At 72.5% G+C, this 57,671-nt stretch carries 52 protein-coding genes (2 of these 52 running past the window's edge); 9 read left to right on the top strand and 43 right to left on the bottom strand.

Annotation, left to right across the window (positions count from 1 at the left end):
• On the bottom strand, window positions 1–220 hold the 5' portion of the coding sequence (gene hisD / locus ACFY2A_RS13780; RefSeq protein WP_387171512.1) for a histidinol dehydrogenase. 1,151 nt of this gene lie to the left of the window's left edge; only the first 220 of its 1,371 coding nucleotides appear in the window; its start codon is at window positions 218–220; its stop codon lies beyond the left edge, outside the window.
• A gap of 107 nt (window positions 221–327) precedes the next feature.
• Here hisD and ACFY2A_RS13775 point away from each other — a divergent pair, with 107 nt between their 5' ends.
• Entirely contained in the window at window positions 328–1,029 is a 702-nt protein-coding gene (locus tag ACFY2A_RS13775) for an LON peptidase substrate-binding domain-containing protein (protein WP_387171510.1), read from the top strand.
• Here ACFY2A_RS13775 and ACFY2A_RS13770 read toward each other — a convergent pair.
• The 24 genes from ACFY2A_RS13770 to mraZ form a co-directional block, all read right to left on the bottom strand.
• Window positions 941–1,996 (bottom strand): DUF2567 domain-containing protein, encoded by a 1,056-nt coding sequence (locus ACFY2A_RS13770; protein ID WP_387171508.1) that lies wholly within the window; start codon window positions 1,994–1,996, stop codon window positions 941–943. The genes ACFY2A_RS13775 and ACFY2A_RS13770 overlap by 89 nt on opposite strands.
• A 195-nt stretch (window positions 1,997–2,191) precedes the next feature.
• Complete coding sequence (locus tag ACFY2A_RS13765) at window positions 2,192–3,661, bottom strand: AAA family ATPase (RefSeq protein WP_387171506.1); 1,470 nt, start codon at window positions 3,659–3,661, stop codon at window positions 2,192–2,194.
• Window positions 3,662–3,757: 96 nt separating this feature from the next.
• Window positions 3,758–4,795 (bottom strand): hypothetical protein, encoded by a 1,038-nt coding sequence (locus ACFY2A_RS13760; RefSeq protein ID WP_387171504.1) that lies wholly within the window; start codon window positions 4,793–4,795, stop codon window positions 3,758–3,760.
• Between the two features lie 41 nt (window positions 4,796–4,836).
• Complete coding sequence (locus tag ACFY2A_RS13755; RefSeq protein WP_363924432.1) at window positions 4,837–5,781, bottom strand: RluA family pseudouridine synthase; 945 nt, start codon at window positions 5,779–5,781, stop codon at window positions 4,837–4,839.
• A complete protein-coding gene (lspA, locus tag ACFY2A_RS13750; RefSeq protein WP_387171502.1) occupies window positions 5,778–6,458 on the bottom strand; it encodes a signal peptidase II in 681 nt (226 codons plus the stop codon). The genes ACFY2A_RS13755 and lspA overlap by 4 nt, the downstream gene beginning before the upstream one ends.
• 67 nt (window positions 6,459–6,525) lie before the next feature.
• Window positions 6,526–6,945 (bottom strand): TraR/DksA C4-type zinc finger protein, encoded by a 420-nt coding sequence (locus ACFY2A_RS13745; RefSeq protein WP_164449180.1) that lies wholly within the window; start codon window positions 6,943–6,945, stop codon window positions 6,526–6,528.
• Window positions 6,946–7,175: 230 nt separating this feature from the next.
• Entirely contained in the window at window positions 7,176–7,481 is a 306-nt protein-coding gene (locus ACFY2A_RS13740) for a DUF167 domain-containing protein (RefSeq protein ID WP_363924434.1), read from the bottom strand.
• 10 nt (window positions 7,482–7,491) lie between these two features.
• On the bottom strand, window positions 7,492–8,064 hold the full coding sequence (locus ACFY2A_RS13735; RefSeq protein WP_387171499.1) for a hypothetical protein: 573 nt from the start codon (window positions 8,062–8,064) through the stop codon (window positions 7,492–7,494).
• Window positions 8,065–8,138: 74 nt separating this feature from the next.
• Entirely contained in the window at window positions 8,139–8,942 is an 804-nt protein-coding gene (locus ACFY2A_RS13730) for a DivIVA domain-containing protein (protein ID WP_093401139.1), read from the bottom strand.
• A 44-nt stretch (window positions 8,943–8,986) separates the two neighbouring features.
• Entirely contained in the window at window positions 8,987–9,292 is a 306-nt protein-coding gene (locus tag ACFY2A_RS13725) for a YggT family protein (protein WP_309223421.1), read from the bottom strand.
• A gap of 29 nt (window positions 9,293–9,321) precedes the next feature.
• Entirely contained in the window at window positions 9,322–10,017 is a 696-nt protein-coding gene (locus ACFY2A_RS13720) for a cell division protein SepF (protein WP_363924437.1), read from the bottom strand.
• A gap of 193 nt (window positions 10,018–10,210) precedes the next feature.
• Complete coding sequence (locus ACFY2A_RS13715) at window positions 10,211–10,960, bottom strand: YggS family pyridoxal phosphate-dependent enzyme (RefSeq protein WP_387171496.1); 750 nt, start codon at window positions 10,958–10,960, stop codon at window positions 10,211–10,213.
• Between the two features lie 9 nt (window positions 10,961–10,969).
• Entirely contained in the window at window positions 10,970–12,085 is a 1,116-nt protein-coding gene (gene ftsZ, locus ACFY2A_RS13710; RefSeq protein ID WP_363924439.1) for a cell division protein FtsZ, read from the bottom strand.
• Between the two features lie 240 nt (window positions 12,086–12,325).
• Window positions 12,326–13,105 carry a cell division protein FtsQ/DivIB gene (locus ACFY2A_RS13705; RefSeq protein ID WP_387171754.1) on the bottom strand — a complete coding sequence of 260 codons (780 nt, stop codon included), beginning with the start codon at window positions 13,103–13,105 and terminating at the stop codon, window positions 12,326–12,328.
• A gap of 32 nt (window positions 13,106–13,137) precedes the next feature.
• Window positions 13,138–14,670, bottom strand: coding sequence for a UDP-N-acetylmuramate--L-alanine ligase (gene murC, locus ACFY2A_RS13700; protein WP_387171494.1), 1,533 nt, complete (start codon window positions 14,668–14,670; stop codon window positions 13,138–13,140).
• 14 nt (window positions 14,671–14,684) lie between these two features.
• Window positions 14,685–15,791, bottom strand: a complete 1,107-nt coding sequence (gene murG, locus ACFY2A_RS13695; protein ID WP_093401146.1) for an undecaprenyldiphospho-muramoylpentapeptide beta-N-acetylglucosaminyltransferase — start codon at window positions 15,789–15,791, stop codon at window positions 14,685–14,687.
• The gene (locus ACFY2A_RS13690; protein ID WP_387171752.1) at window positions 15,791–17,200 is read right to left on the bottom strand and encodes an FtsW/RodA/SpoVE family cell cycle protein; all 1,410 of its coding nucleotides are present in this window, start codon (window positions 17,198–17,200) and stop codon (window positions 15,791–15,793) included. Before ACFY2A_RS13690 ends, murG begins: the two co-directional genes overlap by 1 nt.
• 429 nt (window positions 17,201–17,629) lie before the next feature.
• Window positions 17,630–18,763: a phospho-N-acetylmuramoyl-pentapeptide-transferase gene (mraY, locus tag ACFY2A_RS13685; protein WP_309223422.1), complete on the bottom strand. Its 1,134-nt coding sequence runs from the start codon at window positions 18,761–18,763 to the stop codon at window positions 17,630–17,632.
• Window positions 18,760–20,187 carry a UDP-N-acetylmuramoyl-tripeptide--D-alanyl-D-alanine ligase gene (gene murF, locus ACFY2A_RS13680; protein WP_387171491.1) on the bottom strand — a complete coding sequence of 476 codons (1,428 nt, stop codon included), beginning with the start codon at window positions 20,185–20,187 and terminating at the stop codon, window positions 18,760–18,762. Before murF ends, mraY begins: the two co-directional genes overlap by 4 nt.
• Window positions 20,184–21,740 (bottom strand): UDP-N-acetylmuramoyl-L-alanyl-D-glutamate--2,6-diaminopimelate ligase, encoded by a 1,557-nt coding sequence (locus ACFY2A_RS13675; protein WP_387171489.1) that lies wholly within the window; start codon window positions 21,738–21,740, stop codon window positions 20,184–20,186. Before ACFY2A_RS13675 ends, murF begins: the two co-directional genes overlap by 4 nt.
• Window positions 21,741–21,786: 46 nt before the next feature.
• Window positions 21,787–24,021: a peptidoglycan D,D-transpeptidase FtsI family protein gene (locus tag ACFY2A_RS13670; protein ID WP_387171487.1), complete on the bottom strand. Its 2,235-nt coding sequence runs from the start codon at window positions 24,019–24,021 to the stop codon at window positions 21,787–21,789.
• Window positions 24,022–24,024: 3 nt separating this feature from the next.
• Window positions 24,025–24,630 (bottom strand): septum formation initiator family protein, encoded by a 606-nt coding sequence (locus ACFY2A_RS13665; protein WP_363924445.1) that lies wholly within the window; start codon window positions 24,628–24,630, stop codon window positions 24,025–24,027.
• Window positions 24,627–25,733 (bottom strand): 16S rRNA (cytosine(1402)-N(4))-methyltransferase RsmH, encoded by a 1,107-nt coding sequence (rsmH, locus tag ACFY2A_RS13660; RefSeq protein WP_387171750.1) that lies wholly within the window; start codon window positions 25,731–25,733, stop codon window positions 24,627–24,629. Before rsmH ends, ACFY2A_RS13665 begins: the two co-directional genes overlap by 4 nt.
• 209 nt (window positions 25,734–25,942) lie before the next feature.
• Window positions 25,943–26,374 carry a division/cell wall cluster transcriptional repressor MraZ gene (gene mraZ, locus ACFY2A_RS13655; RefSeq protein WP_137781340.1) on the bottom strand — a complete coding sequence of 144 codons (432 nt, stop codon included), beginning with the start codon at window positions 26,372–26,374 and terminating at the stop codon, window positions 25,943–25,945.
• Between the two features lie 356 nt (window positions 26,375–26,730).
• Between mraZ and ACFY2A_RS13650 the strand changes: the two genes are divergently transcribed.
• The 3 genes from ACFY2A_RS13650 to ACFY2A_RS13640 are packed head-to-tail and all read left to right on the top strand — an operon-like array spanning window position 26,731 to window position 29,469.
• Window positions 26,731–27,978, top strand: a complete 1,248-nt coding sequence (locus ACFY2A_RS13650) for a MurT ligase domain-containing protein (RefSeq protein ID WP_363924556.1) — start codon at window positions 26,731–26,733, stop codon at window positions 27,976–27,978.
• Window positions 27,968–28,687, top strand: a complete 720-nt coding sequence (locus tag ACFY2A_RS13645) for a glutamine amidotransferase (RefSeq protein WP_363924446.1) — start codon at window positions 27,968–27,970, stop codon at window positions 28,685–28,687. Before ACFY2A_RS13650 ends, ACFY2A_RS13645 begins: the two co-directional genes overlap by 11 nt.
• Window positions 28,684–29,469: a TVP38/TMEM64 family protein gene (locus ACFY2A_RS13640; protein WP_387171484.1), complete on the top strand. Its 786-nt coding sequence runs from the start codon at window positions 28,684–28,686 to the stop codon at window positions 29,467–29,469. Before ACFY2A_RS13645 ends, ACFY2A_RS13640 begins: the two co-directional genes overlap by 4 nt.
• Window positions 29,470–29,916: 447 nt before the next feature.
• Here ACFY2A_RS13640 and ACFY2A_RS13635 read toward each other — a convergent pair whose 3' ends face one another.
• Both ACFY2A_RS13635 and ACFY2A_RS13630 read right to left on the bottom strand, forming a co-directional pair.
• Window positions 29,917–30,570 (bottom strand): response regulator, encoded by a 654-nt coding sequence (locus ACFY2A_RS13635; RefSeq protein WP_387171482.1) that lies wholly within the window; start codon window positions 30,568–30,570, stop codon window positions 29,917–29,919.
• Entirely contained in the window at window positions 30,567–31,880 is a 1,314-nt protein-coding gene (locus ACFY2A_RS13630; RefSeq protein WP_387171480.1) for a sensor histidine kinase, read from the bottom strand. The genes ACFY2A_RS13635 and ACFY2A_RS13630 overlap by 4 nt, the downstream gene beginning before the upstream one ends.
• A 132-nt stretch (window positions 31,881–32,012) precedes the next feature.
• Between ACFY2A_RS13630 and ACFY2A_RS13625 the strand changes: the two genes are divergently transcribed.
• Window positions 32,013–32,924: an ABC transporter ATP-binding protein gene (locus ACFY2A_RS13625; RefSeq protein ID WP_387171478.1), complete on the top strand. Its 912-nt coding sequence runs from the start codon at window positions 32,013–32,015 to the stop codon at window positions 32,922–32,924.
• Entirely contained in the window at window positions 32,921–33,763 is an 843-nt protein-coding gene (locus tag ACFY2A_RS13620) for a hypothetical protein (RefSeq protein ID WP_387171476.1), read from the top strand. Before ACFY2A_RS13625 ends, ACFY2A_RS13620 begins: the two co-directional genes overlap by 4 nt.
• Window positions 33,764–33,911: 148 nt before the next feature.
• Here the strand turns inward: ACFY2A_RS13620 and leuS are convergent, their stop codons facing one another.
• The 11 genes from leuS to ACFY2A_RS13565 form a co-directional block, all read right to left on the bottom strand.
• On the bottom strand, window positions 33,912–36,737 hold the full coding sequence (gene leuS, locus ACFY2A_RS13615; RefSeq protein WP_387171474.1) for a leucine--tRNA ligase: 2,826 nt from the start codon (window positions 36,735–36,737) through the stop codon (window positions 33,912–33,914).
• Window positions 36,738–36,969: 232 nt separating this feature from the next.
• Window positions 36,970–37,332 (bottom strand): monovalent cation/H(+) antiporter subunit G, encoded by a 363-nt coding sequence (gene mnhG, locus ACFY2A_RS13610; protein ID WP_387171472.1) that lies wholly within the window; start codon window positions 37,330–37,332, stop codon window positions 36,970–36,972.
• The gene (locus ACFY2A_RS13605; RefSeq protein WP_387171747.1) at window positions 37,329–37,586 is read right to left on the bottom strand and encodes a monovalent cation/H+ antiporter complex subunit F; all 258 of its coding nucleotides are present in this window, start codon (window positions 37,584–37,586) and stop codon (window positions 37,329–37,331) included. The genes mnhG and ACFY2A_RS13605 overlap by 4 nt, the downstream gene beginning before the upstream one ends.
• Window positions 37,587–37,588: 2 nt before the next feature.
• A complete protein-coding gene (locus ACFY2A_RS13600; RefSeq protein ID WP_363924455.1) occupies window positions 37,589–38,005 on the bottom strand; it encodes a Na+/H+ antiporter subunit E in 417 nt (138 codons plus the stop codon).
• Window positions 38,002–39,465 (bottom strand): proton-conducting transporter membrane subunit, encoded by a 1,464-nt coding sequence (locus ACFY2A_RS13595; RefSeq protein WP_387171470.1) that lies wholly within the window; start codon window positions 39,463–39,465, stop codon window positions 38,002–38,004. The genes ACFY2A_RS13600 and ACFY2A_RS13595 overlap by 4 nt, the downstream gene beginning before the upstream one ends.
• The gene (locus ACFY2A_RS13590; protein ID WP_363924457.1) at window positions 39,462–39,857 is read right to left on the bottom strand and encodes a sodium:proton antiporter; all 396 of its coding nucleotides are present in this window, start codon (window positions 39,855–39,857) and stop codon (window positions 39,462–39,464) included. The genes ACFY2A_RS13595 and ACFY2A_RS13590 overlap by 4 nt, the downstream gene beginning before the upstream one ends.
• Window positions 39,854–42,607 (bottom strand): hydrogen gas-evolving membrane-bound hydrogenase subunit E, encoded by a 2,754-nt coding sequence (gene mbhE, locus ACFY2A_RS13585; protein WP_387171467.1) that lies wholly within the window; start codon window positions 42,605–42,607, stop codon window positions 39,854–39,856. The genes ACFY2A_RS13590 and mbhE overlap by 4 nt, the downstream gene beginning before the upstream one ends.
• Before the next feature lie 15 nt (window positions 42,608–42,622).
• Window positions 42,623–44,281 carry a gamma-glutamyltransferase gene (ggt, locus tag ACFY2A_RS13580; protein ID WP_387171465.1) on the bottom strand — a complete coding sequence of 553 codons (1,659 nt, stop codon included), beginning with the start codon at window positions 44,279–44,281 and terminating at the stop codon, window positions 42,623–42,625.
• Window positions 44,278–45,108: a cysteine hydrolase family protein gene (locus tag ACFY2A_RS13575; protein ID WP_387171463.1), complete on the bottom strand. Its 831-nt coding sequence runs from the start codon at window positions 45,106–45,108 to the stop codon at window positions 44,278–44,280. The genes ggt and ACFY2A_RS13575 overlap by 4 nt, the downstream gene beginning before the upstream one ends.
• The gene (locus ACFY2A_RS13570; RefSeq protein ID WP_363924461.1) at window positions 45,098–45,277 is read right to left on the bottom strand and encodes a hypothetical protein; all 180 of its coding nucleotides are present in this window, start codon (window positions 45,275–45,277) and stop codon (window positions 45,098–45,100) included. Before ACFY2A_RS13570 ends, ACFY2A_RS13575 begins: the two co-directional genes overlap by 11 nt.
• Before the next feature lie 16 nt (window positions 45,278–45,293).
• Window positions 45,294–46,919 carry an L-lactate permease gene (locus ACFY2A_RS13565; protein ID WP_387171460.1) on the bottom strand — a complete coding sequence of 542 codons (1,626 nt, stop codon included), beginning with the start codon at window positions 46,917–46,919 and terminating at the stop codon, window positions 45,294–45,296.
• 248 nt (window positions 46,920–47,167) lie between these two features.
• Between ACFY2A_RS13565 and ACFY2A_RS13560 the strand changes: the two genes are divergently transcribed.
• The 3 genes from ACFY2A_RS13560 to ACFY2A_RS13550 are packed head-to-tail and all read left to right on the top strand — an operon-like array spanning window position 47,168 to window position 52,008.
• Complete coding sequence (locus ACFY2A_RS13560) at window positions 47,168–48,220, top strand: MoxR family ATPase (protein WP_093401166.1); 1,053 nt, start codon at window positions 47,168–47,170, stop codon at window positions 48,218–48,220.
• A gap of 1 nt (window position 48,221) precedes the next feature.
• Complete coding sequence (locus ACFY2A_RS13555; RefSeq protein WP_387171458.1) at window positions 48,222–49,520, top strand: DUF58 domain-containing protein; 1,299 nt, start codon at window positions 48,222–48,224, stop codon at window positions 49,518–49,520.
• Window positions 49,521–49,536: 16 nt separating this feature from the next.
• A complete protein-coding gene (locus ACFY2A_RS13550) occupies window positions 49,537–52,008 on the top strand; it encodes a DUF3488 and DUF4129 domain-containing transglutaminase family protein (RefSeq protein WP_387171456.1) in 2,472 nt (823 codons plus the stop codon).
• Window positions 52,009–52,310: 302 nt separating this feature from the next.
• On the opposite strand, the gene ACFY2A_RS13545 is transcribed toward ACFY2A_RS13550, so the two are convergent.
• From ACFY2A_RS13545 to ACFY2A_RS13525, 5 genes are all read right to left on the bottom strand, one after another.
• Complete coding sequence (locus ACFY2A_RS13545) at window positions 52,311–52,706, bottom strand: DUF3040 domain-containing protein (RefSeq protein ID WP_099850992.1); 396 nt, start codon at window positions 52,704–52,706, stop codon at window positions 52,311–52,313.
• Window positions 52,707–52,821: 115 nt separating this feature from the next.
• Window positions 52,822–54,081, bottom strand: coding sequence for a DNA polymerase IV (locus ACFY2A_RS13540; protein ID WP_387171454.1), 1,260 nt, complete (start codon window positions 54,079–54,081; stop codon window positions 52,822–52,824).
• 38 nt (window positions 54,082–54,119) lie between these two features.
• Window positions 54,120–55,292 (bottom strand): nucleotide pyrophosphatase/phosphodiesterase family protein, encoded by a 1,173-nt coding sequence (locus tag ACFY2A_RS13535; RefSeq protein WP_363924466.1) that lies wholly within the window; start codon window positions 55,290–55,292, stop codon window positions 54,120–54,122.
• Entirely contained in the window at window positions 55,289–56,053 is a 765-nt protein-coding gene (locus ACFY2A_RS13530) for a methyltransferase domain-containing protein (RefSeq protein ID WP_387171745.1), read from the bottom strand. The genes ACFY2A_RS13535 and ACFY2A_RS13530 overlap by 4 nt, the downstream gene beginning before the upstream one ends.
• A gap of 46 nt (window positions 56,054–56,099) precedes the next feature.
• Window positions 56,100–57,671: the 3' end of an error-prone DNA polymerase gene (locus ACFY2A_RS13525; protein WP_387171452.1), read on the bottom strand. Its footprint extends 1,827 nt past the window's final position; the window shows 1,572 of its 3,399 coding nt (coding positions 1,828–3,399); the start codon falls outside the window, past its right edge — the gene reads right to left on this strand; it ends in the stop codon at window positions 56,100–56,102.

The raw sequence follows: 57,671 nt of genomic DNA, 5'->3' as shown, positions 1-57,671 counted from the left end.
CCTCCGCCGCCGCGATGGCCTCCGTCGGCACCCGCAGCACCTCGGGAGCGATCCCGTCGAACCGCTCGCTGGCCTCGCGGACCGCCGGATACCCATGCTCGCGCACCGCCGCGACGATCGGGCGGATGCGCTCGACCGCCACCGAGACGTCGAGCTGGGCGCGAGGCAGCAGGTGGCGCGGGTCACGCGCGCCACCGCGGAGGTCGATCCGGTTCAACACGCCTGCGAGTCTAGGCGGCCGTCCGCCGGGCCGACCGGCGCCGCCCGCTGTCCGGGATGGTGAGCCGGGACACGCCGCCGCCCGGCGATCGGGCTACGCTTGATCACGTGACCGCACGGCTACCGGTGTTCCCGCTCGCCACGGTGCTCTTCCCGGGGCTGGTACTGCCGCTGCACATCTTCGAGGAGCGTTACCGCGCGCTGGTCCGACACCTCGTCGCGCTGCCCGATGGCGCACCACGCGAGTTCGGGGTGGTCGCCATCCGCAGTGGCTGGGAGGTCGCCGCCGGTGTCGGTCAGGACATGTCCGGCACCGGCGAGGTCACCCTGCACGAGGTGGGCTGCACCGCCGAGCTGCGGCAGGTCACCGAGTTGGAGGACGGCGGCTTCGACATCGTCACCGTGGGGCGACGACGCTTCCGGTTGGGCGACGTCGACCGGAACTCCGCGCCGTACCTGACCGCCGAGGTGCAGTGGTTGCCCGAGCCGGACGGTCCGGACGAGACCGCCGACCTGCTGGCGGCCCGGGTGATCGCCGTCTTCCGGCAGTACCTGGGCCTGATCCAGGCCGAGGCCGGTCAGCTCACCGAGCAGCTGCCCGAGGACCCGACGGTGCTGTCCCACCTGGTCGCGGCGACCGCGGCGTTGACGGTGACCGACCGCCAGCGACTACTCGCCATCGACGGCACGGCGGCCCGACTGCGTGCCGAGCTGCACCTGCTCAACCGCGAGGCGGCGCTGCTGCGCCAGGTGCGGGCGGTTCCGGTGCCGCTGGCGGAGCTGGCGTCGCCCCCGCCGGCCCCGAACTGACCTCACCCGCAGGCTCCGCCCTGACCTCGCCCGTCGGCCCGGGACCTGCCTCGCCCGCCGCCCCTGCGGGCAGCGGCGGATGCGCGGCGAGCCAGGCCACGTCCGGCTCCGGCTCGGGCCGCAGCGACGGCCACCGCGACCAGCCGGCGAGCAGGGTGTACGTCACCGCGGCGGCGAACGCCGGCAGCAGCAGGTTGCCGTAGGGCACCGGCAACACCCCGAGGAACAGCTCGATCCCGCCGGCCCGCAGATCGGCGGGCTTGCTGAAGCGCGTGCCGTCGGGAGCGGTGTCCAGCAGCCGCTGATAGCCGGTCAGGCCGACCCGACGCCCCACCTGCCAGGCGACCAACCCGGCGGCGAGCCCACCGGCCGCTGCGACGACCAGCCCCACCGGTCCCCGGTGGCGACGCAGCAGGAACCACACGGCGAGCGCGGTGAGCACCCCGAACGCCAGCCCGAGCAGGCTGAACCACCCGTCCGCGGCGATCGGCTGTTCCGGCTGCGCCAGGCCGTACACCGCGCCGTCGCCGCTCTTGATGACCGGCGTGGCCGGCGCGACCGCCGCCCAGAGCCACCCCAGAGGTGCCCCCAGCAGGCCCAGGACCAGCACCGTCGCCACCCCGAACGCGGCCACTCGGCCACGCCCACCCGGCCGCCCGGCGGTCGGATCGACGGCGGCCCCCGCGGCCGGGTCGCGGCTCGACTCAGTGGCCTCAGCAGCCGGCTCGGCGCCCTTGCCACCCGGCTCGGTGGCCCCAGCGGCCGGCTCGGCGACCTTGGTATCCGGCGCGGTGGCCTCAGCGGCCGCCTCGGTCGGCTCGGTGACCTTGGCACCCTGCTGGCTATCCGACACGGCGGCGTCCGTCGCCGGCTGGCTGGTCGATCTGGTCGTCGGCTCGGTCGGCGACGGTGGGAGGGCAGCCGACGGCCGTGCGGGCGGTTCGGCGGCGGGGGTGGTCGGGCTCACCCGATGATCCTCGCAGCTACCCTCGTCGGTCGTACACCGTGTCGCGACAGCAGGTGCCGCGAGCCGTCCGACATGCGCCGATCACGCTGCGTCACCCCACCGAGGGCAATGCCGCCCGGCCGACAGTCAGTGGGCGGTCGGTTCGTGGCACGACTCCGGCCGACGTTCCGCACCGGCCGGTAGCCCGGATGCCGGTCAGCGGCCGAACGGCTCCAGCATCGCTGCGGCCGCCCGCAGCCAGGCCTGCCGGGTCTCGCCCTGGAGCTGGTGGTACTCGATCGACGAGCCGGTCTCCAGCGCCGGGTCGTACGGCACCACGGTCACCGCGCGGGTCCGGGTGGCGAAGTGCTTCTCCAGGTCGCCCTGCAACGGCAACCGGCCCGGGGTGGGGCAGGAGATCAGCGTGACGGCGTTGTCGGCCAGCTCACCCATCCCCTCCTCGTGCAGCAGGTCGAGCATCCAGTCCGCGCTGAACGCGGCGTCCTCGCGGGGCACCGTGGTGACCACCAACTGGTCGGCGGCCTGCATGACGGTGCGCCAGTTCGGGCTCTCCACGTTGTTGCCGGTGTCCACACAGATCACGTCGTGGGTGCGGCGCAGCAGCTCCAGCACCCGCTTGACGGTGAACTGGTCCAGTCGTTGGGCGAACCGGGGGCTCTCCTCGCCGGCGAGCACGTCGTACGACCCGTCGGAGGCGTGCCGCAGGTAGTCGTCCAGGATCTCCAACAGCTCGGCGCCCTCCCGGATCTCGATCTGGACGAGATCGGCGACCAGGTGCCGGATGGTGCGGGCATGCCGGGCGCTGCCGGCGCGCAGCCCGAGGGTGCCGCGTAGCTCGTTGTCGTCCCAGGCCAGCACGCCACGGCCGCGTACGCTGCCGACGGTCGCCGCGGCCAGTACGGTGGCCGTGGTCTTGTGCACCCCGCCCTTCGGGTTGGCGAAGGCGATCACCCGGGGTGTGCCCAGGTCGCGCCGGAGTACGGCGGCGGCCCGTTCGAGGTCGCTGCCAGCGCTCTGCGCACGCCACTCGATGGGGCCGGGGCGGCCGGTCACCGTGGCCGGTGGCAGCACACCCGGTGGCGGGGCGGGCGGTGCCACCGCCGGCAACGGCGCCGCCGCCGGTACCGGACCCGGTGGCGCCACGGCAGGCGGCGCCACCGCCGCCGAGGGCGGCTGGTATCCGCCGTTGTCCAGCAGGGCGTACCGGGACTCCACCGGCGGCGCGGCGTGCCGGTAGCCGTTGTCCAGCAGGGTGTACCGGGACTCCACCGGCTCCGGTCGGCGCGGCTCGGGCACCGCCGGGTACGGCGGCTGCGCCGGCTCTCCCCGGTACGGCTGGGCCGGGTGCGCCGGGTCGACCCGGTAGGCAGGTTCGGCGCGGTAGGCAGGTTCGGCGCGGTAGGCAGGTTCGGCGCGGTAGGCCGGCTCCTCGCCGTACGACCGGTCCGCCGGCTGCCCGACGGCCGGCACCCGCCCCGCGTAGCCGGTGCCGGGCCCCCGCCGCGGCAACGGCTCAGGCGACGGTGCCGGCGGTGGTTCCTCGGCCCGCCGCTCGGTGGCGGCCGGCTCTGCGCTGCGTCCGCCGAGGCGGGCTCGGTCGAGCAACGCCCGCCACCGCGGTGCCGGTTCGGCGGGCCGTCCCCAACCGGTCTCGCTGCCCTCCACGGATCGCCTCCCCAGCGCTTCGGTCTCCGTCTGACAGGCTACGAACGAAACCCTTCTAGGGCCACACCGGGCGACACCCGGGTGTGTCGACAACCGTCAAGGTGTGGGCTCTGGATCATCCTCGTCGACGGTGTCTGCCGAGGTGGACGGCGTCCAGGTCGAAGCCGAAGGTGCGGGCGAAGGCACCGACGGAGACGGTGACGGATCCGTCACCTCCGGCGGTGTCAGCGAGCGGTCCGCCACGGTCGGCTCCGGTGCGGGCGGGCTGTCGGTGACGGGCGCGGTGGCACTGGCGGTGGCGGTCGCACTCGCTGTCGGTTCCGGTGTGGCCGTCCGGTCGACCGGCGGCCGGACGACATCCCGCTGCTCGGGCAGCGGCGGGGTGAAGACGGTCCGCTCCAACCGCCGGACCTCCGGAGCGGGATCCACCACCCGCACCCCGGACCGGGCCGCGACGCCGCGTAGCTTCGCCGGTTCGGCGCGTACCACCAGGGCGTAGAGGCAGGCGCACTCGGCCCGGAACGCGGCCGCCTCCGCCGCCGCGACCTGGGCGCCGCTGAGGTACAGGCCGCGCAGTTCGCGTTCCTCCGGTCCACCACCGCCCAGCGCGGTGGCCCGGGCCCGATAGTCGGCGGCCTCCCGCTCCTTGCGCTCGGCGAGCTTGATCATTCCGGCCGTCACGTCCTCCGGCACCCGCTGGGTCGGAATACGGACGATCTCGGTCTGCCGATCCGGCAGCGGCACCCGTCCGAACACCACCGCAACCCCCACGTCACCGACCACTGCGGCGAGCCGGGCCGGGGTGAGGTACTCGGTGAGCGAGACCAGGGCGTACGTGCCGTCGCCGAGCGAGCCGGCCAACGCGGCCAGGTCGGCCGCGGCGGTCGCCTCGTAACGGGGGATGGAGTCGCCCTCGACCACGCCCACCCGGGTCACCTCGCCGACCGTGCGGTCCTGCACGGGCGGGCCACCGGTGGCGAGGACGGCCGTGGCCAGCACCGTGGTGCACGACAGCATCGCCACCCACCCGAGCAGCGGCGTGCGGCTCGGACCGTGGCCCAGCCGAGTCACCGTGGCCGCGAGGCGAGGCAGCAGTCGCTGGTCCAACTTCCGCAGCAGATCGCCGGCGCGCACGGGCGGTCCCCTCGTCGGTCGGTCGGAACGGGTGGGACGCGTCAGTCGCGGAGGATGTCCAACGCGCGTCCCAGATCGTCAGGGTAGTCGCTGACGAAGCGGACCTCGTCCCCCGTACGGGGGTGCTCGAAGCTCAACTCTCTGGCGTGCAACCACTGCCGGTCCAGTCCGAGCCGGGCGGCGAGTGTCGGATCGGCTCCGTACGTGAGGTCACCGACGCACGGATGCCGCAGCGTCGAGAAGTGCACCCGGATCTGGTGCGTACGGCCGGTTTCCAGCCGAACGTCGACCAGGCTCGCGGACGGAAACGCCTCGATGGTGTCGTAGTGGGTGATGCTCGGTTTACCGTCGGAGACCACCGCCCAGCGGTAGTCGTGGTGCGGATGCCTGTCGATCGGGGCGTCGATGGTGCCCCGCAACGGGTCCAGGTGCCCCTGCACCACCGCGTGGTAGCGCTTCTCCACCTCCCGATACTTGAAGGCCCGCTTCAGGACGCTGTACGCCTGCTCGCTCTTGGCCACCACCATGACGCCGGTGGTGCCGACGTCGAGGCGGTGCACGACGCCCTGACGCTCGGCGGCGCCGCTGGTGGCGATCGTGTGCCCGATCGCGGCAAGCCCGCCGATCACGGTCGGTCCGGTCCAGCCGGGACTGGGATGCGCCGCCACGCCGACCGGTTTGTCCACCACCACGATGTCGTCGTCGGCGTACACCACGCGCAGGCCGGGCACCGCCTGGGGCACCACCACCGGCGCCGTGGCCGGCGCGGGCAGCGTCACCTCCAGCCAGGAACCCGCCCGCACCTTGTGCGAGTTGGCACGTACCGCACCGTCAACAAGTACCTCACCGGCGTCGACGAGCGCGGCGGCGGCGGTACGGGACAGGCCGAACAGCCTGGCGACGGCCTGGTCCAGCCGCATTCCGTCGAGTCCGTCGGGTACCGGCAGGCTCCGCTGGTCGCCGCCGGCGGCGAAGATGGCCGTCACGCCAGATCCCGCCGTCCGCCGTCGGTGTCGCCCAGGTCGCCTGCCCTGGCGGGCTGTCGGTCTGCCGTGCCGTCCGGGGCCGGTGTGTCCTCCCGGCCGGTGTCACCCCGCCGGTCGTCGGGCAGCGCCCGGGTGCCGTCGCGCTGGCGTCCGGTGAACTCCAGCCCGACGGCGAGCAGCACACCGCAGACCAGCGCGCTGTCGGCGACATTGAAGATCGGGAAGACCCGACCGTACGGGTCGAAGACGCTGAACATGTCGACCACGTGCCCGACGAACCAGCCCGGTGCCCGGAAGATCCGATCGATCAGATTGCCGACAACGCCACCGACCACCAGGCCCAGCGCGATCGCCCACGGCACCGAGCGCAACGTCCGCGCCATCCAGGCGATCCAGCCCAGCACCCCGATCGCGATGATCGGGAAAATGAATGTGTAGTCCTTGCCCAGACTCCACGCGGCCCCGCTGTTGCGGGTCAGCGACAGGTAGAGAGCCCCACCCAGCAGTCGCACCGGCTCGCGGTCGCCGAGTTCCTGGAGGGACAGGTGCTTGGTCAACAGGTCGACGGCCAGCGCGAACACCGCGAGCGAGAGGAGGATCGTGACGGATCGGCGCCGCGATCTCGTGGCGGTGCCCGACCCGGTGGTGCCGGATCCAGCGGGCGGTGCTGCGCTCATCTGCTCCCCATCGACTATCGCGGCGGTACGGTCGCACCGCTGCGCATGGACGCCGGGGAGCGTGCCGTCAGCGCCGCTCCTCCAGCTGCTTGCAGGTCACGCAGAGGGTGGCCGACGGGAACGCGGCCAGCCGCTCCACCGGGATGGGGTTGCCGCATCGCTCGCACCAGCCGTAGCCACCCTCATCGAGGCGCTCCAGAGCGCGCTCGACCTGCGTGATCCGTTCCAGGATGCTGTTGGCGAGGGAGATCTCCTGCTCCCGCTCGAACGTCTTGGTGCCGGTGTCGGCCTGGTCGTCCCCGGCCGAGTCGGTGAGGCGGTCGCGCTGCAGCTCGGTGATCTCGCTCAGCGTCTGATCGTACTCGGCTCGCAGTTCCTCGTGCCGGGCCGCCAACGCGGCCCGGATCTTCTCGGTCTCCGCGGCGCTGCGGGTGGACTTCGCCGCAGGCTTGCGGCCTGCGGTCCTGGTGTCGGCTGGCTTGGCCATCGTCGCTCCCTCGGCCACGGAGCCGCGGTGAGCCCGCGACGCCTCGACAGGGGCCGCCGCATCGGCCGCCCCAGGTACAAAACGGGCGCGCGGCCACGGGGCCGCGCACTCCGGAGGTTGGCAAGGATACGGAACGTAAAGGCGTCCGACAACGTGCCGCACCGCAACGCCCGTTCCACCCCGGTTACTGCCATTTCAGGGCAAAGGGAACGCTAGCAGATGACCGCCACTCAGCCGGCCGGTTCCACGCCGTCCCGCAACCGGCTCAACCGGCCGGCCAGATCCGGCCCGGACGGGGTGACCAGGAAAAGCTTGTCTCTGCTCGCCGCGCCGGTGCGCAGCGACACGGTGGCCGGCCGAACGCCGAGCGCGGCGGCCAGCGCGCGACGGGCAGCCTCGGTGGCCCGACCGTCGGCCGCCGGAGGGTGCACCGCGATGACGAGAGCGGGCCCGTGCGGACCGTCGAACCGGCCGCCCACGCGGGCCCGGGAGGCGCCCGGTTTCACCCGTACGGCGACGATGAGCGCGTCGTCCATCGGGGCCAAGTCAGCGGCGCTCGGTTTCCGCCAGCAACACCGTGTCCGGCGTGCAGTGGGCACAGGGGGTAAAGCCGAGTTCGACCGCCTCGGCGACGGGCAGCGGTTCGTGCTCCCGGCCGACCAGGTGCGGGCACTCGTCGAGGTGGTACCGCGGCCGACCGTCGACGACCCGCACCTCGTCCGCTAGGCGGGCCACCCGGGCGGCCTGCTCCGCCGTAATCTCCTCGGTCGCCGGCTCGTCGTCGTACCCGTCGGCGACGCCCGACCGCTCGCGCGGCCCGGTCACCGGCGAGCCGGGTGGTTGCCGCCACCCGGCATCGCCGGTGTCCACGGTTGCCGAGGTCTGCTGGGTCGGAATGCCCGACCCACGCCCGTCGCCGTCGCGACCGCCGTGGCCAGCCGGAGCACCGTTGGGAGCCGAGGCCCGGCCAGCCGCCTGGCGGGCGCCCGCCACCAGTGCCACGGCGGCCAGCAAGCTGGCCCCGATCGAGACGACCAGCAGTGGGCTGGAGCCACCGGCCAGGCCGAAGACCAGCAGCACCACAGCGACGAGAATGAGCGCGAGACTGATGACTATCATGGCTCACCCTCGCCGTGTCGTACCGATGAGGCAGGGCGGGTGATCGCCGCGCTGGCGGCAGTCACCAACCCGGTTCAGCGACCGGCCTCAAGCGCGCCGGAGCGGCCCCCGCCGTAGGACCCGGCGAGACCCGCAGCGGCGAGCCCGTTGCCGGCGGCCCGGGCGCCCTCGCCGCGGGTCATCTCGGCCTCCAGGCCCTGGCCACGGCCGTCGAGGTCACGCAGCTGGCTCTCCAGGTACGCCTTGAGCCGGGTGCGGTACTCCCGCTCGAACTGCTTGAGCTCCTCGATGTGCTTCTGCAACGCGGTGCGCTTGGCGTCCAGGCCGCCCATGGCCTCCTGGTGCCGCTGCCGGGCGTCGCGCTCCAGCGCGTCAGCCTTGGCGCGGGCCTCGCGGGTGACCTCCTCGGCCTTGGAACGGGCCTCGGAGAGCAGCTGGTCGGCCTCGCGGCGAGCGTCGGAGACGTGGTCGTCGGCGGTGCGCTGGGCCATCATGAGCACGCGCAGCGCCTGCTGCTCGCCGTCCGGGCCGGCCACGGCGCCACCGACACCGACGGAGCGGACCTGCTCCAGCTCGGCCTGCATGGCGCGGGCGGCCTGCTCGGCGGCGGCCTTGTCGCGCTGCACCCGGTCGAGCTGGGCCTTGACGTCGTTCAGCTCGGCCGCCAGGCGGGCGTCGCCGCCGGGGCCGGCCGGGGCACCGCCCCGCCCACCGCGCTCCACCTGGGCGCGCAGTTCGTTGTTCTCCTCGATCAGACGGGCGAGTTCGCGCTCGACCTCGTCCAGGAAGGCGTCGACCTCCTCCTCGTCGTAGCCCCGCTTGCCGATCGGCGGCTTCTTGAAGGCGACGTTATGGACGTCGGCCGGGGTCAGCGGCATCGAAACTCCTCGGGTCAGTTGCGGCCGCGATAGCGCGTCGGTCATCAGGCGGTCCTGATGATCGCCGGCTCTAACACAAACCTCATCAGCACGAACAGGATAACCAGGAGCACAAGGGAGGCCAGGTCGATGCTCACGGTACCAATTCGCAGCGGAGGGATCACACGCCTCAACGCCCGGAGCGGGGGATCAGTGACGCTCCACACGGATTCCAGTCCGGCTGACGCTCCCCGACCAGGCTGCCAGCGTCGGCCGTACTGCAACACCGCGCTGAGTACGAAACGGGCCAAAAGAACGATCAGGAAGATGTACGTGGTCAGGTAGAGAACCTGTAACAAGATCGACAACACGGCAGGCGACGTCCCTCGGGTCGGGCGGGTCAACTCAGGCTGAAGAACCCGCCCTCAGCGATCTTGGCCTTGTCCTCCGCGGTGACCTGGACATTGGCCGGTGAGAGCAGGAACACCCGGTTGGTCACGCGCTCGATCGTACCGCGCAGCCCGAAGGCCAGCCCGGCGGCGAAGTCCACCAGACGGCGGGCATCCGCCTCGTCCATCTCGGTGAGGTTGATGATCACCGGCACCCCGTCGCGGAAGTGCTCGCCGATCGTGCGCGCCTCGCGGTAGGTGGTCGGGTGCAGCGTGGTGATCTGGTAGCGCTGCTCCTCCTCCGGCACCAGCGCGCGCTCACGCTGCTGCACCTGCGGCGCCAGGGCGAGATTGTCCCGGGTGTGGTACGTCAGCGCGCCGGACGGCTCGCCGGTGGACCGGGTGATCGACCGGACACTGGCCCGCTCGGACCGCTCGGACCGCTCCGGACGCTCGGACTCCAGCCGCTCGGCCTCGCCCAACCGGCCCGACCGCTCGCTCAGACGCCCACGGTCACCCAGCCGTGGCCGGGGCGCCGGCGGCTCCTCCGGCTCCTCCTCCTCGTCGGCGAACTCCTCGGCGTACCGGCTCTGCCGGTAGCGCGACTCCCGGTAGCCACCCTTGTCGTAGCCACCGTCGTCGTAGGCCCGCTCGTCGTCCTCTTCGACCAGTCCGAGCCAGACCCCCGCCTTGCGCAGTGCACCCATCCCCGCGCCCTTCCCGTCCGCCGTGCGGCACACGCCCCCGCCGTGTCGCCTGTCGCGAGTGGACCATTCCTGCCCACCGGACAGGAACGGCAATCCCCCGACGCGCAATTCGCGTTGCACGTCACGCCCCCCGTCGCCGGGAAGGCCGTTCCCACAAACAACACTGATGTAATTTGCTTCCCTCGCGGCCAGGCTACCGCAGCGTGGGACGCATTCCGAGCAACGCGCTGCCGACGCGGACATGTGTCGCGCCGTAACCGATCGCCGCCTCCAGGTCGCCACTCATGCCGGCGGACAGCTCCGTGGCCTGCGGATGGTCCGCCCGCACCAGCGCCGCGACGGTTGCCAGCCGGGCGAAGGCACGCTCCGGCTCCCAGCCCAGCGGCGCCACCGCCATCAGGCCGGCCAGCCGCAGCCCACCGGCGGCGGCGACCGCCTCGGTGACCGCGCCGAGGCCGACGTCCGGATCGGCCGAGTCCGGCACCGCACCGCCCCGCGCCGTATCACCGTCGACGCTGACCTGCACCAGCACGTCCAACGGCCGGTCCCGGCCGATGGCGGTGACGCCGGCGTCCAACGCGGACGCCAAACGGACGCTGTCGACGGACTGCACCACGTCCGCGTACCGCAGCACCGACTTGACCTTGTTGCGCTGCAACCGGCCGACGAAATGCCAGCGCGGGGTGACTCCGGCGGCGGCGACCTGCGCCGCCTTGGTCGCCGCCTCCTGGTCGCGGTTCTCCCCCACGTCGGTCACGCCGAGGCCGACCAACGTCACCACATCGGACGCCGGGTAGGTCTTGGTCACCGCGATCATTGTCACTTCCGCCCGGTTCCGGCCCGCGGCGGCGCAGGCGTCGGCGATGCGGGAGCGTACGCGGGCGAGCGCGGCGGCAATCTCCGCGCGCCGGTCGGCTCTCGCCGGGGCTTGGCTGTCGGTCATCGGCGGTGTTCAGGACCCGTTCTTCAGGAAGTCGGGCACGTCCACGTCGTCGAAGAGCACCCGGCGCGGCGACTGCGGCGTGGCCGGGGCAGCAGGCGACGGCAGGATCGGCGTGCTCGGCTGTGCCGGCTGGTTCTGGTTGGTCTTGCGGGCCGGCTCGGCCGCCTTGTACGCCGGTGTGCCGCCGTCGAAGCCCGCCGCGATCACGGTGACCCGCACCTCGTCGCCGAGCGCGTCGTCGATGACCGCACCGAAGATGATGTTCGCGTCCGGGTGGGCCGCGTCGGTGACCAGCTGGGCCGCGTCGTTGATCTCGAACAGGCCGAGATCGGAACCACCGGCGATGGAGAGCAGCACGCCACGGGCACCGTCCATGCTCTGCTCCAGCAACGGGCTGGAGATGGCGGCCTCGGCGGCCTCGACCGCGCGGTTCTCACCCCGGGCGCTACCGATGCCCATCAGCGCGCTGCCCGCGCCGCTCATCACGCTCTTGACGTCCGCGAAGTCGAGGTTGATCAGACCCGGCGTGGTGATCAGGTCGGTGATGCCCTGCACACCGGAGAGCAGCACCTGGTCGGCCGTCCGGAACGCGTCCATCATGCTGATGTTGCGATCACCGAGAGCCAGCAGCCGGTCGTTGGGAATGACGATCAGGGTGTCGCACTGGTTGCGCAGCTCGTCGATGCCGGCCTCGGCCTGCACCTGGCGGCGCTTACCCTCGAAGGAGAACGGACGGGTGACCACACCGATGGTCAGCGCGCCGAGCTTCCGGGCGATGTTCGCCACCACGGGCGCGCCGCCGGTGCCGGTACCACCACCCTCACCGCAGGTCACGAAGACCATGTCGGCCCCCTTGAGGACCTCCTCGATCTCGTCGCGATGGTCCTCGGCGGCATTCTTGCCGACGTCCGGGTTGGCGCCGGCGCCCAGCCCCCGGGTCAGTTCGCGGCCGACGTCGAGCTTGACGTCGGCGTCGCTCATCAGCAGCGCCTGCGCGTCCGTGTTGATCGCGATGAACTCGACGCCCTTGAGCCCAACCTCGATCATCCGGTTGACGGCGTTGACGCCGCCACCCCCGATGCCGACGACCTTGATGACCGCCAGGTAGTTGTGCGGAGGTGTCATCTCCGGTCCTTTCCTTCGAGATCGGCTACTCCCCGACCGGCTACGGCCTGGCCGGACCGACGGTCGACGCAGTTACCACCACCGAGGTCGAGAGGTAAACCCTGACCCTCTACTAGAGGGTTAGAGTTATGTCAACCACTGATCCTCTTCGGGGCAACGTAAGCGCAGCCGAGCGATGAGCCAAGGACCGCTCCGGCGTGTCGCCGGTGTAGCGAGACGGCTCACCCACTGACCGGCCGCTCACCGGAAGGTGACCACGTCCGGCGCGCTCACGTCGATCCGGGCCGCGTCCTGGTCAAGCAGCGCGGTGGCCACCCGCGCCTTGTCCGCGCCACGGGTCGCGTCGCCCCAGAACACCGTACGGTCGTCCTGCAACCTCAGGCTGATCCGGGCCAACCCCTCGACGCTGATCTCGACCAGCTGGTCGAGCAGCTCCGGGGTGAGCACACCGAGCACCTCCAGACCCGCCCGGGTGTCCGGATCGTCCGGACCGGGCGTGGCCAGCCGCACCAACGGCAGGCCGTCCGGGCGCTGCGGCACCGTCCGGAAAACCACACCGGCGGCGTCGAGCACCGCGAACTGCTCCCCGCGCGGCACCACCGCCGCCCCCGTGCGCTCGGTCAGCCGTACCACCAACGCGTCCGGCCAGTCCCGGGTGACGGTGACCCGCTCCACCGGCGGCAGGGCACCGATCCGGCCGGCCAGCGCGGCCAGGTCCACCCGGGCCAGCGGGGCACCGTCCGGCACGTCCGCTGCGTCCCGCACCTGCACCGCCGTCACCAGTTCGGCACCCTCCACCCGCACCTCGCGTACCCCGAACAGGCCGGTGCCCAGCAACGTCCACGCCACCAGCCCGGCCACCGCGACCACGCCACCGGCCACCGCCCAGGGCAACGCCGCACGCATCCGACGGCGCCGGGCCCGGGCCATGAACCGCCGGGTGGAGGCGGGTACCGCATCGCTGCCGGCGCGTACCAGCTGCCACCGGCGGACCGGGCGACGCCCCGCACCGCCGTCCACACCGGTGCCGCGACCGCGGGCCGGACCGGGACTCATTCGGCGACGGGCGCCGCGCCGTCCACGCCGACGGCTCCGGGCACACTGCCCCCGATGCTCGTCGACCCGCCGGCCGAGCCACCGGCGACGGTGCCGGTCAGCGCCGACGCACCGGCGGTACGCGCCGCCAACGCGGCCAGCAGCTCGTCGCCCATCAGCGAGATCGGCGGTGCCCCCATCGTCACCACCACGTCACCGGAGCGGGCCCGGCGGGCCACCTCGGCCGGCGCCGCCTCCCAGGTGTCGACGAAGACCTTCCGCTCCGCCGGCAGCGACACCGCCTCGACCAGCGCCGTCGAGCCCTCACCGGGAGCGCGCTGCTCGCCCGGCCCGAAGACCTCCAGCAGCACCAGCTCGTCGGCGATAGCCAGCGCCTCAGCGATCTCCGCCTGCAACTCCCGGGTGCGGTAGAGCCGGTAGGGCTGGAAAACGACGATCAGTCGGCCGTCACCGGCCACCTCGCGCAACGTCCGCAGGGCCAGCGTCATCGAGGTCGGGTGGTAGGCGTACTCGTCGTAGACCAGCACCCCGTCGACCTCACCCTTGCGCTCGAAGCGTCGGCGCACCCCGGGGAAGGCCGCGAGCGCGGCCTCCGCCGCCGGCAGCGGCAACTCCAGCAGGTACGCGGCCAGTACCGCCGAGGCACTGTTGAGCCCCATGTGCCGGCCCGGCACCGGCAGCCGGAACTCGCCAAGCGAACGACCGTCGATGTGGGCGAGGTAGCGGGCCCCCCGCGCCGAGGAGACGATGTCGGTCAGCCGCAGGTCGGCGTCCTCGGCCTCCCCGTACGTGTACACCCGACGACCCTCGGCGCGCAGTGTCGCCGCCAGCCGCCGGCCACCCGCATCGTCGGCGCAGGTGATGACGAAACCGTCCGGGTCGGTGAGCCGGGCGAACTCGGCGAAGGTGGCCTCCAGGTTGGCCAGGTCGCCGTAGGTGTTCAGGTGGTCGGCCTCGATGTTCGTGACGATCGAGACGAACGGACGGTAGATGAGGAAGGAGCGGTCGCTCTCGTCGGCCTCGACCACGAAGTACTCGCCGGTGCCGTGGTGCGCCCCCGAACCGACCTCGGAGATCTCCCCACCGATCACGAAGGACGGGTCGGCTCCGGCCTGCTGCAGCACCATGGTGACCATCGAGGTGGTGGTGGTCTTGCCATGGGTTCCGGCGACGGCCACGGTACGGCGACCGGTCATCGCGGCCGCGAGGGCCTCCGAGCGGTGCAGCACCCGCAGCCCGCGTCGGCGCGCCTCGACCATCTCCAGATGATCGGCGGGGATCGCCGAGGAGTACACGACCGTGTCCACCCCGTCGAGGTTGGCCGTCTCGTGGGTCATGTGGATCGTCCCGCCGAGCGCCCGCAGGCCAGCCAGCGACGGCCACTCGCGCAGTTCGCTACCGGAGACCGGCAGGCCCCGGGTCAGGAAGAGCCGGGCCAGCCCGCTCATGCCGACGCCGCCCACGCCGATCAGGTGAATGTGGCCGAGATCCTCGGCGGTCAGCGTCCCCGCCGGGCTGAACGTGGTCATCTCACTCCTCGCGCTCACCGGGTCACCGCCTCGTAGACGAAGTTGAGCAGCGCCTCGTCGCCGTCGCGCCGCCCGTAGGCCGCCGCGGCGGTACCCATCGCGTGCAGCCGCTGCGGGTCGCGGATCAGCGGGATCACCGTACGTTCGAGCCAGTCCGGAGTCACCTCGGCGTCGTCGACGAGCAGGCCGCCACCGGCCTCGACCACCGGCAGCGCGTTGCGCTTCTGCTCCTGGTTGCTGTGCGGGTAGGGCACGTAGATGGTCGGCAGCCCGATCGCGGCGACCTCGGCGCAGGTCATCGCCCCGCCCCGGCCGAGCATCAGGTCCGCCGCCGCGTACCCGGCGTCCATGTCGGACAGGTACGGCAACGTCACGTACGGCACCGGCAGGTCGGTCGGGACCGACACCGGCTCGTTGCGGGCGCCGATCACGTGCAGCACCTGGACGCCGTTGCGGGCCAGTTCCTTGGCCGCACCGGAAACCGCGAGGTTGATCGACCGAGCGCCCTGGGAGCCACCGGCGACGAAGAGCACCGGCAGGTCCGGGCGGAGCCCGAAGTGGGCGCGCGCGGCGTTACGCATCGCCGCCCGGTCCAGCCCGGCGATGCTGCGGCGCAGCGGCACGCCGACCACCCGGGCGTCGCGCAGCGACTCCGCCTGCGCCGGCTGGTGCGGGAAGCCGACCGCGACATGCTTGGTGAACTTCATACCCAACCGGTTGGCAACCCCCGGGGGCACGTTCACCTCGTGGATCACGATGGGCAGTTCCCGCCGCCAGGCGGCCAGGTAGGCCGGCACCGAGACGTATCCGCCGAAGCCGACCACCACGTCGGCGCGTACCTCGTCGATGACCTTGCCCGCCGCGCGGGCCGCGGTCCACATCCGGCCCGGGGTACGGACCAGGTTCATGTTGATCGACCGGGGCAACTGGTAGGCGGGAATGTTCCGCAGGTCGTACCCGGCCGGTGGAATCAGCTCGTTCTCCAGGCCCTTCGGTGTGCCGAGGCAGGTGATCCGGACGCCGGGGTCGTGCCGGCGCAGGCAGTCGGCGAAGGCGAGCAACGGGTAGATGTGCCCCCCGGTGCCACCTCCTGCGAGCACCACCGAACGCAGCGGACCCATCAACGTCTCCTCTCGCTCGCCGTCCCGCCGCGACCCCGGGCAGCCCGGGTGCCACGCGGTGTGGCCTGGTCGTCCGTGCGCCGCTTACGTGCCTGAGGCACGGAACCCCGGGCGGTCGACGGCGGCGCCGAGCGGCGCCGCCGGCCGGGAAGCGGCGGCAACGGTGCCCACACTAGTCGGACCCACCGGGCCGGCGGACGGGCATGCAGGGCCCGGGCCGCATCGGGTTCGGCGCGGGCGAACGAGGCCAGCATGCCGACCGCCGCGAGGGTGACCACCAGGGCGCTGCCGCCGTCGGAGATGAAGGGCAGCGGTACGCCGGTAAGCGGCAGCAGCCCGATCACCCCGCCGATGTTGATGAACGCCTGCCCGACCAGCCAGGCGGTGGCGCCAGCGGCGGCCAGCCGGCGGAACGGGTCGTCGACCCGGCGGGCGATGCGCAGGCCGGTGTAGCCGAGCACGGCGAAGAGGGTGACGATCACGGCACAGCCGACCACCCCCAGTTCCTCGGCGATCACCGCGAAGATGAAGTCGTTCTCGGCTGCCGGCAGCCAGGCCCATTTGGTCCGCCCCTGGCCCAGCCCGGTGCCGAACCAGCCGCCGTTGGCGATGGCGTAGCGGGCCTGGACCATCTGGTAGCAGAGTTCTTCCTTGCAGGCGTCCAACGGCGGCGGGCTGAAGAACATGGTGAGCCGGGCCAGGCGGTAGTTATCCTCACCCCGTACGCCGGAACCGGCGCCGAGGGAGGCCACCGCGACCAGCAGGCCGATGCCGAGCAGCCCGATCGTGCTGAGCGCGGCGAAGACCCGCAGCCGCACCCCGGCCGCCCAGAGCAACCCCACCACCAGGGCCAGCAGGCAGAGCATGCTGCCCAGGTCGTTGTAGCCGACCAAAACGAAGAGCAGCCCCACCACCGGGAACAACGGCGTGGCCAACTCCCGCCACCAGCCCAGCGCCGCGCCCTTGCGGGCGAGCACGTGCGCACCCCACAGCACCAGCGCGAACTTCGCCAGCTCCGAGGGTTGCAGGCTGATCTCGCCGACGTACAGCCAGAGCATCTCGGCCTCCAGCGGGCCGATCTTCGGGTCGCCGTCGGTCAGCCGCCCGTACGCCACCAGCAGGTTCAGCACGATCAGCAGGCCCACCGCGACCGCCAGGGTCGGCCGGCCCAGAGCCCGGTAGGTGCTGGCCGGCAGGCGCTGGCAGGCCCAGAACGCCACGATGCCGATCACCGCGAAGATCGCCTGCTTGGTCAGCGACGCCGAGGCGTTGCCGCCCTGGGCGTAGTCCCGCACGCTGGTGGCCGAGAAGACCATGGTCAGCCCGATCAACAGCAGCAGCCCGGCGCTGGCCAGCAGCAGGTGGTAGGAGGCCAGCGGCCGGGACAGCAGGCCCCGCAGCGCGGCCAGCGACCCCACCGCGTCCAGCCCTCGCCACGCGCCACCGTCCGACGCGACGCCGACGGCACCCGCCCCGGCCGAGCGGGTAGCACCGCTGCCCGTACCTGACCCGGGTGGTCGCGGCGGGTCCTCGGTTCGCACCGCACCGCCAGCCGCACCCACCGCTCCGGCAGCCTTCACCGAACTGGCAGCTTTCGCCGCCTCGCCAGCGGACCGTCGGCTGCTCGGCCCCACACCCTTCTCGTCCCGCGCCTCCCCCACAACGCCATCATCGCCGCTGCCGCCATCCGACACCGCCGCTATCGCCCACTCGGCGTGTCGCACTTGCCCCCACCCGGTTGATCATGAAGTTGTTGCCGCGCCACGCCGGACAGAGCGACAACAACTTCATGATCAACGTGGCCGCGCCGTCCGGAGGGACGGCCCGAAGGGGGTGGGTCAGCCCATGTTGGCCAGGAAGTCGCTGTAGAAGAGGCCGAGGGCGATGGCCACGCCGATGCCGGCGATGATCCAGAAGCGGACCACGATGTTGACCTCGCTCCAGCCGGCCAGTTCGAAGTGGTGCTGGAGGGGGGACATCCGGAAGACGCGCTTGCCGGTGGTCTTGAAGGAGATGATCTGGATCACCACCGACATCGTGATGATCACGAACAGGCCACCGATGATCAGCAGGAGCAGGATCGTACGGGTCGACATCGCCATGCCGGCGATCAGGCCACCGAGGCCGAGTGCTCCGGTGTCGCCCATGAAGATCCGGGCCGGCGAGGTGTTCCACCACAGGAAGCCGACGCAGGCCCCGGCCGCCGCCCCGGCGATCAGCGCGATCTCCAGGGGGTCGCGGACGGTGTAGCAGTAGTTGTCCGGATTCGCGGTGTACGCCGGGTCGGCGCACCAGTGGCGGTACTGCCAGAACGCGATCACCGCGTACGCGCCGAGCACCATCACCGAGGCGCCGGTGGCCAGCCCGTCGAGGCCGTCGGTGAGGTTGACGCCGTTGGTCGCCGCCATCACCACGAAGATGAAGATGATCACCGCGCCGATCTTGGTGACGTCCAGCGCCGGGATGTCCCGGATGAAGCTGAGCATGGTGCTGCCGACCGTCTCGGTGTTGGTCACCGCGCCGGTGGCGTCGGTCATGGTGGAGGGGAACCAGAGCGCGACGACCCCGAACACCGCGCCGACCAGGATCTGCCCGAGCAGCTTGCCGCGCGCGCTCAGGCCACCGCTGTGCCGCTTGCGCACCTTCAGGAAGTCGTCGATGAAGCCGACCGCACCGCAGAAGACCATCAGCCCCAGCAGTACCAGCGCCGTGATGGTCGGCTCGACCTGGGCGATCTGCGCGTCGGGCAGCGTGGTCAGGGCGAGGTGACCGGCCACGTACGCGATGACGGTGGCCAGGATGAACACCACGCCGCCCATCGTCGGCGTGCCCTTCTTGCCCTGGTGCATCTGCGGGCCCTCGGCCCGGATGGGTTGTCCGGCCTTGAGCCGGGTGAAGACCCGGATCGCGATCGGGGTGCAGAACAGCGAGACCAGGAAGGCCACCCCGATGGCCACGATGACCGCCCTCACGCGGTGCCACCCCCGGCCGACGCCGACGTACCCGTACCGTCCCCGGCGGCCTCGACGCGCAGCGCGTCGGCCACCTCCCACGTCCGGTACCGGGAGCCCTTCACCAGGACGACGTCGCCCGGCCGTAGCTCGCTGCGCAGCACCTCGACGGCCGCCGCCTGATCGGTGAGCAGCACCGACTCTCCTCCCCAGTCACCTACCGATGTCGCCCCGTGATGGATCGGCGCCGCCGCCTCGCCGACCACGAGCAACCGGTCCACACCCAGCTCGGCCGCGAGCCGGCCCACCTCGGCATGTCCCTGCGCCTCGAACTCGCCCAGCTCGGCCATGTAGCCGAGCACCGCGACGGTACGCCGTCCCGCGCCGATGCCGCCCAGCGCCCGCAGCGCCACCGCCATCGACGCCGGGTTGGCGTTGTACGAGTCGTCGATGACCGTGACCGCGTCGGTGCGCTCGAAGACGTCCATCCGACGGGTGGAAACCAGCCCCAGCGCGCCCAGCGCGGTGGCCAGTTCGGCCAGCGGCATCCCCAGTTCCCGCGCCACGGCCGCGGCGGCCAGGCTGTTCCAGACCTGGTGCCGGCCGGTGAGCCCGAGTCGCACCGGCGCACTGCCCTCCGGCGTGACCAGGGTGTACGCAGGCCGTCCCCGCTCGTCCAGCGTCACGTCCACGGCCCGCACGTCGGCGTGCGCCGACTCGCCGTAGCGGATCACCCGCGCCACCGTCCGGGCGGCCATGGCGTCGACAAGCGGGTCGTCGGCATTCAACACCGCCAGACCGTCGGCCGGCAGCGCCTCGACCAGCTCGCCCTTGGCCAGAGCGATGTTCTCCTGCGACCCGAACTCGCCGATGTGCGACACCCCGACGTTGAGCACCACGGAGATGCGCGGTGGCGCGACCTCGCAGAGGTACCGCACGTGGCCGATGCCCCGGGCGCCCTTCTCCATCACCAGGTAGCGGGTGGTCGGGCCGGCCTGCAACGCCGTGTACGGGTGACCCAGCTCGTTGTTGAACGATCCCGGTGGCGCCACCGTCTCCCCGAGCCGGGCGGTCAACTGGGCGATCAGGTCCTTGGTGGTGGTCTTGCCGGAGGAGCCGGTCAACCCGATGACGGTGAGCCCGGGCAGCCGGTCCACCACCGCACGGGCCAGCCGGCCCATCGCGGCCAGCGGGTCGGTGACGACGATCATCGGCACCCCGGGCACCTCGCGGGTGCCCATGACCGCCACCGCGCCGGACGCCACCGCCGCGGCGGCGAAGTCGTGGCCGTCCACCTTCGCACCGTCGAAGGCGACGAAGAGCCCACCGGAGGTGACCTTGCGGGAGTCGAACTCCACGCTGCCGGTGACCTGCGCGGCGGGATCGGCGGCGACCAGCCGACCGTGGACCGCCGAGGCCACCTCGGCCAGGCTGAGCGTGATCACTGGCCCTCCAGATCCCCGAAGCGGCCACGCAGCGCGTCGGCAAGCTCGGTCCGGTCGTCGAACGGATACACCTCGCCGGCGATCTCCTGGCCCCGCTCGTGCCCCTTGCCGAGCAGGGCCACCACGTCACCCGACGTCGCCAGCCGCACCGCCTCGTCGATCGCCGCCCGGCGGCCACCGACCTCGATGACCTGGGCCGATGCGTTGGCCCGGTACGCACCGGCAAGGACCTCGGCACGGATCGCCGCCGGATCCTCGGTGCGGGGGTTGTCGTCGGTCACCACCACCACGTCGGCACCGGCCGCGGCGGCGGCACCCATCGCCGGCCGCTTCGCCCGGTCCCGGTCACCACCGGCCCCGATGACGCAGATCAGCCGGCCGGTGCTGAGTTCCCGCAGCGCGGCCAACGCGGCCACCACGGCGTCGGTCTTGTGCGCGTAGTCGACCACCCCGCGTACCCCGCCGGCCACACCGACCGACTCCAGCCGGCCCGGCACGCCGCCGCAGGCGGCCACCCCCTCGGCGGCGGTCACCGGGTCGACGCCGGCGGCCACCAGGCTGGCGATGGCCAGCAGGGCGTTGGACACGTTGTGTCGGCCGGGCAACGCCACCCGGGCGGGCAGGGTCAGCCCGTCCGGTCCGTGCGCGGCGAACCGCTGCGCGTACCCCTCGCCGGTCTGGTCGTCGGCCCACCAGGTGGCGGCCGGGTCCCCAACGGCGGAGAAGCTGACCGTGCCGGGCTTGAACAGCGCCTTCAGCGCGGGGTCGTCGTGGTTGAGCACCTCGACGGCGCACCGACCGTCGAACAGTCGGGCCTTGGCGGCGAAGTAGTCCTCGGCGTCGGCGTGGAAGTCCAGGTGGTCGGAGCCGAAGTTGGTCCAGCCACCGACGGTGAACCGCACCCCGCCGACCCGGCCCATCGCCAGGGCGTGGCTGGAGACCTCCATGACCACCGCGGTCACCCCACGCTCGCCGGCCGCGGCGAGCATGGCGTGCAGGTCGGTGGCCTCGGGCGTGGTTCGCACGCTGTCGATCACCAGATCGCCGAGGCGGGTCTCCACGGTGCCGATCAGGCCGGTGGTGTGGCCGGCGGCCCGCAGCCCCGACTCGATCAGGTACGCGGTGGAGGTCTTGCCGGCGGTGCCGGTCACGCCGATCACGGTCAGCCCCGCCGTGGGATCGCCGTAGACGGCCGAGGCGAGCGTGCCGAGCACCGTGCGGGGGTCAGCCACCACCAGGGCCGGCAACCCGCTGTCGGCGGCCCGCTCGGCACCGGCCGGATCGGTAAGCATCGCGACCGCACCGGCGCTCGCCGCGTCGGCGGCGAACTCCGCGCCGTGCCGTCGGGCACCGGGCAGGGCCGCGTACAGATCGCCGGGGCGGACCTCGCCGCTGGCGTGGGTCACCCCGGTCACCATCGGGTCGGCATTGGTCGGGGACGCCACGGCGAGCCGGGCGGCCAGGTCACCGAGCCGGATCCCGGTCACGGAACGGGGACGAGGATTGCCGCGCACGGCGTCAGACCCTACCCGGTCGCTCGGTCCGGGCCGCACGGCGCGCCTGAATCTCCGTCTGATGAAGTCGAACCGCAGGTGGTGGCTACGGGAAGACGGTGAACGTCGGTGCCGGTTCGGTCGACGGCGGCACCCGGTGATGACGCAGGGTGAAGGTCATCATGTCCTGGAAGGCCGGTGCCGAGATCTGGCCGCCACCGCCGCTCGGGCTGTGCACGAAGACCGCGATGACGTAGCGCGGGTCCTCCGCGGGGGCCATCCCGATGAACGAGGCGACCTCACCGGGTTGCTTCTTGCCGTCGACAAGCCGCCAGCCCGTGCCGGTCTTGCCGGCGACCCGGTAACCGGGGACCGCGGCGGCCAGCCCGGTGGCGTCCTCGACCGTGGTGACCGCCTCCATGATCGTACGCAGGGCGGCGGCGTTGTCCGGACTGAGCACCTGCCGGGTCTCCGGCGCCGGTGCGGGGGTCCGTTTCCCGTTCGGCGCGATCGTCTCCTTCAGCAGGTGCGGTTGGATGTATGTGCCGTCGTTGGCGATCGCGGCGTAGGCGGCGGCCATCTGCAACGGGGTGGCGTCCACGCTGTGCCCGATCGGCACCGACCCGTGCGACGACCCGCTCCACTCCTCCACCGGCAGCAGCCGCCCGCTCGCCTCACCGGGCATCCCGACCTCGGTCGCCTTACCCAGGCCGAACCGCCGCTGGTAGTCGAGCAGGCGTTCCGCGCCGAGCTTGTCGGCTATCTGAATGGTGCCGACGTTCGACGAGTACGCCATCATGCCGGCGACGTTCATCCGCCGCCCGTTCGCCTGATGGGTGTCGCGGAACCAGGTGTCGCCCTTGCGGATGGCGTTGGCCACCGGGAACGAGGTGTCCGGGGTGATCACCCCTTCCTGCAGGGCGGCCCCGAACGTGATCGGCTTGTGCACCGAGCCCGGGTCGACGATGAAGCTGGTGGCCGCGTCCTCCCGGTCGGTCGGCTCACTCGGGAAGGGCTTCGCCGCGTTGTAGGTGGGGTGGCTGGCCTGGGCCAGCACCTCACCGGCACGCGCGTCCAGCACCACGGCGGCACCGGTGCTGCCCTGCACCTGCTGCATCTGCTCGCTGAGGATGCGCTGCACCATGAACTGCAGGTCACGGTCGATGGTGAGCACCACCGAACTGCCCGGCTTCGCCTTCGTGGTGCGGCTGTAGCCCCCCGGGATGGGTGCGGCCAGGTCGCCGAGACCGGCCTCGAAGACCCGTTGGCCGTCCTCGCCGTGCAGCACGTCGTCGAAGCGCGCCTCCAGGCCCTCCAGCCCGACCATGTCCGGGCTGGTGAAGCCGATCAGGTTGGCCGCGAGATCCCCGCCGGGCACCTCGCGCCGCTCGTCGCGGTGAGTGGCGATGCCGGGCAGCTTGAGCGCCATGATTTCCTTGGCGCGGTCGATGTCCACCCCTCGGGCCAGGTACTCGAACTGCGAGTCGACGCCGTTGATCCGCTTGCGGGGTTTCATCTTCTCGGCCAGTTCGGAGGCGGGGATACCCAGCAACGGGCTGAGCGCCCGCGCGGTCGCCGCGATGTCGACGACCCGGGTCGGGTCGGCGTAGACGTACCGGGCCTCGACGCTGTGCGCCAGGGCGGCCTCGCCCGAGCGGTCGAAGATGGCGCCCCGCGGCGCGGGCAGCGGCACGGTCGTGATGCGGTCGGCGAGCCCGCCGTCGGCGTACGCCGGGGTGTCGACGGTCTGGAGCACGACCAGCCGCACGCCGACGGCGACGAAGAGGGCCAGGGTCAACGCGGTACCCAGCCGCAGCCGACGCCCCGGGTCGGCCAGCCGGGGCGGCCGGGGACGCTTGCGCGACGGCCGGCGCGGCGGCGTGCGGTCCCCGCGATGCGGCTCCCGGCTGGCCACCCGCCGTCGGGGGGCGGTGAGCGGAGGCTCGTCGCGCGGGGTGCGGTCGGTGACGGTACGGGTCACCGTGGCGCGTGCCGTGCCACCGTCCCGGCGGGCCGCGCCGCCCGGCCGGCCGGCCGCCCGTCCGGCGGTGACGCGGCCACCGTCGAGGACCTGAAGCGCCGGCCGGAACGGATCCTGCGACCGGTTGCTGCGCGGCGTACGCCGCTGCTCCGCGCGTCCGGTGCCGGACGGCGCGCCGCCCTCCCGGATGGAGCGGCCCCGGGGGGTGTAGGCGCGGGCGTCGGAGATTCCGCCGAGGCCCGCCTCCGCGTCCCGCTCCGCCGCCGCGCGGGGCGGCCTCCCCCGCTGCCCGCCGCCACGCGACGAACCGCGCCGGGAGCCTTCGGCGTCCCGGCGCGGTTCATCCGATCTCGGTGGCACGGCCTACCCCTCCGCGCCCTGCTGGCTGGTGATGGAGAGCTGCCCACCGGCCGGCTGCGGCACCCCGATCACCTTGCCGTCCGGCAGCCGGATGTACGCCGGCTCACCCGACTCGACCAGCCCCAGCTTGCGGGCCTGGGCGGCAAGGTTGCCCGGCGACTCGGACTCGGCGATCTGCTTCTTCAGCTGCTGCTGCTCCACGTCGAGCTTGGCCTGCTGCTGCTGCAACTCGTCCAACCGGAAGGCGTTCTCGTTGATCTTCGTGTTGACCGCCAGGATGCCCAGCACCCCGCCGACGACCAGCACCACCACCAGCGCCGCGAACGGCGCCCGCGGCACCCGCACCGGCGGCGGCGGGGCGACCCGCAGCCGCGGCGACTCCGACCGCTCGGCCGCGACGGCGGCCCGCTCCACCGGACGCAGCGCCGCGCTGCCCTGAGTCGGGAACTCGCGCGCCCCCCGGGCGCGAGTCTCCGCCGACCGGTTCACCCGGTCCGTCCGCCGGGCACCGTCGCCCGTCCCCCGGGTCCGCTCCGCCGCGATCCGGCCCCCCGACCGCGGTGCGCGCTGCCCGACGCCGGCGATGTCCCGACGCTTGTCTACGTTCATGTCCCCTCCCCCTCTTCGTCCGTGGTGTCCCCCGGCGCCCGCCGCGGATCCGGACCGGATTCCGTGGTTGACCCCGTCCCCGGTTGGTGCATCGCCTTGACCCGGCGGCGGTACCGTTCGCGGTCGGTACGCCCCCGTTGCCGTGCCTGCGGGTCGATCCGCTCCGCGGCCCGCAGGCGCACCGAAGCGGCCCGCGGATTCACGGTGACCTCCACCTCCCCGGGCAGTTCCGCGCCCCGGCTGAGCAGCCGGAACGTCGGCTCTGACCCGGGCAGTTCGACCGGGAGGTCGATCGGGCCCGTGCTGCGGACCCGATCGGCGAGCGCCTGCTTGGTGAGCCTGTCCTCCAACGAGTGGTAGGACAGGACCACCAGGCGACCGCCGACGGCGAGCCGGTCCAGAGCGGCCGGCAACGCTGTCTCCAGCGCTGCCAGTTCTCTGTTTACCTCGATCCGTAAAGCCTGAAACGTTCTCTTTGCCGGGTGTCCCCCGGTTCGTCGGGCTGGTGCCGGAATCGACTCCCGGACCAGCTCGGCCAGCCGCGCCGACGAGGTGATCCGGCCGCGTTCCCGCTCCCGGATGATCGCCGAGGCGATCCGCCCGGCGAACTTCTCCTCGCCGTAGACCCGCAGCACCCGGGCCAGGTCCGGGTGCGGGTAGGTGTTGACCACCTCCTCGGCGGTCACCCCCCGGGTCTGGTCCATCCGCATGTCCAACGGCGCATCCTGTGCGTACGCGAACCCGCGGTCGGGCGCGTCGAGCTGCAACGAGGAGACACCGAGATCGAACAGGACTCCGTCCACGGACGGATATCCCAGTCGGTCGAGCACCTCGGGCAGTTCGTCGTAGACGGCGTGCTCCAGATGGACCCGGTCGGCGAACCGGGCCAGCCGGACCCTGGCATGGGCCAACGCCTCGGTGTCCCGGTCCAGGCCCACCAGCACCGTTTCCGGATGGGCCTGCAGCACCGCCTCGGCGTGGCCGGCGAGGCCCAACGTCGCGTCGACGTGCACGGTGCGCCCACCCCGGCCCAGCGCGGGGGCCAGCAGCTCGAGACACCGCTCGAGCAGCACCGGCACATGCGTGCCGCGTAGCTCCCCCATGTCGACCCCCACTGGTTGAACCGGTTGTGTATCCGCGCCCTGTTCGTCGGACGACGCCGTGCCGTCGTACCGCCAGATCCCCATCCGCTCTCCGCCCGCCCGTCGGGCCGCGGCCCGGAGGGTCGGATCGTGCGCCTGGCATCGGGGAAGGGATGCCAGGAACTCGAAAGCGGCTGGAGATCTCGCAGTACGTCGGGCGTCGCCACGCCCTACAGACCGCCGGGCAGCACCCCTTCCTCGATGTCGGCGAAGTCGTCTTCGCTCTCGGCGAGGTAGGTCTCCCAGGCGACCTTGTCCCAGATCTCCACCCGGGTGCTCGCACCGATGACCACCAGGTCGCGGTCGAGCCCCGCATACGTACGCAGGTGCGCCGGGATGGTCACCCGACCCTGCTTGTCCGGCACCTCGTCATGCGCGCTGGCGAAGAACACACGGCTGTAGGCCCGGGCCGCCTTGTGCGTCATCGGCTGCGCGCGCAACTGCTCCGCGATTCGCTGGAACTCCGGCGTCGGGAAGACGTAGAGGCAGCGCTCCTGCCCTTTGGTGATCACGACACCCCCCGCCAGCTCATCCCGGAACTTCGCCGGAAGGATCAACCGGCCTTTGTCGTCCAGGCGCGGAGTGTGGGTGCCGAGGAACATCGGCCCAACCCCCTCGCCCTTTGAGCGGCGTTCGCGCGCCGCTGACCCCCCGGGCCGGTGGGCCCCTCCCGGCCCCACCAATGCGCCCCACTCTACTCCACTTCCCTCCACTCGCAACCAGATTCGACCGCGTGGCGCGCCGCGTCTCGCCACAAAACCGCACGTCAGCCGGGGTGGAGCGGAGTGGAGGGCCGGACGGCCCCGCGGGGCGGGTCCGCTTTCCGACATAGATCGACTCCGTCCGGCCGAGCGTCATCCGACCGTGCGCCGGCAGTGCCGACCCGAACGGATCGCCGTCGGTGGCGATCTCGCGGGTCCGCTGGTCCGGTAACCTCGCTCGCGTGACGGACGCGAAGATGCCCCTGCGGGCGAAGGTGGCCAGCTCCGTGTCACGGACCGCCGCGGCGTTGTCCCGGGCGGCGGGCCGGGGCGACGGGTCGGTGATCGGTGGTTGGCTCGGCCTGAAGATCGACCCGGAGTTGCTCGCCCACCTCTCCGCCGGCCGGGCCATCGCGCTGATCTCCGGCACCAACGGCAAGACCACCACCACCCGGCTCGCGGCCGCGGCCGTCGGGGTGCTCGGCCGGGTCGCCACCAACTCGTTCGGCGCCAACATGCCCACCGGACACACCTCCGCCCTGGCCAAGGCCGGCAGCACGCCGTACGCGGTGCTGGAGGTCGACGAGCACTACCTCGCCCAGGTGATCGAGGCGACCGACCCACACGTGGTGGCGCTGCTCAACCTCTCCCGTGACCAGTTGGACCGGGCCAAGGAGGTCGCCATGATGGCGCAGCTCTGGCGCGCGTCGCTGGCCCGGCACCCGGACATCCGCGTCATCGCCAACGCCGACGACCCGATGGTGGTCTGGGCCGCCACCCCGCCGGCCACCCACGACCAGCGGATCACCCCGCCGCACGTCACCTGGTTCTCCGCCGGGCAGCGTTGGCACGACGACTCCTGGGTCTGCCCGGAGTGCGGCTCCACCATCCAGCGCTCCGGCGAGCAGTGGTGGTGCACCGGCTGCCCGCTACGCCGGCCGGAGCCGCAGTGGACCGTGGACGACGAGGGCGTCGTCGACCCGACCGGCGCCTGGTACAAGGTCAAGCTGCAACTCCCCGGCAAGGTCAACGTCGGCAACGCGGCCACCGCACTCGCGGTCGCGGCCGAATTCGGCGTACGCCCCTTCGACGCGGTCCCCCGCCTCGGCGACGTGACCTCGGTGGCCGGGCGCTACGCCCAGGTCGTCCGGGAGGGTCGCACCGTGCGACTGCTGCTGGCCAAGAACCCGGCCAGTTGGCTGGAGGCGTTCGACATGGCGGACGAGGCGCCGACGCTGCTGTCCATCAACGCCCGGGACCCTGACGGGCTGGACACCTCCTGGCTCTTCGACGTCGACTTCGCCCCGCTGCGCGGACGCCTGGTGCTCATCACCGGCGACCGGGCGTACGACCTGGCCGTGCGGCTGGAGGTCAACGACGTGCCCTTCCAGTACGTACGCACCTTCGACGAGGCCGTCCGGGCGGTACCGCCGGGTCGGCTGGAGGTCATCGCGAACTACACCGCGTTCCAGGACATCCGAGCGGAGTTGGACCGTGTCAACTGAGACCCTGCGCATCGTCTGGATCTACCCGGACCTGCTGTCGACCTACGGCGACCGGGGCAATGCCCTGATCCTGGCCCGCCGGGCCCAGCAGCGCGGGTTCCCGGTCGAGGTGCTGGAGGTCCGCTCCGACCAGCGGCTGCCCACCACAGCCGACATCTACCTCATCGGCGGCGGCGAGGACGGCCCGCAGGCGCTCGGCGCGCAACGACTGCTCGCCGACGGTGGCCTGCACCGGGCGGTGGCTCAGGGCTCCGTGGTCTTCGGGGTCTGCGCCGGCTACCAACTGCTGGGCACCTCGTTCTTCGCCAAGGGCGCCCAGTACCCGGGCCTGGAACTGCTCGACCTCTCCTCGGACCGGGGCCCCAGCCGGGCCGTCGGCGAGTTGGCCGGCGACATCGACGCCCGCCTCGGCCTACCGCCGCTGACCGGGTTCGAGAACCACGGCGGCCGCACCCACCTCGGTCCCGGGGTCTCCCCGTTGGCCCGGGTCACCGCCGGGGTCGGCAACGACGGTGCCACCGAGGGGGCCTGGCGGGGCAAACTGCTCGGCACGTACTCGCACGGCCCGGCGCTGGCCCGCAACCCGGCCCTGGCCGACCTGCTGCTGCGCTGGGCGACCGGCGCGCAGCACCTGCCCCCGCTCGACGACACCTGGGCCGACCGGCTGCGGGCCGAACGCCGGACCGCGGTGGCCACCGCCCGGGCATGATCCGCAAGCTGCGGAGACGACTACTGCGGGCGAGCCGGTCGGGCGACCCCGGAGCCGCCCCTCCGCAGCCCGCCACCCCACCGGTCGACCCTCCGCCGGTCTGGTGGCGCCGCCTGCTTGTCGCTGCGACGCCGTCGGCCACCCGGTTCGCGCTGCTGCTGCTCCTGCTCGCCGTCTTCGGGGCGACGCTGCTGCTGGTGCCGCACCCGGAGCCGACGGCGCTGCCGGACCTGGCCGACCGGATGGGGCGGCTCGCTCCGGTGGCCGGTGTGCTCGGCGGGGCGCTGCTGCTGGTGGCGCTGGTCCCCCGCACGTTCATCACGCTCGCCGCGGGGGCGATCTTCGGTGCCCTGGAAGGTGCCGCGTACGCGCTCGGCGCCGCACTGCTGGCGGCGGCGATCGGCTTCACCGTGGGTCGGGTGCTGGGCCGGGATTTCGTCGCCGAACGCGTCCGGGGCCGGCTGGCCCGCCTCGACCGCTGGTTCACCCGGCAGAGCGTCCTCGGCGTGGTCACCGTACGGCTGCTGCCCATCTCCGGTTTCGGTCTGGTCAGCTACGGCTACGGCACCACCGGCGCGCGGGTGCTGCCGTTCCTCGTCGGCAGCGTGATCGCCTCCGCGCCGACCGCGTTCGGCTATGCGGCGGTCGGTGCAGCCGTGACCAGCCCCAGCGAGATCAACTGGTTCGCCGCCGCCCCGGCTTCGCTGGGCTTCATCGCCAGCGCCATCCTGCTCGCCCGCTGGTGGCGCGCCGAACGCCGCCTCCGCCGCACTTCCCGCTGACCGAACACCACCCGCCCACCCAGCCCACCCAGCCAAGGCAACGGCACCGAGATCGCACCGCGCGACGCACCCTCTCACGCCGACCACCGTCTCGCGCCGACCCGCAACCACGACCGTGCCCGCCGCAACTTCGAGCGGGACCGCGCAACCCAGAGCGGCACCACGCAACTTCGGGGAAAGTGCTGGGTCCGAGGCGGTCCAGGCAGCACTTTCCCCGAAGTTGCGGACGCCGGCAAGCCGGAGCGTGGGCAACGGGCTGCGATTGGGCGGGCAGCCCGGGATGGGGACGGCAGCCGGGGACGGGTGGTAGCCCCGTGGGACTGTCGGCAGTGGATCCGGCGAGCGGCACGCCGAGGACGGGCGGCAGTGAACCCGGGTACCGGGGACGGGCGGCAGTGAACCCGGGTGAACGGCACGGCGGGACGGGCAGCGGGGTGATGGGGTGGTTCAGCGGGGTGGGGTGACCAGGCCGGCTTCGTAGGCGGCGATGACCAGGTGCACCCGGTCGCGGGCGCCGAGCTTGCTGAACAGCCGGGCCACGTGCGCCTTGGCGGTGGCCGCACTGATCACCAACTCGGCGGCGATCTCGGCGTTGGACAGGCCCCGGCCCACGAGGGTGAGCACCTCGCGCTCCCGATCGGTCACCCCGGCCAGCGGCCGGGGCATCGAGGCCGGCGGCCAGCGGCTGAACTCGGCGATCAGTCGCCGGGTGACGCCGGGTGCGATCAACGCGTCCCCGGCTGCTACCACCCGGATCGCGCCCAGAATGTCCTCCAGCGCCATGTCCTTGACGAGAAAGCCGCTCGCGCCGGCCCGCAGCGCGGCATGTACGTGCTCGTCGTCGTCGAACGTGGTGAGCACCAGCACCCGCGCGGGACCGCCGGAGTCGGTGATCGTCCGCGTCGCCTGGATGCCGTCGGTCCCCGGCATCCGCAGATCCATCAGCACCACGTCGGGCAGCACCTCACGAGCCAGGCGCACCGCCTCGGTGCCGGTGCCAGCCTCGCCGACCACTGCCATGTCCGGCACGTCGGCGATCAGCACGCGCAGCCCGGCCCGCACCAGCGGCTGGTCGTCGACGAGCAGCACCCGGATGGTCACGGCTCCACCGCCTCGTCAGGACGACCACCGGCCCCGCCACCACCATCCGAACGGCCACCGACGGAACCAGCACCGCCCGGAGGGCCACCCGCCCGGACGGCGTCGACCGGCCGGCCACCGGCCGGGACGGCGTTCTCCGGCGACACCGGCAGCCGGGCTGTCACCCGGAAGCCTCCCTCGGACCGTGGCCCGGCCCGGAACCGGCCACCGACGGCGGTGACCCGCTCGCGCATGCCGATCAAGCCGTGCCCCTCGACGCCGATCGGGCCGCCCCGGCCGTCGTCGACGATCTCCACCGTGAGCGCCTCATCGCCGCGCTCGACGACGACCCGGCACGCGTCGACCCCGGCGTGACGGACCACGTTGGTGAGCGCCTCCTGGACGATGCGGAACGCGGCGAGGTCGACCTCGGCCGGGACGGGCGCGTCGCCGGTCGTACGCAGCCCGACCCGAACACCGGCATCGCCGGTGGCCGCGACCAGCCGGTCCAGGTCCGCCAACCCGGGCGCGGGCTCCAGCGACGCCGGATCCCCGTCGCCGCGGCGCAGCGCGCCGAGGGTACGCCGCAGTCCGGCCAGCGTGTCCCGGCTGGCCGCCTCGATGGTGGCCAGGGCGGCGCGGGCGTGCGCCGGTTGGGTGTCGATCACCCGCGCGCCCACCCCGGCCTGGATGGCGATGACACCGATGCTGTGCGCGACCATGTCGTGCAGTTCCCGGGCGATGCGCAGCCGTTCGGCGGTGACCGCCTCGGTGGCGGCGTGCACGCGCAGCGCGGCCGCGTAGTTCCGCCGAGCCCGCACCGAGTTGCCGGTGATCCAGGCCGCCGCGACCGCCAGCACGGTCAGCGCGGCCTGGTCCACCGGCTCGACCCCGAGGGCCACGAAGCCGGCGAGCACCTGTGTCACCAGCACCACCCCGGCGGCCGGCAACGACACCCGACGGGAACGGTTCGCGGCGACGACGGCGAGTGCCGCGTCGACGGCGAGGAACTGGAGGTTGAAGATGTCGCCGAGGTACCCGGCGTCCCGGCCGTGCACGGTCGCGGCACACAGTGCCGCTCCGGCGAGCATCAGACCGAGCGCGGTCAGCGGGCGGCGACGCAGCAGACCCGCCGGCAGTGCAACGATCAGCACCGGCACCAGGTAGCGCACCGGCAGCCACCAACCCACCACGCCGACACCGTCGCCACTGTTCGCCACGGCCGGCGCCAGCACCCAGAGCACCGGTAGGAGGGCGACCCCGGCCCACACCAGGATCGCCCGCATCACCGGCACGGCGGCACGCGGCCGGATCAAGGCAGTGGCATCCATCGGCACACGGTATCCAGCGCCGCGCCGCACCGGCATCGGCCCGGGGATGTACGCCCGCAGGCCACCACCGAGACACAACGTACGGCCGACGGGGCGACGCGGCCGTGCCCGGCGACCGGCAGCGTGAACGGCATGATCGAACTTGATGGCCTGACCCGGCGGTACGGCCGTACCACCGCCGTCGACGACCTGACCCTGACCGTCCGGCCCGGCCGCGTGACCGGCTTCCTCGGCCCCAACGGAGCCGGCAAGTCCACCACCCTGCGCATGGTGCTAGGGCTGACCACCCCGACCAGCGGCACCGCCACCGTCGGCGGCGTCCGGTTCCGGGAGCTTGCCCGGGGGCTGCGGCACGCCGGCGCGCTGCTCGACGCCGCGGACGTGCACGGCGGGCGCAGCGCCCGCGCCCACCTGGCCAGCCTGGCTCGCAGCAACGGCATCGGGGCCGCCCGGGTCGACGAGGTGCTGGGGCAGGTCGGCCTCGACGACGCCGCCGACCGCCGGGTCGGCGCGTTCTCGCTCGGCATGCGGCAACGCCTCGGTATCGCCGCCGCGCTGCTGGGCGACCCACCCGTGCTGATGTTCGACGAGCCGTTCAACGGCCTGGACCCGGAAGGGGTGCGCTGGGTTCGGGAACTGTTCCGACGGCTCGCCGCCGAGGGCCGCACCGTCTTCGTCTCCAGTCACCTGATGGGCGAGGTCGAGCACTGCGCCGACCACCTCGTCGTCATCGGCCGGGGCCGGTTGATCGCCGACGAGTCGCTGGACGAGTTCGCCGCCCGCGCCGGCCATGCCGAGGTCGTCGTGCGTACCCCCGAACCGGCCACCCTGACCACGGCGTTGGTGGACGTCGGCGCGGACGTGCGGCCGGATGCCGGTGGGGTGCTCGCCGTAACCGGGGTGAGCCCGGAACGGATCGCCGAGCTGGCCCTGGGCCTGCGGATCCCGCTGCATCAGTTGACCACCCGCACCGCCTCGCTGGAGGAAGCCTTCATGGAACTCACCGCCGCCGACGTCGAGTACGCCACCGGGGAGACCCGATGACCACCGTGACCCGACCCGCCACGCAGACCGTCCCGACCCACCCGGCGCGCTTCCGTGACCTGCTCGCCGCCGAATGGATCAAACTCTGGTCGCTGCGCTCCACCTGGGCTGCCTTCGCCCTGATCCTGCTGGCCATGGTCGGCCTCGCCGTCCACGCCGCGCTGGCCACCCATGCGGGCTGGCCGGACTGGTCGGCCGAGCGGCGGGCGTTGCGTTCCCCGCTCTGGGACGCCTTCCCCACCGAGGCGCAGATGTTCGTCGTCCTCGCGGCCAGTGGTGTCGGCGCGGTCGCGATCGGCGGTGAGTACGCCACCGGGCTGATGCGTACCACCTTCGCGGCCGTCCCCCGGCGCTACGCGGTGGCCACCGCCAAGTTGACCGTGCTGACCGGCGTACTGACGCTGCTGGGAACGCTTGGCGCGGCGGCGGCATTCGCGGTGTCGCAGGCGATCCTCGCCGACGTGGACGCGAGCATGTCCATCGGCGACCCCGGCGCCCTGCGCGGCATCGCCGCCTCCGCTCTGCTGGTGCCGCTCTGCGCGCTCGTCGGAATGGCCCTCGCGGCGCTGATCCGGCACACCGCACCAGCGATCGTCACCGCCGCGACGGTGCTGCTCCTGCTGCCCACCGCCGTCAACGAGGACGAGCGCTGGAGCGCGCTGCTCCGGCACGCCATGCTGGTGCCGGCGTGGCAGCGGCTGAGGGATCCGACCGGTCCCCCGCCGTGGCTGACCGACCTCCACGCCGCCAGCGTCTCCGGCGCCTGGACCACGTACGCCGCCTGGGCGGTGGTGGCCGCCCTGGTCACCACGCTCGCCCTACACCGCCGCGCCCCCTGACCCCCCCACCCACCCCACCCACCCCACCCACACCCACCCCACCCAGCGTTGATCATGAGGTTGACGGCAGTAGTCGATCTTCAAACTGCCGCTAACCTCATGATCAACGCGGACAGGGCAGGGCAGGGTGGGGTGGGGTGGGGTGGGGTTACAGGACGATGGAGACCATTCGGTTGGGGATGACGATGACCTTGCGGGGGTCCTTGCCGGCCAGCGGGCCGGCCACCGCCGCCAGGGCCGCCTGCCGCACGTCGGTCTCGCCTGCGTCGGCGGGGACCTCGATGCGGCCCCGGACCTTGCCGTTGACCTGCACCGGGTAGGTGACCGTCTCGGCGACCAGCAGCGCCGGGTCGGCGACCGGGAAGTCCGCGTACGTCAACGAGGTCGAGTGGCCCAGCCGCTGCCACAGCTCCTCGGCGACGTGCGGGGCGAACGGCGCGACCATCAGCACCAGCGGCTCGGCCACCTCGCGCGGGGTACGCGCCAGCCGGGTCACCCCGTTGGTCAGCTCGATCAGCTTGGCGATCGCGGTGTTGAACCGGATCTGCTCCATGTCGCCCCGGACACCGTCGATGACCTTGTGCAGCAGCCGCCGGGTCTGCTCGTCGACCGGCTCGTCGGTGACCCGGGACTCACCGGTCTGCTCGTCGACGATGGCCCGCCAGACCCGTTGCAGGAACCGGTACGAGCCGACCACCGCCCGGGTCTCCCACGGGCGGGACACCTCCAGCGGTCCCATCGACATCTCGTACACCCGGAACGTGTCCGCGCCGTAGGCGGCACACATCTCGTCCGGCGTGACCACGTTCTTCAGGGACTTGCCCATCTTGCCGTACTCGCGGTTGACCTGGACGTCGCCCAGGAAGAAGCCGCCGTCGCGCTCGGCGACCTCCTCCGCCGGCACGTACGCGCCCCGGGCGTCGGTGTACGCGTACGCCTGGATGTAGCCCTGGTTGAACAGCTTGCGGAACGGCTCGAACGACGACACGTGGCCCAGGTCGTACAGCACCTTGTGCCAGAACCGGGCGTACAGCAGGTGCAGCACGGCGTGCTCGGCACCGCCCACGTACAGGTCGACCCCGCCGCAGTCGCCCTCGCCCCGCGGTCCCATCCAGTACCGCTCGTTGTCCGCGTCGACGAACCGGTCGCCGTTGGTCGGGTCCAGGTAGCGCAGCTCGTACCAGCAGGAGCCGGCCCACTGCGGCATCACGTTCGTCTCCCGGGTGTACCGCTTCGGGCCGTCACCCAGGTCCAGTTCGACCTCGACCCAGTCGCGGCGGCGCGACAGCGGCGTCTCCGGATCGCTGTCGGCGTCGGACGGGTCGAAGGTGCGCGGGGAGAAGTCGTCCACCTCGGGCAGTTCGACCGGCAGCATCTCCTCCGGCAGCGCGATGGCGGCGCCGTCGGCGTCGTACACGATCGGGAACGGCTCGCCCCAGTAACGCTGCCGGCTGAACAGCCAGTCCCGCAGCCGGTAGGTCACCGCGCCCTGGCCGCTGCCGGTCTCCTCCAGCCAGCCGATGATCCGGGCCTTGGCGTCGGCCACCCCCAGGCCGTCCAGGTCCAGGCCGCGCTCGGGCGCGGCGCTGTTGATCGCCGGCCCTTCCCCGGTGTACGCCTTGCCGTCGAAGCCCTCCGGCGGCTGCACGGTACGCACGATCGGCAGCTCGAAGACCTCGGCGAACTCCCAGTCCCGCTCGTCCTGGGCGGGCACCGCCATGATCGCGCCGGTGCCGTAGCCGGCCAGCACATAGTCGGCGATGAAGATCGGGATCTGGCCGCCGGTGACCGGGTTGGTGGCGTACGCGCCGGTGAAGACGCCGGTCTTCTCCTTCGTCTCGGCCTGCCGTTCCACGTCGGTCTTGGCGGCCGCCGCCTTGCGGTACGCCTCGACGGCCTCCCGCGGGGCGGCGTGCCCGCCGGTCCACGCGTCCCGGGTGCCCTCCGGCCAGGCCGCCGGCATCAGCGTGTCCACCAGCTCGTGTTCCGGGGCCAGCACCATGTAGGTGGCGCCGAAGACGGTGTCGGGCCGGGTCGTGAACACCCGGATCGGGGCGACCGCGGTCGGGAAGTCGATGTGCGCGCCCCGCGACCGGCCGATCCAGTTGCGCTGCATCAGCTTGATCGGCTCCGGCCAGTCCAGCTTGTCCAGGTCGTCCAGCAGCCGGTCGCCGTACGCGGTGATCCGCATCATCCACTGCTTCAGGTTGCGCTTGAAGACCGGGAAGTTGCCCCGCTCGGAGCGACCGTCGGCGGTGACCTCCTCATTGGCCAGGACCGTGCCCAGCCCGGGGCACCAGTTCACCGGCGCCTGCGACACGTACGCCAGGCGGTGGTCGTCGACGATGGCGCGTCGCTCGGCGGCCGACAGCTCCGCCCACGGCCGGCCGTCCGGGGTGCGCCGCACGCCTCCGGCGAACTCGGCGATCAGCTCACTGATCGGTCGGGCCCGGCCGGCCTCGCGGTCGTACCAGGAGTTGAAGATCTGCAGGAAGATCCACTGGGTCCAGCGGTAGAAGTCGGTGTCGATGGTGGCCACCGATCGCCGCTGGTCGTGGGCCAGCCCCAGCCGGCGCAGCTGCGCCCGGTACCGGTCGATGTTGGCCACGGTGGTGGTCCGGGGGTGTGTGCCGGTCTGCACCGCGTACTGCTCGGCGGGCAGGCCGAACGCGTCGAAACCCATCGCGTGCAGCACATTGCGGCCGGCCATCCGCTGGTACCGGGCGAAGCAGTCGGTGCCGATGTATCCCAGCGGATGCCCGACGTGCAGCCCGGCCCCGGACGGGTACGGGAACATGTCCAGCACGTACAGCTTCTCCGCACCGGACCGCGGGTGGGCCGGATCGGCCAGCGGACCGGACGGGTTCGGCGCGTGGAAGGCGCCCTCTCGCTCCCAACGGTCCTGCCAGCGGCGTTCGATCTCGTCTGCCAGCGCCGCGGTGTACCGGAACGGTGGGACGTCTGCCTCGGTCATGGCCTTCTCCTCGCGTCGCTCGGCGGAGTCTGTCGGAGTGCTGGCTGGTCTCGGGTCTGCCGCGCCGGCCCGTCGGGGACCGGCGGCGGGCACGAAAAAGCCCCTCACGCAGGAGGGGCCGCCGTGCTGTCGCGCGTTCAGCGCATCAGCACGGCCCGGTAAGAAGCAGGAAGACTCCGGCCATGACCGGCAGTGTACCGCGCCCGGGTGTTTCGCCGCCGCCCACCACCCCTCAGACCGGGTCCCGGGTCGACTCGTCGCCGCCCTCACCGGTCCGACCGCCGAGTTCGTCGTAGCGGGTGATCGGTGCCAGCGGCGCCCCGGCACGGTAGGCGGCCCGCGCCAGGGCGTAGCCGCCGATCGGTGCCGTGAACAATTGCAGCCCGACGGCGGCCAGGACCACCACGGCGGTACGCCAGCCGGGAATCAGCAGCAGCACACCGAGCAGGACACAACTCACCCCGAGGCTGGCCGCCTTGGCCACGGAGTTCATCCGGTGGTAGACGTCCGGCAGACGGATCAGGCCGACCGCGCTGGTCGCGATCAGCGCGGTGCCGAGCAGCAGCAGCGTCGACGCCGCCAGGGTCCGGATCACCGCTGCCTCCGGTGCACCAGCCGGGCCATCGCCACCGTCGCCAGGAAACTCACAAGCGTCCCGGTGAGCACCAGGTCGAGCAGGTCCGGGGTGTGCAGCCGGGCGGCGAGCACCGCCAGGGCCGCCAGGAAGACGAAGAAGCCGAGATCCAGGGCGGCCGCCCGGTCGGCGTCGGTCGGACCGACCACCAGCCGGGCGATCACCACCGCCATCGAGCCGGCGAGGACCACGAGCACCGAGTCGAGCAGGAGCATCGTCACCTCCGTGTCACCTCCGACCGGCCGGCGTCGGGGCCGTCCGGGTGGGCGGCCGGACGCAGGGCGGCCAGCAGCCGCCACTCCAGCTCGGTCACCGCCCGCCGGAACGCCACCGGGTCGGCGGCGTACATGCCGTGCACCCACAACGCGGCGGTGGGTTCGCGGTGCACGCTCAGGGTCAGTGTGCCCGGGGTCAGGCTCACCGCCAGCGCCACCGCCGCCACCTCCGTGTCGGTGGCCGCCCGCAGCGGCACCCGCACCACCGCGGGTGCCAGCCCGGAACCCGGCGTCAGGATCTCCCAGGCCACGGCGAGGTTCGCCTGGACCAGCCGGACCGCGAAGTAGCCGGCGAACCGCAGGACACGTCGAGCCCGCACCGCCGTGCGCCGGGGGGTCGTCATCGCGTCGCTGCTCATCGGCCGGTCACCGCCCGGACGTAGCCCGCCGGGTCACGCAGCCCGGCCGCCGCCGTGTCGGCGACCACCAGCAGCGGTGCAGCCGCCAGCCCGGCCGCCAGGGAGAGGCCGGCCAGCGCCAGCGGTGGGCCGAACAGCGTCGGTCCGATCCGCTTCGCCACGGTCGACGAAGCCGGCGGGTCGCCGGTGAACAACGCGCTCCAGATTTTCAGCATGGACAGCAGGGTGACCAGACTGACCAGCACCGCGACCGCCATGGCCAGCCAGGCACCGGTCTCCACGGTGGCCCGCAGCAGCAGGAACTTCGCTAGGAACCCGGAGAACGGCGGCAGGCCGGCCAGCGACAGCGCCGCCCCGGCGAAGGCCACGGCGAGCGCGGGACGTTGCCCGGCCAGACCGCCGGAACCGTCGAGCCGGTCGGTACCCCGGCCGGCGCGTACCGCTGCCGCACACAGGAACAACGCCGCCTTCACCAGGATGTACTGGGCCAGGTAGTAGACCGCCGCGGCCAGCGCGGCGGCGGTGAACAGGGCCAGGCCGAGCAGTATGTAGCCGAGCTGGCTGACCATGTGGAAGGTCAGGATCCGCCGCATCGAGATCTCGCCCACGGCCCCGAGCACGCCGACCACCATCGACAACAGCGCCACCGCGCCGAGCAGCCAGCGGTATCCGGGATCACCGCCGTACACCACCGCGTAGATCCGGATCACCGCGTAGAGACCGACCTTGGTCAGCAACCCGGAGAAGAGCGCCACCACCACCGGCGAGGCCACCGGATAGGTGCGGGGCAGCCAGTCGTGCAGCGGCACCAGCGCACTCTTGACGCCGAGGGCGAGCAGCACCACACCGCAGGCGACCGCGACGGTCGGTCGGTCGCGAGCCGCGCCGGCCAGGTCGCCCAGCCCGACCACTCCGGTGGTGCCGTAGACCAGGGCCACCCCGGCCAGCAGCAGGGTGGAGCCGAGCAGGTTGGTGGCCACGTACACCCGTGCCGCGCCGCCGCGCCCGGCCCCGCCGGCCAGGCTCAACAGCACGTACGAGGGCACCAGCATCACTTCGATGAGTACGAAGAGGTTGAACAGGTCGGTGGTGAGGAACGCGCCGCCGGCCCCGGCGGTGAGCACCAGCACCAGCGGCAGGAAGTACGGGCGACGGTCGTCGCCGGAGCCGACCGCGGCGACCAGGCAGCAGAGCACCACCAGCGCCGTCACGGTGACCAGCAGGGCGCTGAGCACGTCCGCCGCCAGGCTGATGGCGATCGGACCGGGCCAGCCACCGACCCGCAGCACGGCCAGCGCGCCCTCACTGGTCCGCACCAGCAGAACCAGGCCGCTCGCCAGCACCACCGTCACGGTGGTGAACGCGCCGACCCGATGCAGCCTGGTGCGGCCCGGCAGGGCGAGCAGCACCCCGGCGACCAGCAGCGGCCCGACCACCGGGATCAGGAGCAGACCGCTCACCGCCGCCGCCCCGTGGTGCCGTACCCGCCCGCTCCACCGATGCCGTCGGAGTCGGAGTCGCCGGCGGCGTCACCATCGTTGCCGTCCGTGGGGTCCGCGCCGCTGGCGGGCCCACCGGCGCCGCGTCGCAGCAGGCCGAGCAGGTGGATGGTGATCCCGAAGGTGATCACGATGGCGGTCAGCACGAACGCCTGCGGCAACGGGTCGGCGGTGTCGGGACCCACCTCCTCCAGCGCCGCGGTCCGCCGGCCCAGCCCGCCGGCGGCGAGCAGCACCACGTTGACGGCGTGGCCGAGCAGCACGAAGCCCAGCACCACGCGCAGCAGGCCCGGCCGCAGCAGCAGGAACACCCCCGCGGCCACCAGGACGCCGACCACGAACGCGGCGCTCACCGGGCACCTCCGATCTCCGGCTGGTTGGCCGGCTGGGCCGGCAGTACGCCGAGCCGCCGTACGGCGGCCACCACCAGTGCCAGGACCATCAGGTAGACCCCGAGGTCGAACAGCAGCGACGTGGACAGCGACGGCAACGGATCCGGTGTGCGGAGGGCGAGCGGAGTGAGCAGCGACCGACCTACGGCGAGCGGCACCAGCGCGGCGACCGTCGCGGTCAGCAGCCCGGCCGCCACCAGTGGCGCCGACCTGAGCCGGCTCAGCAGTGGTGCTCCGCCGGGGTGTGCCAACTGACCGAGCCCGACGGCGGTGCCCGCCAGCAGCGCCCCGATGAAGCCGCCGCCGGTCTCCTCGTGTCCGCGCAGGAACAGCACCGCCGAGGCGAGCAGCATCACCGGTGCGAGCACCCGGTAGGCGAGGCCGAGCACGAGGTCGTCGCCGGTGGGCCCGGTGCTGGCCGGCTCGACCGGACGACCGGCGGCGAGCCGGACCAGCCCGAGTGCCACCACCGCGAGCACCACCGCCTCGCCGAGGGTGTCCAGGGCCCGGAAGTCCACCAGGATGGTGTTGACGACGTTGGCACCGCCGGTCAGCACCTCCGCCCGGTCGAGATACCACCGGCCAGGGTCGGACACCTGGTCGCGTCCGGTCAGTACCGCCGTACCGGCGACCGCCGCGACCCCGGTGGCGGTCGCGAGCAGGGCCGCACCCACGACCGGCAGGCGTCGTCCGACGGGCGCGAGCCGACGCGGCTGCTGCCGCAGGGCCAGCATGATGACCACTGCGGTCAGCACCTCCACCAGCATCAGGGTCAACGCCACGTCCGGTGCTCCGAGGGTCAGGAACCACGCCGACAGCAGCAGCCCCACCACGCCGGTGAGTCCGATCGCGGCCAGCGCGGAGCGCACCACCAGCAGCCCGGCGAGGGCCGTCACGAGCAGCCCCAGCAGCAACCAGTCACCGGGCCGGGCCGGGTCACCGCCGACGCCGGCCGAGACGTTGGGCAGCGCCACCGCCGCGACCGCGGCCAGGGCCACCGTCGCCAGCAACGGCCGGGCCAGGTAGGGCGCCGGGCCCGGCGCGTGCGCGGTCCGGGCGATGATCGAACCCCCGTGCAGCACCGCCTGCCGGGCGCGCTCGAACAACTCGGCGAGCGGCGGGGTGGTGGGTACGGCCCGAAGCCACCGGTCCACCCGGACCCGGCCGAGGAACATCAGCACACCCAGCAGCACGGTGAGCACGCTCAGCCCCAACGCCGGGGTGAAGCCGTGCCAGAAGGCCAGGTAGGGCGGGGTACCCTCCGGGCGGGCATCGTCCGCGGCCCGCTCCACCAGCGGGCTCAGTACGGCCACTGTCGGGCCGAGCACGGCCGCCGTCACCGCGGCCACCGCGGCCGGGGCGAGAAACGCCCAGGACGGCTCGCGCAGCTGGCGCTGCCGGGTCGGTCCCTCCACCATCCCGTGCACCAGACGGGCCGCGTACGCGAAGGTGAGCACCGAGGCGAGCACTCCGAGCCCGGCCGCGCACCAGCCCAACCACCCTCCCCCGTAGGCCCCGCCGAGCGCCTCGAAGATCGCCTCCTTGCCGACGAAGCCGATGGTCGGCGGCAGGCCGGCCATCGACATCGCCGCCAGCACGGTGAGCCAGACCGTCGCCGGCATCACCCGGTGCAGCCCCGCCAGCTCCCGCACGTCGCGGCTGCCCGCCTGATGGTCGATGATGCCGACCAGCATGAACAGGGTCGCCTTGAACAGCGCGTGGGCGACGGTGTAGAGGATCGCCGCCGCGTCGGCGTCCGGGGTACCGACGCCGATCACCCCGACCAGCAGGCCGAGCTGACTGACCGTGGAGTACGCCAGCAGCGCCTTCAGGTCGTACTGACGCAGCGCGAGCAACGCGCCGAGGATCGCGGTGAGCAGACCCACGGCGATCAGGGTGCCGTCCCACGCCCAGGAGCCACCGAACACCGCCGAGAACCGCATCAGCAGGTAGATGCCGGCCTTCACCATCGTCGCCGCGTGCAGGTACGCGCTCACCGGTGTGATCGCCACCATCGCACCGGGCAGCCAGAAATGGAACGGCAGCTGCGCGGACTTGGTGCACGCCGCGACGATGATCAGCGTCCCCACCACCCAGGCCGGTACGCCGCTCAACCGCTCCGGCTCGGCCACGATGGTGTCCAGGCTGGTGGTGCCGAGGTGGACCGCCAGCAGCACGATCGCGGTCAGCAGCGCGAGACCGCCGGCGACGGTGACCAGCAGCGCCTGCACGGCCGGTCCGGTGGCCGCCGGCCGACCGCCCTGCCCGATCAGGACGAAGGAGAGGATCGAGGTGAGTTCCCAGAAGACGAAGAGCACCAGCAGGTCGTCGGCGAGGACCAGGCCCAGCATCGCGGCGGCGAAGAGGGTCATCGTCACGTACACCCGCTTCTGCTCGTCCTCGCTGCCGTCGAGGTAGCGGGGGCAGTAGGCCATGATGAGCGCGCCTACCCCGAGGGCCAGCAACGCGAAGACCAGCCCCAGCGCGTCCATCCGCAACGCGGCGTGGACCGCCAGCCCGGGCAGCCACCGCCAGGCCACGGTGACTTCCCGGTCGTCGAGGATCACCGGCAACCGGGTGAGCAGCAGTGACGCCGCGACGAGATAGCCGGCGGCCAACGGATAGCCGGCGTTACGGCCGAAGCGCCGCACCAGCAGCGGTACGCAGACCGCCAGGCCGACCTGCCAGGCGAGCGTGGCGGCGAGGATCACCTCGTCCCGCCCGCCTCAATAGCCGATCGCGGCACCGTCACCACGCGGATCGGCGCCCGCCTCCAACAGGCCCCGTTCGGCGTCGATCCGGATCGCCTGGGCGTGGCCCATGTTGTCGTCCCAGTTCGGCAGCATCCGCACCGGCTGGCCACGGCGTTGCAGTTCCCGCACCACCTCGTCGGAGATGCGCCCTTCCAGGGAGAGGTCCTGGGCGGTGGTGCCCCAGGTGCGACCCATCAGCCAGCGGGGTGACTCGATCGCCTGCTGCACGTCGTAACCAAAGTCGATCAGGCGGGTGAGCAGCGCCGCGTGGGTCTGCGGCTGCCCCTCGCCCCCCATCGATCCGAAGGCCAACCACGGCCGGCCGTCGACGCAGACCAGCCCGGGTATGAGGGTGTGGAAGGTCCGCTTCCCCGGCTCCATCCGGTTCGGGTGTCGCTCGTCCAGCGAGAAGAACGAGCCCCGGTTCTGCGGGATGATCCCGGTGTCACCGGAGACGATCCCCGAGCCGAAGTCGTGGTAGATCGACTGAATGGCGGACACGACCAGCCCGCGCTCGTCGACGACGCAGAACGCGCAGGTGTCGCCCTGCGGTGCGCGCCGACGCGCCTTCGGTCCGAAGCGGATTCCCGGCTCGACGTCGGCCATCAGCATCGCCCGGTCCGGCCGGATCAACTCGCGGCGCCCCGCAGCGTACGCCTTGTCGAGCAGCTCAGGGATCGGGATGTCCACCCAGTGCCGGTCGGTGAGCCACTCGTCCCGGTCGGCGAAGGCCAGCTTCACCGCCTCCGCCAGGTGGTGGTAGTAGTCCGGGGTGCCGTCACCCCAGGCGGCCACGTCGTAGCCCTCGATCAGGTTGAGGATCTGCAGGGCGGCGAAGCCCTGCGTGTTCGGCGGCAACTCGTACACCGTGTGGCCCCGGTAGTCGGTGGCGATCGGGGCCTCCCAGTGGGCCTGGTAGGCGGCCAGGTCGTCCGGATGCAGCGGCGAGCCCTGCTCGGCGATCCCGGCGCAGAAGCGCCGGCCGAGGTCACCTTCGTAGAATCCGGCGCGGGCCCCCTGGGTGGCGATCAGTTCCAGCGAGCGGGCCAACTCCGGCTGCGCGATCCGCTCACCTTCACGCCGCGCCCGACCCTGCGGCGCGAACAGCCGCGCGGTCGTGGGCTCCGCGCCGAGCAGATCGAGATCCTCCACCAACCAGTCGGCGAGCGAGCGGGCCACCGGGATTCCGTGCCGTGCGTAGTGGATGGCGTCGTCGAACAGGCTGGCCCAGGGCAACCGGCCGTACCGCTCGTGGGCCAGCCGCCAGCCGTCGACCGCACCCGGCACGGTCAGCGCCGACAGGGCACCGCGCGACGGCACCTCGTCGGTGTGGCCCCGCTCGCCGTAGTAGTCGCGAGTGGCTGCCTGGGCCGCGGGGCCGGAGGCGTTCAGCGCGTGCACCGCACCATCCGGCTCGGCCAGCAGCCAGAAGCCGTCACCGCCGAGGCCCGCCATGTGCGGGTACGCGACGCAGAGCAGTGCGTTGACCGCGATCGTGGCGTCCACCGCACTGCCGCCGGCACGCAGCACCGCCAACCCGGCACCGCTGGCCAGGTGATGCGGCGAGGCGACCATGCCGCGGTCGGCGCGGGTGGGCGGCCGACCGGTGCGGGGTCCGTGGGGTGCGGTCATGGCCTCCCTTTCCGCTCGTACGGTTGCGGGTTGGCGAAGGCGTCGGTGGTGGTGACGAAACCCCAGCACTGCTTGGTGTTGAACAGCACCGCGTCCTTGCAGTACGCAGGGCTGGACGTGGCGGTGGCGTCGGCGATGAGCACCGGGTTGTAGTCACGGAAGTAGGCGTCCTCCAGGGTGGTGCTGACGCACTGGTCGGCGTTGACGCCGCAGACGTAGAGGGTCTGGATGCCCTGGGTCCGTAGCACCTGGTCGAGATGGGTGCCGTAGAAGCCGCTCATCCGCACCTTCTCGACGTGGATGTCGTCGTCGACCAGGTAGCCCTTCAGCTCGTCGACCATCTCCGCGCCCCACGACCCGGCGGTGAGCACCGCGCCGTTGTCCAGGTCCTCCCCGATTCCGGCCTGATCGAGGCGGTGCTTGAACGAGTGCAGCGTCGGCGCGCCGAGATTGCGCAGGTCCGGCCGGTTGTGCCAGTAGATCCAGATGACGAACATGCCGTGTCGCCGGGCGGCGTCGATCGCCCGTTGCACACCCGGGATGGCCGCCCGGCACGCCTCGTGGTCGAGCCCGGAACGTTCGGTCCAGCCGCCCGGCGCACAGAAGTCGTTCTGCATGTCCACCACCGCCAGCGCGCCCCGGTCCAGGTTGTCGACGAACGGCAGCAACTCGGCGTCGAACCGCACCAGTTGTCCCTCGGTGTGGTGCGGTGCCAGGTGGACGTGGTCCTCGTAGAGGTACCAGCGGTCGGCGCTGGCTCCCAGCTGCACCCCACCGTCGCCGGTTTCGCGGTAGATCTCCCGGTACGCGGCCATGTCAGTCCGCACCGCCCGACGGCGCGAACCGCAGCACGACCGGGATCGCCGCCGCGACGGCCACCAGGGCCAGCCCGGTCCACCACAACGCCGGCAACCCGCCGTCGGTGCCCAGGCTCAACGCGGGCAGAGCCAGCAGGAACAGCACCATCGCCAGCAGCAGCCATCGCAGCTCGCTCACTGTCGACTCCTTCCGGTCAGACGAACAGCAGGGTCAGCAGCCCGATCACCACGGCGGCGGTCAGGGTCCACGGCAGGGTCTTGCGCAGCACCGCGCCCTCCTGCCCGACGATGCCGGCGGTGCCGGTGCCGAGCACGATGTTGGCCGGGGCGATGGCGTTGCCGATCGCCCCGCCGGCGCTCTGCGCACCGATGACCGCGCTCTCGGACAGGCCGGTGCCGGACGCCACGCCCTGCTGCAACTGGCCGAACAGCACGTTCGAGGCGGTGTTGCTGGAGGTCATGAAGGCGCCGATCAAGCCGATGAGGTTCGCGGCGAAGGCGTACAGCAGAGGTGGCGAGATCTGCTCGATGCCCTGGGCCAGCAGGTCGGTCTGCCCCGAGTGCTCCATCACCCCCGCCAGGATCAGGAAGGACAGGATGGCCACCGAGGCCGGCGTGGCGTCGGCGGCCAGGCTCGACCAGACCGGCTGCCGTCCCTGCCGCTCGGCCCGGGCGGCGAAGAAGCCCCTGGCACGGAACACGAGCCAGGTGACCAGCACCGCGACGATCAGCGAGAAGCCCGGATGGGTGAACGGAGCGATCGCGGAGTAGGGCTGCTCCGCCTCGGTGACCACGTCGTAGCCCGTGTCGGCCTCCGGGAAGGGCAGACCGAACTCGATCCGGTCCAGCGCCGCCTCGACCGGCGGCACCGCGAGGGTGAACACGGCGACGGCGGTGAGCACCGCGTACGGCAACAGCGCCCAGGACAGGCTCATCGTCGGTGCGTGCTCGTCCTCGTCCTCGGCCGTCTCCCCGGCCTCCGGCTTCATCGCCGGGCGGTCCGGGACGCTCCGGGCCGGTTCCCGGTAGCGGGACCAGCGGGACAGCGGGTAGAGCGCGACAAGCGCCACGGTGGCGGCGAGGAAGGTCGACAGCACCGGCTCCCAGTACATGATCACGAACTGGAGACCGCCGTGGATGGCCGAGATGATCAGAATGAAGGGCCAGGCCAGCCGCAGCGCCGGACCCTTGCCGGCCATCCAGGCGATGGCCGCACCCGCCATCAGGGTCACCGGAGCCAGCAGCGCCGCGGTGATCAGCGTGGTGGTCAGCTCGTCCTCGAGATCGACCACCTGGAGGGTGGCCAGCCAGCCCACCGCCAGGGTGCCGAACATGTTCGCCCAGGCATGCCCGATCAGCGGGATCACCACGGCGTAGACGGCCCGTACCCCGATCGCGAGCAGCAGCGGCGCCACGATCGCGATGGGCGCGCCGAAGCCGGCGATGCCCTGCATGAAGGAGGCGAAGACCCAGCCGAAAGCGAGCACCAGGAAGACGTGGTTGCGGCTGTAGCGGGACAGCCCCCGACGCAACGCGTCGAAGGCACCGGAGGCGGTACCGATGCGGTAGAGCAGCAACGCCGGCCAGATCACCAGCAGGATGAACACGGCGTCCCAGACACCCTTGCCGGCGCCGACCGCGACCGACTCCCACGGCGTACGGAAGAACAGCACGGCGACCGCGACGGCGAGGAACATGCCGACCGGGCCGGCCTGTGGCGCCTTCCACCGCAGCACCGCCAGCAGCAGCAGGAGCAGCAGGATGGGGCTGATCGCCAGCAGCCAGGTGCCGAGGTTGATCGGCAGCGTCGTCTCCGGCATGTCCCTCCCGTCCCGGGCCGGCGGATTCGGGGCCGCTTACCCGGCAGAACCGATGACATGCGCTGCGTGATGACAAATCACTGCGTAAGCGCTCAAACACCTGCGGCGGTCGGCGTTGACGACAAACATGGTTAGCCTGAGAGGCCAGTGAGATTGCCGCGGCACATGAGGCTCACACGTCGCGAACGAAACGGCGGGGCCAGGTGCTCTTGTAGAGAGCTGCCGTGACGGCGACGAGGAGGAGGCCCGTGACACAACAGACCTGGGACGACGTTGGCGGTCTGCTGCCGTACGACGAGTTCCGCGCCGCCAGTGACGCGATCGTGACCAACATCGAACAGGTCATCGAAGGCAAGACCGCGACCGTGCGGCTGGCGCTGGCCGTCCTGCTCGCCGAGGGTCACCTGCTCATCGAGGACGTGCCCGGCGTCGGCAAGACCAAGCTGGCCAAGGCCCTGGCCAGGTCGATCGACTGTTCGGTGCGCCGCATCCAGTTCACGCCCGACCTGCTGCCCAGCGACGTCACCGGGGTCAGTGTCTACAACCAGGAGACCCACGACTTCGAGTTCCGTCCGGGTGCCGTCTTCGCGAACCTGGTCGTCGGCGACGAGATCAACCGGGCCTCGCCGAAGACCCAGTCCGCGCTGCTGGAGTGCATGGAGGAACGGCAGGTCACCGTCGACGGGGTGACCTACCAGTTGCAGACGCCGTTCATGGTGATCGCGACTCAGAACCCGATCGAGATGGAGGGCACCTACCCGCTGCCGGAGGCGCAGCGCGACCGGTTCACGGCCCGCATCGCCATGGGGTACCCGGACCCGACCGCCGAACTGGCCATGCTCGACGGGCACGGTGCGGTCGACCCGCTGTCCGGGCTGCGGCCGGTCTCCGACGCCGACACCGTACGCCGGCTGATCGGTCACGTCCGGCAGGTGCACGTCGCCGACGCGGTCAAGCAGTACGCGGTCGACCTGGTCACCGCCACCCGCGAGTCACCCGACCTGCGCCTGGGCGCCTCCCCCCGGTGCACCCTGCAACTGCTGCGCACCGCCCGCGCGGTGGCCGCCCTCGACGGGCGTGACTACGTCCTGCCCGACGACCTCCAGGTGCTCGCCGTGCCGGTGCTGGCGCACCGGATCATCCCCACGGCCGACGCCCAGCTCGCCCGGCGTACCACCGACGCGATCGTCGCCGACCTGGTGCACCGGCTGCCGCTGCCGCACGACCGCAAGCGTTCGCCCTACGACACCCGGCCACCGAGCGGTAACGGCCGGGCCCCCTTCGAGCCGCGGAGGCCGTGACGTGCGTGACGGGCTGCGCGGGCTGACCACCCGCGGCCGCTCCTTCCTGGCCGCGGCGGTGGCGGCGGCCATCTCCGCCGGCATCCTCGGCGAGAAGGACCTGCTGCGGGTGGCCGTGCTGCTGGCCGTCCTGCCGCTGCTCGCCGCGCTCTACGTCGGCCGCAGCCGCTACAAGCTCGCCTGCCACCGGTCGCTGGAGCCGCACCGGGTGCCGGTCGGCGCGACCGCCCGGGTGGTGCTGCGCCTGCAGAACATGTCCCGGCTGCCCACCGGCACCCTGCTGCTGGAGGACCGGCTCCCGTACGCCCTCGGCAGCCGCCCTCGGGTGGTGTTGGAACGTCTCGGCGCGCACCAGGCCAGTTCCGTGGCGTACACGGTGCGCGCCGACGTGCGTGGCCGGTACGAGGTGGGGCCGCTGGTGGTCCGGATGACCGACCCGTTCGGCCTCTGCGAACTCAGTCGCGCCTTCCCGGGCACCGACCGGCTCACCGTCGTTCCGCAGGTGGTCCCGCTGCCGTCGGTGCGGCTGCCCGGTGAGTACGCCGGCAGCGGCGAGAGTCGGGCCCGCTCGGTGGCGGTGCACGGCGAGGACGACGCGGCCACCCGGGAGTACCGGCGCGGCGACGACCTGCGCCGGGTGCACTGGAAGTCGACCGCGCGCACCGGCGAGCTGATGGTGCGCCGGGAGGAGCAGCCCTGGGAGAGCCGGGCCACGGTGCTGCTGGACACCCGCGCGTACGGACATCAGGGCGACGGTCCGACGGCCAGCTTCGAGTGGGCGGTGTCGGCCGCCGCCAGCATCGCGGTGCATCTGCGGCAGGCCGGGTACAAGCTACGCCTGGTCACCGGCTCGGGCGCGGACGTCGACGCCACCGAGGGCGCCGGCGACGGCCTGCTGCTCGACCAGCTCGCGGAGGTCCGGCTCGACCAGCGGGTCGAGATCACCACCCTGGTGCAGCACGTACGGCAACGCGCCGACGGCGGGCTGATCATCGGTCTGTTCGGGTCGCTGAGCACCGCCGAGGCGGAGTTGTTGGCCGGGCTTCGGGCCAACGGCGCCACCTGTGTCTGTTTCCTGCTGGACAGCTCCGCCTGGCTGAACCTGCCGACGCCCGCGCGGGCCGAGGCCGATCAGGCGCACGACGCCGCGGCGCTGGCGCTGCTGCATTCCGGCTGGCGGGTGATCGGCGTCGACCACGGCGGCCGGCTACCGGCGCTCTGGCCGCAGGCGGGGCGGGGCTCGCAGGGGTTCGCGCTGCGCGCGGCGATGGCCGAGACCGTGGCCGGTGGCGTGCGATGAACGGAAGGTCCCCCTCATGATCGCCCATCGGAACCTGGGCCTGGTGGCCGCCGGCGCGACGCTGCTCGCGGCAGCACCACTGTCGGCCATCTTCGACCGCTGGACGTGGCTGGTCCAGGCAGTCATCGCGGTGGCCGCGGTGGCCGCCGCGGCGTCGCTGGCCCGGCTCGGCCGGACCCCGCTGTGGGTGCAGATCCTGGCCATGGTCGGCGGTCTCACGCTGGCCCTGACCTGGCTGTTCCCCAGCGGCTCCGAACTGCTGGCGGTGCTGCCCACCCCGGCCACCTTCGGGCACTTCGCCGAGTTGCTCGGCAACTCGGTCGAGGACATGCGCTCCCACGGCGTGAAGGTCCCGGACACCGACCCGCTGCTGTTCGTCACCGTGCTCGGCATCGGCGGGGTGGCGGTGCTGGTGGACGTGCTCTGCGTCGGACTGCGCCGCCCCGCCCTGGCCGGGCTGCCCATGCTGGCCATCTACTCGGTGCCGGTGGCGGTCTACGTGGACAGCGTCCCGCCGGTGCCGTTCGCGATCGGTGCCGCCGGTTTCCTGTGGCTGCTGGTCACCGACAACGTGGACCGGGTCCGCCGGTTCGGCCGGCGGTTCACCGGCGACGGCCGTGACGTCGACGTCTGGGAGTCCTCGCCGTTGGCCGCCGCCGGCCGGCGACTGGCGGTGGTGGGCCTCGCACTGGCCGTGCTGGTGCCGTTGGCCGTGCCGGGAATGACCGCCGGGTTGATGACCACGCTCAACTCGGGCACCGGTTCCGGCATCGGTCCCGGCTTCGGTGGCTCCCCCGGCCGGGTCGACCTCTTCGCCGCGCTCAGTGGCCAGCTCAACCAGTCCCAGGTGACCGACCTGGTGAGGGTCACCACCACCGAGGATGAGCCGTTCTATCTGCGCTTCGGCGTCGCCGACGACCTGCGTACCGACGGCTTCCGAGTGCGCGGCCCGAACGGTCGGCGGGTCACCGGCGACCTGCCCGATCCCTCGGGGCGGTCGGCGCCGGGCATCCAACGCACCCGGCAACGGGCCACCGTGCAGGTGAGCCGTGAGCTGAACATGCCACTGTTGCCGGTCTACGCCGAACCGGTCAGCTTCGCCGATCTGGGCAACAACTGGTTCTACGACCCGAACCTGCAGGTCGTCTTCTCCAACCGGGAAAACTCCCGGGGCAAGGAGTACTCCTTCGACTACGTGCGCTCGTCGTACAGTCCGCAGGCGCTGCGGCGGGCTCAGCCGCTGCCGGCGGACCTGCCGCTGCGCCGGCAGCAGACCGTGACGCCGGACGTGCCGGAGGTCCGTGCCCTGGTGGAGGACCTGATCCGGGGGGCGCGCACCGAGTACGACAAGGTGCGAGCCATCTACGACTACTTCTCCGAGGACAACGGCTTCAGCTACCAACTCAGCACCGAGCAGGGCACCAGTGGACAGGCGATTCTCGACTTCCTGGACAACAAGGTCGGCTACTGCCAGCAGTACGCCGCGGCGTTGGCCTGGATGGTCCGCGACGCGGGGATCCCGGCCCGGGTCGCCTTCGGGTTCACCAACGGCAGCCGGCGCAGCGATGACACCCTCACCCTGACCAACCGCAACCTGCACGCCTGGACAGAGGTCTACTTCGACCAGATCGGCTGGGTGCCCTTCGACGCCACCCCGGCCTACGGCGTGCCAGGCTCGACCCGCTCGGCGTGGGCGCCGGACGTGGACGCCCCGGAGGAGAGCACACCGCAGGGTGGCAACTCGGACACGCCCGAGGAGACGGATCCGTCAGCCGAGGCGGAGCAGGGACCGAACCAGTTCGAGGAGGGCGAGGACCCGGGTGCGGCGCTCGGCTCCGACACTCCCGCCGAGCAGACGCCCGTCTGGCCGTGGCTGGTCGCCGCCAGCGTCCTGGCGCTGCTGGTGCTGCTCACCGTGCCCGCACTGCGCCGGCTCGCGCTGCGCCGCCGTCGGGGCCGGCCGGCACCAGCGGTGCGGACGGTCGACGTGCCGGACGCGGACCCGTCCGCGACCGGGCAACCGCTCGTGGTGGTCACCACCGATCCGGACCGGGCGCGGGCCGACGCGCACGCCGCCTGGGACGAACTGATCGACACGCTTGTCGACTACCGGGTCGGGGTGGATCGGACGGAAACCCCACGCGCCACGGCGGAGCGGGTGGCCCGGGAGCGCCTGGCCGCGCAGACCGACGCCGAGTCGGCGGTACGCCTGCTCGGGCGGGCGGAGGAGCGGGCCCGCTACGCCCGGGACCCGTTGACCGGCGAACCGCTGCCGGCGGCCCTGCGGACGGTACGCGGCGCGCTCGCCGGGCAGGCCGACCGGCGGACCCGGTTGGTGGCGACCATGCTGCCGCCGTCGGTGTTGTCCCGGTGGCGCACCGCCATCGCGGACAACTCGTCACGACTGGTCAACTCGGCCGGGCAGGTGCGCCGGAGGCTGCTGCGGTTCAGTCCGCGCCGGTTGATCGCCAGCCGCGCGGGTCGCTGAACGCCAGCCAGCCACGCGGTGTGCTGATCCCGTTGCCGGCGACACCATCGTGGGTCGCCGGCAACGGGCCGCCGACCGGCATCCGGTGAGTCACGATCAGTCTGCTCGGCGCGTCGCCTGCCGGCGATCCGACAGCAACGGCAAGGTGACAGCGACCGGCTACAGCGAACAGCGACGGGCGACAGCTAACAGCGACAGGCGGGCAACACGAAGCCTCGCGCGGCACTCTGGCCGGTTGCGCGCCACTCACCCCGGGCGGTCGGCCCGGGGTGACGTGCTTCCTCGTCAGCGGCGGAACGGGTTCAGCGGTGCCCCTCCGGGCGCTGCCGCCACCGGTCCTCCATCCGGTCGAGGAAACCCGACCTCCGGCCGGCACGACCTCGGGACCGGCGACGACTCGCCGTGCCCCCGACGACGTGCAGGTCGGGTGACTGCGCCCGACGGTGCGACTGCACCGCGAACGCGGCCGAGGCCAACATGACAACGAATCCCGCCACTGCCAGCGGCGGAGTTTTGATCACCGCGCCATAGACCAGCAACGCCAGGCCAGCGATGATCACGCCGGCAGCGACGAGCAGGCGACGCCGCGCGTGGAAGCGCGGATCGCTGGCGCGCACGGCCGAGGCGAACTTGGGGTCCTCGGCAAGCGACCGCTCGATCTGCTCGAACAGCCGCTGCTCGTGCTCCGAGAGCGGCACGGCACTCCTCCCCGGTCACGTTGGTCGGTCCGGTCGGACCGACAGACCGTGGCAGCCAACCGGCTGCTTACCCGCAAGTCTACGAGGGCCCTCGCGCGTCGGAAAGCGGGACGACCTACGGCCGGGTCGGATTTTCATTTCGTCGGGGATCGCGCCCGGTGAGAAGACTGGCCGGTCCTATGACGGACCGCCCGAAACGGGCAGCCGCCGCGTCGGCGGCGACCTCCGCCTCCCGCCAGCCCCGCTCCGGTTGCCCGAGGGCGAGTTGCCGCGGCGTCTGGTCCGCCGCCGTCAGTCCCTCCGCCCGGACACCGAGCAGGCGAATCCGCTCACCCGGGTCCAGCGCGGTGTAGAGCGCCCAGGACGTGTCGAACATCTCCCGGGCCACGTCGGTGGGCACGTCCAGGGTGCGGGCCCGGCTCACCGTGCGGAAATCGGCGGTGCGCACCTTGAGCGAGACCGTCCGCCCCACCTGCCCGGCGGACCGCAACCGGGCTCCGACCTTCTCGGCCAGGGCCAGCAGCGTACGGCGGATCTCGTCCGGATCGTCGACGTCCACATCGAAGGTGACTTCCGCACCGATCGACTTCTCGGCCTGCTCCGGGCTGACCCGGCGCGGGTCGCGACCCCAGGACAGCTCGTGCAGGTGCGCGGCGGCCGCCTCGCCGAGCGCGGTCCGCAGCATGCCCAGCGGAGCCTGTGCGAGATCACCGACGGTACGCAGACCGAGCCGCAGCAGTGCCTGCTCGGAACGCTCCCCCACCCCCCACAGCGCGGCGACCGGTAGCGGGTGCAGGAACTCGAGCACCCGGTCGGCCGGCACCACGAGCAGACCGTCGGGCTTCGCCCGGGTCGAGCCGAGCTTGGCCACGAACTTGCTCGGTCCGACCCCCACCGAGCAGGTCAGCCCCTGCTCCTCGGCGACCCGCTCCCGGATGCGGCGAGCGATCGTCGCCGGCCGACCGAACAGTCGCCGAGCACCGGCGACGTCGAGGAACGCCTCGTCCAGGGAGAGCGGCTCGACCAGCGGCGTGACGTCACGGAAGATCTGCATGACCGCCCGCGAGGCCGCCGTGTAGCGGGCGAAGTCGGGGGCGAGGAAGACCGCGTGCGGGCAGAGCGCACGGGCCCGCATCGTGGGCATGGCGCTGCGTACGCCGTACCGCCGGGCCTCGTAGCTGGCCGAACTGACCACCCCGCGCGGACCGACCCCGCCGACCACGACGGCCCGACCACGCAGCTCGGGGCGGTGACGAACCTCCACCGAGGCGTAGAAGGCGTCCATGTCGACGTGCAGGATCGGGCACCCGGCGTCGTCTGCGCCGGGCCCGAACCGGGGATCGCCGCCCCGGGGTAGCGACTGGCTGCGGCCCACCCGCGCAGATTAGCCCGCGGCTGTGACATTCCGGCCGGTCAGCCCCGCACCACCAGCAGCGGAATGGTCATCTCGGCCGCCGTGTCCGCGCCGTGGAAGGCCACCAACCGGGAGACCATCGGCGGCTCCGACCGACTGGCCAGCACGGCGTACGTGTCGTTGCAGACCACCACGACATCGCCGATCCGGTCCAGGTGGCCGGCGGCCACCGGCCCGAACCGGCCGCTGGCCACCGCCTCCTCGCGGGTCAGCACCCGGGCGGCGGTGCCGAGCACGGCCGACCAGGCCGCCACCACGTCGGCGGTGGCCCCCGGGGCGACATGCAGGTAACGCACCCGGGGCTCGCCCGCCACCACCCGCACCCCGTCGGTCAGCCGGGGGTCGGTGTCCAGGTCGAACCGATCTCCGGCGGGGATGTCGAGCTGCCCGTGATCGGCGGTGACCAGCAGCGCGGCGTCGGGCGGCAACCCGTCCACCAACCGGGCCAACAACCCGTCCAACTCGGTCACCGCCACCCGCCACGGCAGCGAGTCGACGCCGCTGAGGTGACCGTGCCGGTCGACGTCCGGGTGGTAGGCGGAGACGAGAGTCGGGCCGGGGCCGGCGGTCAGCGCCGCCAGCGTGGTGGCGGCCACCGCGTCGACCCCGGCCGCACCCCGGTAGTCACCGCCCCGGTTCGCGGCCAGGGTCAGGCCGGTACCGCCGAACTCCGGCCGGCTCACCACGGTCACCGCCACACCCGCCGCCCGCGCCCGTTCCAACTGGGTGGGGACCGGCTGCCAGCGCAGCGGATCGGGATCGCCGTCGCGCCACTCGATGTGGTTGAGCACCCGTTCGGTGCCCGGAACGCACACGGTGAAGCCGAGCACCCCGTGCACACCGGGTGCCGCGCCGGTGCCCAGGGTGACCAGGCTGGTCGGGGTGGTGGAGGGAAAACCGGAGGTGAGCGGTCGGCCGGACGCGGCGGTCAGTCCGGTAAGCGTCGACGCGTACGGTGCGGCGGTCGGGATCTGGTACCAGCCGAGGCCGTCGACAAGCAGCACCGCGATCCGGCGCACCCCCGACAGTTCGGCGGCGAGGCCGAGCGGGTCCGTGGCGCCGGGGACACCGAGCACGGCCAGCGCGCTGGGCAGCACGTCGGCGAGGCTTCCACCGCCGTAGCCCGGCGCGACGACCTCCAGCGGTCGGGCTCGACCGATCAGGCCGGTCATGCCGGGCGGCGGGCGAACAGGTGCAGCTGGGCCGCGACGTCCCGCCAGGGTGGTTGCGCGGCCAGCGTCCGCTCCAACTCGACCAGGGCAGCGGCCTGACCGTCCGCCACCGCCGCGGGCAGCAGGTCGGCCAGGACGCGTACGCCGTGGATCTCCTCGACGGTGAGCCCGGCGGCGGCCAGCAGCGCGGCGGCGCCCTCGACGTCGAAGCGGCGGCGCAGGGTGTCCCGGGTGCCGGCGGCACCGGCCGGGTCGGCGGCCAGCGTCGCGGCCACGTCGAGGTGCCCGTTCATCGCCCGGCCGAGCACCGCGGCGGCCCGCCCGGCGACCAGCACGCTCGCCGCCCCGCCCGGTCGCAGCACGCCGGCCAGCGCGGACACCACAGGTGCCGGGTCGTCGACGACCTCCAGCACGGCGTGGCAGAGCGCCAGGTCGACGCTTGCCGGTTCGATCAAGCCGGCCAGCGCGTCAGCGTCACCCTGCACCGCGCGTACCCGCCCGGCCACCCCGGCCTCCGCGGCCCGGCGACTGAGCGCGGCGAGCGCGTCGGGACTGGCGTCGACCACGGTCACCCGGTGCCCGGCCCGGGCCAGCGGCACCGCGAAGCCGCCGGTGCCACCCCCCACGTCCAGCACGGTCAGCTCGGCGACCGGCCGGCGGTCCAACTCGGCGCGCAGCACCGACCAGACCACGGCGGTACGGGGGGTGAGCGGCGGCCCGGCCGGGCCTGGGGTCTGTTCCACCCGGTCGAGCCTAGTCAGCCGGGAGCAGACCGCCAGGGGGCACCTGTCGGCCGTCGTCCCGCCGTCATCGGAAGTCGCGGGAGGTGGGGCGGACCGGCGCTTCGATCGGGTCCAGCCGGTCGGCGACCAGGTTGACCACCCCCTCGTGCCGCTGTAGCCGGCCCCGCACCACCAACGCCGTGCTGGTGCGGGCCACCCGCCGGTGCCGCTGCCACAGCCCCGGCGAGCAGGTGACGTTGAGCATGCCGGTCTCGTCCTCCAGGTTGAGGAAGGTGACCCCACCGGCGGTCGCCGGTCGCTGCCGGTGGGTGACGATCCCACCGACCCGGATCCGCCGCCCCGGCTCCACCCGGCCCAACCGGTCGATCGGCACCGCGCCCACGGCGTCCAGCTGCGGCCGGATGAACCGGGCCGGATGGTTCTCCGGCGACAGCCCGGTGGCCCAGACGTCGGCGACCAGCCGGTCCACCTCCTCCATCCCGGGCAGCACCGGTGCCGCCGTACCGGTCACCGTGCCGGGCAGCCGACCGGGCCGCTCCTGGGCCGCCGCGCCGGCCGCCCAGAGCGCCTGCCGCCGGGTCAACCCGAAACAGGCGAACGCGTCTGCGGTGGCCAGCGCCTCCAACTGCGCGGCGGTCAGACCCACCCGCCGGGCCAGATCCGGCATGTCGCGGTACGGGCCGTTCGCTGTCCGCTCGGCCTCGATCCGCTCGGCCACGCCGTCGCCGAGGGTACGCACACTGGACAGCCCGAGCCGGACCGCCGGACCGCCCAGCCCCCAGGCGTGCGGCGGTTCACCCGCCCGGCTGCCCCAGCGGGTGTCCGGGGTGGATTCCAGCACCGGCTTCGCGTCGCTGGCGTTGACGTCCGGTCGGCGTACCTGCACGCCGTGCCGGCGGGCGTCGTCGACAAGGGTCTGTGGCGAGTAGAAGCCCATCGGCTGGGCACTCAGCAGCGCGGCCAGGAACGGACCCGGGTGGTAGCGCTTCAGCCAGGAGCTGGCGTAGACCAGGTAGGCGAAGCTCATCGCGTGGCTCTCCGGGAATCCGTAGCTGGCGAACGCGGTGAGCTTGCGGTAGACGTCGTCGGCCAGCTCGCCGGTGATGCCGCGCTCCGCCATGCCCCGGTAGAGCCGGTCGGCGATCTGCTCCATCCGCTGCACCGACCGTTTGGCGCCCATCGCCCGGCGCAGTTGGTCGGCCTCGGCCGCGTCGAAGCCGGCCAGGTCGATGGCGAGCTGCATCAGCTGCTCCTGGAACAGCGGCACGCCGAGGGTCTTCTCCAGCGCGTTGCGCATCAGCGGATGCGCGAAGGTCACCGGTTCCTGGCCGTTCTTGCGCCGGATGTACGGGTGCACCGAGCCGCCCTGGATCGGCCCGGGCCGGATCAGCGCCACCTCGACCACCAGGTCGTAGAACTCGCGGGGCCGCAGGCGGGGCAGGGTGGCCATCTGGGCCCGGCTCTCCACCTGGAACACCCCGACCGAGTCGGCCCGGCAGAGCATGTCGTAGACCTCGGGGTCGTCAAGCGTCATGTCGCCGAGATCCAGGCTCATCCCGATCATGTCGTAGCCGTAGTGCAACGCCGACAGCATGCCGAGGCCGAGCAGGTCGAACTTGACCAGGCCGACGGCGGC

The sequence above is a fragment of the Micromonospora sp. NPDC000442 genome, from assembly GCF_042898635.1.
Classification (GTDB): domain Bacteria; phylum Actinomycetota; class Actinomycetes; order Mycobacteriales; family Micromonosporaceae; genus Micromonospora.
The sequence above is the reverse complement of the archived record's forward strand: the minus strand, read 5'-3'. Positions and strand labels throughout refer to the sequence as shown.

Bases quoted from the DNA above. Each gene is read 5' to 3' on its own strand.
- lspA (WP_387171502.1), bottom strand. From the start codon at position 6,458: ATGAGCGCAGCACCGCCCGCTGGATCCGGCACCACCGGGTCGGGCACC.
- ACFY2A_RS13745 (WP_164449180.1), bottom strand. From the start codon at position 6,945: ATGGCCAAGCCAGCCGACACCAGGACCGCAGGCCGCAAGCCTGCGGCG.
- ACFY2A_RS13740 (WP_363924434.1), bottom strand. From the start codon at position 7,481: ATGGACGACGCGCTCATCGTCGCCGTACGGGTGAAACCGGGCGCCTCC.
- ACFY2A_RS13735 (WP_387171499.1), bottom strand. From the start codon at position 8,064: ATGATAGTCATCAGTCTCGCGCTCATTCTCGTCGCTGTGGTGCTGCTG.
- ACFY2A_RS13730 (WP_093401139.1), bottom strand. From the start codon at position 8,942: ATGCCGCTGACCCCGGCCGACGTCCATAACGTCGCCTTCAAGAAGCCG.
- ACFY2A_RS13720 (WP_363924437.1), bottom strand. From the start codon at position 10,017: ATGGGTGCACTGCGCAAGGCGGGGGTCTGGCTCGGACTGGTCGAAGAG.
- ACFY2A_RS13715 (WP_387171496.1), bottom strand. From the start codon at position 10,960: ATGACCGACAGCCAAGCCCCGGCGAGAGCCGACCGGCGCGCGGAGATT.
- ftsZ (WP_363924439.1), bottom strand. From the start codon at position 12,085: ATGACACCTCCGCACAACTACCTGGCGGTCATCAAGGTCGTCGGCATC.
- murC (WP_387171494.1), bottom strand. From the start codon at position 14,670: ATGACCACGTTCAGCCCGGCGGGGACGCTGACCGCCGAGGATCTCGGC.
- murG (WP_093401146.1), bottom strand. From the start codon at position 15,791: ATGGGTCCGCTGCGTTCGGTGGTGCTCGCAGGAGGTGGCACCGGGGGG.
- ACFY2A_RS13665 (WP_363924445.1), bottom strand. From the start codon at position 24,630: ATGAACGTAGACAAGCGTCGGGACATCGCCGGCGTCGGGCAGCGCGCA.
- rsmH (WP_387171750.1), bottom strand. From the start codon at position 25,733: ATGGGGGAGCTACGCGGCACGCATGTGCCGGTGCTGCTCGAGCGGTGT.
- mraZ (WP_137781340.1), bottom strand. From the start codon at position 26,374: ATGTTCCTCGGCACCCACACTCCGCGCCTGGACGACAAAGGCCGGTTG.
- ACFY2A_RS13650 (WP_363924556.1), top strand. From the start codon at position 26,731: ATGCCCCTGCGGGCGAAGGTGGCCAGCTCCGTGTCACGGACCGCCGCG.
- ACFY2A_RS13640 (WP_387171484.1), top strand. From the start codon at position 28,684: ATGATCCGCAAGCTGCGGAGACGACTACTGCGGGCGAGCCGGTCGGGC.
- ACFY2A_RS13630 (WP_387171480.1), bottom strand. From the start codon at position 31,880: ATGGATGCCACTGCCTTGATCCGGCCGCGTGCCGCCGTGCCGGTGATG.
- ACFY2A_RS13625 (WP_387171478.1), top strand. From the start codon at position 32,013: ATGATCGAACTTGATGGCCTGACCCGGCGGTACGGCCGTACCACCGCC.
- ACFY2A_RS13620 (WP_387171476.1), top strand. From the start codon at position 32,921: ATGACCACCGTGACCCGACCCGCCACGCAGACCGTCCCGACCCACCCG.
- leuS (WP_387171474.1), bottom strand. From the start codon at position 36,737: ATGACCGAGGCAGACGTCCCACCGTTCCGGTACACCGCGGCGCTGGCA.
- ACFY2A_RS13605 (WP_387171747.1), bottom strand. From the start codon at position 37,586: ATGCTCCTGCTCGACTCGGTGCTCGTGGTCCTCGCCGGCTCGATGGCG.
- ACFY2A_RS13600 (WP_363924455.1), bottom strand. From the start codon at position 38,005: ATGAGCAGCGACGCGATGACGACCCCCCGGCGCACGGCGGTGCGGGCT.
- ggt (WP_387171465.1), bottom strand. From the start codon at position 44,281: ATGACCGCACCCCACGGACCCCGCACCGGTCGGCCGCCCACCCGCGCC.
- ACFY2A_RS13565 (WP_387171460.1), bottom strand. From the start codon at position 46,919: ATGCCGGAGACGACGCTGCCGATCAACCTCGGCACCTGGCTGCTGGCG.
- ACFY2A_RS13550 (WP_387171456.1), top strand. From the start codon at position 49,537: ATGATCGCCCATCGGAACCTGGGCCTGGTGGCCGCCGGCGCGACGCTG.
- ACFY2A_RS13535 (WP_363924466.1), bottom strand. From the start codon at position 55,292: ATGACCGGCCTGATCGGTCGAGCCCGACCGCTGGAGGTCGTCGCGCCG.